The sequence below is a fragment of the Mycolicibacillus trivialis genome, assembly GCF_002102395.1.
Taxonomy (GTDB): Bacteria; Actinomycetota; Actinomycetes; order Mycobacteriales; family Mycobacteriaceae; genus Mycobacterium; species Mycobacterium triviale.
Genome location: NZ_LQPZ01000041.1, coordinates 57672 through 103638, shown reverse-complemented (window position 1 = coordinate 103638; position 45967 = coordinate 57672). Strand labels below are relative to the sequence as shown.

The following is a 45967-nucleotide window of genomic DNA, read 5'->3' as shown; positions in this document are numbered from 1 at the left end:
CCCCATGCCTCCAGCCCGGAACAGTCACGAAAGCCATACCTCAACACATCAGCGAGGACAGTCCACGGATCGAGGTTTAGGCAGGCGGCTGAAAAAGCTTCGTGGCGCGCCCCCGGATGCGGTGCGGCGACTTGCTGACGACATCGCCGACGCCGAGACGCGCATCGCCGCGCGGCGCGCAGCCGCACCCACGATCAGCTACCCCGATCTGCCGGTGAGCGACCGGCGCGACGACATCGCGGCGGCGATCCGGGAACACCAGGTCGTGGTGGTCGCCGGCGAGACCGGCTCGGGCAAGACGACCCAGCTGCCAAAAATCTGTCTGGACATCGGCCGCGGTGTGCGCGGCGCCATCGGCCACACCCAGCCGCGGCGGTTGGCCGCCCGGACCGTGGCCGAGCGCATCGCCGACGAGTTGGGCAGCCCGCTGGGCGACATCGTCGGCTACACGGTCCGGTTCACCGATAAGGTCAGCGACCGTACCCTCATCAAGCTGATGACCGACGGCATCCTGCTCGCCGATATCCAACGCGACCGTCAGTTGTTGCGCTATGACACGTTGATCCTCGATGAAGCCCATGAACGCAGCCTGAACATCGACTTCCTGCTCGGCTACTTGCACGGGCTGCTGCCGCGCCGGCCCGATCTGAAGGTGATCGTCACGTCGGCGACCATCGAGCCGGGACGCTTTGCGGCGCATTTCTCCGGGGCGCCGGTGATTGAGGTTTCCGGTCGGACCTACCCGGTCGAGATCCGATACCGCCCGCTGGAGACCCCGGTCACCGCCGTCGCGACCACCCAGCGTCCCGGCGGCACCAGTGACCCGGACCGACCGATTACCCGGACGCACGCTCGCGACGAGGTCGAGGCGATCGTTGACGCGGTCGAGGAATTGCTGACCGAGCCACCGGGCGACATCTTGGTCTTCCTCTCCGGCGAACGTGAAATCCGGGACACCGCCGAGGCGTTGCGCGGCTACCACCGCCTTGAGGTGCTGCCGCTGTATGCCCGACTGCCCACCGCTGAGCAGCACAAAGTTTTCGCGCCCCCGACCGGGTCGCGGTTTGCGCGCCGGGTGGTGTTGGCCACCAACGTGGCTGAGACCTCGCTGACGGTGCCCGGGATCCGCTATGTCATCGACCCGGGCAACGCTCGCATCTCGCGCTACAGCCGGCGGCTGAAGGTGCAGCGATTACCGATCGAACCGATCTCGCAGGCATCAGCGGCACAGCGGGCCGGCCGGTCCGGCCGCACGGCGCCGGGGGTGTGCATCCGGCTGTATTCCGAGGCGGATTTCGCCGGCCGCCCGCGTTACACCGACCCGGAGGTGCTGCGCACCAACCTTGCCGCAGTGCTGTTGCAGATGGCCGCGCTGAGACTCGGTGATATCGCGAGCTTCCCCTTCCTCGACCCCCCGGATGCGCGCAGCATCCGCGACGGGGTGCAACTGCTGCAGGAACTCGGTGCTTTCGACCCGGCCGGGCAGATCACTCGGGTGGGGCGCCGACTGGCCCGCCTGCCGGTCGACCCGCGGCTGGGGCGGATGATCCTGGCGGCTGACACCGAGGGCTGCCTGCGGGAGGTGTTGGTTGTGGTGGCCGCACTGACGATCCCCGATCCACGGGAACGCCCGGCCGACAAAGAGGAGGCGGCCCGGGCCAGCCACGCTCGGTTCGCCGACGAGGAATCCGATTTCCTCGCCTACCTCAATCTGTGGAGATATTGACTGAGCAACGTAAAGAATTGTCCGGCAGCGGCTTTCGTCGACTTTGCCGCGACGAGTTTCTGCACTACCTGCGGATTCGGGAATGGCAGGACTTGGTCGGTCAACTTCGCGGTATCACCGCCGATCTCGGTCTGCGCGAATCCGGTGTCGGTTGGGACAAGCCCGCTGACCGGGCGCGGTTGCATGCGGCATTGCTGGCCGGGCTGTTATCGCATGTCGGTATGCGTCATGTCGACGGACGCGACTACCTGGGCGCGCGCAACGCGCGGTTCGCACTGGTACCCGGATCGGTCCTGGCGAAGCGGCCGCCGCGATGGGTGATGGTGGCCGAACTGGTCGAAACCAGCCGGCTTTACGGACGGACCGCGGCCCGGATCAACCCCGACGTCGTCGAACGGGTGGCGGGGGAGTTGGTTCAGCGCCGCTACAGTGAGCCGCACTGGGACGCTGAACGAGGACGGGTATTGGCTTTCGAGCGGGCGACGCTCTACGGCCTCCCGCTGGTGGCCCGACGTCGGGTCGGCTATGCCGACGTCGACCCGGCCGTGGCGCGAGAGATTTTCATCCGTCATGCGTTGGTACAGGGGGAGTGGCGCACCCATCATCGGTTCGTTGCGGAGAACGCGCGCCTGCGCGCCGAACTGGAAGAACTCGAGGATCGAGCGCGCCGCCGCGACCTGCTGGTCGATGACGACGAACTGTACGCCCTGTATGACGCCCGCATCCCGAACGGGGTGGTATCCGCGCGGCATTTCGACTCATGGTGGAAGAAGCAATCCCGGGAGGCCCCGACGCTACTGAACCTGACTCGCGATGACCTGCTGCGCGCCACCGAGACCGTCACCGATGGCCGCCCGAGTAGCTGGCAATTCGGGGATACCGCGCTGCCGCTGACCTATCGCTTCGAACCCGCCGCCGCCGACGACGGGGTGACGGTGCATGTGCCGATCGATGTGCTCGCCCGGCTCGGCGGTGCGGAGTTCAGCTGGCAGGTTCCGGCTCTGCGCGAGGAACTGGTCACCGCTCTGATCCGCTCGCTGCCGAAAAATCTACGGCGCAATTTCGTTCCCGCGCCGGACACCGCTCGCGCCGTGCTGGCGGCGATCGAGCCGGACGACGGAGCGTTACTGGAGGCGGTGCAGCGCGAATTACACTGTCGCACCGGGATACTGGTGCCCGTCGACGCCTTCAACCTGGACGCGTTGCCGTCGCACCTGCGGTTGACGTTCGCGGTGGAGTCCGCTGACGGCCGTGAGTTGGGCCGGGGGACCGATCTCGGTGCGTTGCAGGAACGGTTGGCCGAGCCGGCGCGGGTCGCGATCGCCGGCGCGGTGGCCGGCGAGCTGGAACGCCGGGGGCTACGCGATTGGCCCGACGGTCTCGACGACGTGCCTCGCGTGGTGGAACGCGAGGTGGATGGACGCACGGTACGCGGCTACCCGGCGTTCGTCGACACCGGTGCCGCCGTCGATCTTCGAGTCTTTGCCACCGCGGCCGAACAGCAGGTGGTCGCGGCACCGGGAACCCGGAGGTTGCTGCGGTGCAGGCTGGCCTCGCCGGTCAAAGCGGTGGAGCGGCAACTGGGTTCGCCTATGCGGCTGGCGCTGGCGGCAAATCCCGACGGTTCGCTGGCAGCGTTGATCGAGGACTGCGCCGACGCCGCAGTCGCCGACCTGGTCGGCGAACCGGTGTGGAGCCGGGACGGATTCATCGCCCTGCAGACGAGCGTCGGGAAAGACTTGGTGCCGACCACCGTGGACATCGTGGGCCGCGTCGAAAAGGTGTTGGCCGCAGCCCGCGAGGTACAACTGCTGTTGCCGGTCGAACCGTCGCCCGCCCAGCGCGACGCGATCGATGACGTTCGCGCCCAGATGGACCGGTTGCTGGCACCTGGATTCGTCACGGCCACCGGCCGCGCACACCTGGCCGATCTGACCCGCTACCTGGCTGCGATTCGGCGTCGCCTCGAACAGCTCCCGCACAAGATCGCTGCCGACCGGGAGCGGATGGCTCACGTGCACGCCGTGGCGGATGCCTACCGCGAACTGCTCGACTCCTTGTCTCCCGACCGACGGCTCGGTGCCGACGTTCGCGACATCGCACGCCAGATCGAGGAGTTGCGAGTGAGCCTGTGGGCCCAGCAGCTCGGTACACCACGGCCGGTCAGCCCGCAGCGCATTTTCCGGGCTATCGATGGTTTCCGTTGACATCTGGCCGACGGTGGCACCGCGTGCGCGGGTCATCGGTGACGTAGGGTCACCGGGCTCGACTGGGGCGGTCGCCCAGTGCGCCGGCCCAAGTGCCAGAGGGCTGAGGTGTCTAGCGCAAACGGGGCACGTCTCAGGAACGGCCAGCGCGGGAAAATGCCCCACCCAGCGCTTCCAGGGCGGCGGGCACCAGTCGGTAGTAGGCCCATTTGCCGCGCTGGGTTCGTTCAAGCAGGCCGGCGTCGACCAGGGTCTTGAGGTGGTGTGACACCGTCGGTTGGGACAGGTCCACCGGGGCGGTCAGGTCGCACACGCACGCCTCGCCACCCGGTTGGCTTGCAATCAGCGAGACCAACCGCAGCCGGGTCGGCTCAGCCAACGCCTTGAGTACACCCGCCAACCGCTCGGCGGTCACGATGTCGAGCACGCCGTCGGTGATCGGGCTGCAGCACGCCGCAAAGTCTGCGGCCAGCGGCAAGCCGTCGGGTTCGGTCGGGGGTGCGGTCGCGGCGGGCATGACCCCAGTATGCCACACGTATTGACGAGTATCGATGGATCGTGCAGACTGCATCCATAGACTCTTGTCGATGAATGGAAGTGAGACGAATGACCACCGAACATGACGCACTGCGCGACCAGGTCAAGGCGAGCTACGGTGCCGCCGCCGACGCGGTGCGCAGTGGCGACACCAACAGCGACGTACTGAGCGCAGCGAGCTGTTGCGGATCCAGCGATTCGGCCGATGTCGGCGTCATCTTCGGCGCGGGTCTCTACGGCTCGGACGAACACTCCGAGTTGCCCATCACGGCCGTTGAAGCCAGTCTGGGCTGCGGCAACCCGACTGCGATCGCCGAACTGCGCGCGGGGGAACGAGTGCTCGACCTGGGGTCGGGTGGCGGTATCGACGTGCTGCTCTCCGCCCGCCGAGTCGGCCCGCAAGGGTTCGCGTACGGCATCGACATGACCGACGAAATGCTCGCGCTGGCCGAGGAGAACAAAGCCAAGGCCGGCGCCACCAACGTGGAGTTCCGCAAGGGCGCCATCGAGGACATCCCGTTGCCGGACTGCGCCGTCGACGTGGTGATCTCCAACTGCGTGATCAACCTGTCGGCCGACAAACCGGCCGTGCTCGCCGAGATGTTTCGCGTCCTGGTCCCCGGTGGACGGATCGGGATCTCCGACGTCGTCGCCGAAGACCACCTGAGCCCGGCCGAGCGCGCCGAACGCGGCTCCTACGTCGGTTGCATCGCCGGGGCACTGTCACGCCAGGAGTACCTCGACGGACTGGCCGCGGTCGGATTCACCGACGCCACTGTGGAGTTCACCCACGAAATCGCCGAAGGAATGCACGGCGCGATCATCCGCGCCAGCAAGGCCGACGCGGGATGCTGCGGATGAGCGACACCGCCGTGGCGTCTGCTGGATCCGCAGTGGCCGCCAAGATGTCGACATTGGACCGGTTTTTGCCGGTGTGGATCGGGCTGGCCATGGCCGCCGGCCTGACGCTGGGGCGGGTGGTGCCCGGCCTGGGTGAAGCACTGGGCGCCGTGGAGATCGACGGGATCTCGTTGCCGATCGCGCTCGGGCTGCTGGTGATGATGTATCCGCCGCTGGCCAAGGTCCGCTACGACCGGCTTGGCGAGGTCACCGCCGACCGCAAGCTGCTGGGGTCCTCGCTGGTATTGAACTGGCTGGTCGGGCCGGCGTTGATGTTCGCTCTGGCGTGGACGTTGCTGCCCGATCTGCCCGAATATCGCACCGGGCTGATCATTGTCGGGTTGGCCCGTTGCATCGCCATGGTGATCATCTGGAATGACCTGGCGTGCGGGGACCGTGAAGCCGCCGCGGTGCTGGTCGCCTTGAACTCGGTCTTCCAGGTGGTCATGTTCGCCGTACTGGGCTGGTTCTATCTGTCGGTGCTGCCCGGCTGGCTGGGCCTGCCACAGAGCGGGATCGACGTCTCGGTGTGGCAGATCGCCAAGTCCGTGCTGATCTTCCTCGGTATCCCACTGTTGGCCGGGTATTTGTCTCGCCGCCTCGGCGAACGCGCCAAAGGCCGCGATTGGTATGACTCGCGGTTTCTGACTCGCATCGGCCCCTGGGCGCTGTACGGGTTGCTGTTCACGATCGTCATCCTGTTCGCCTTGCAGGGCCACCAAATCACCTCTCGACCAGGCGATGTCGCCCGAATCGCGGTGCCATTGCTGGCCTACTTCGCCCTCATGTGGGCGAGCGGCTACCTGCTCGGCGCTGCCCTGAAAATCGGCTACGAGCGCACCACCACACTGGCGTTCACCGCCGCCGGCAACAACTTCGAACTCGCGATCGCGGTGGCGATCGCCACCTACGGCGTCACCTCTGGGCAAGCCCTGGCCGGAGTCGTCGGCCCGCTCATCGAAGTACCGGTGCTGGTCGGTCTGATCTACGTGTCCTTGGCCCTGCGCCGACGCTTCACCCAAATCGTGGCACCCTCGCCGCCCGCGCCGGCCAAGCTGGACCAACGATGACCGACCAGGCCCTTCCCACGGTGTTGTTCGTCTGCGTGGGCAACGCGGGTAAATCCGTGATGGCACAAGCGTTGATGCGGCGTAGTGCCGGGGCGCGTGTCAATGCCCTTTCGGCGGGCACTCGCGCCAAGACCGGTGTCAACCCACTGTCCGCAGCAGTCATCAACGAAATCGGTGTCGACATCACCGGCCACCAACCGACCCAGCTGACCGACAGTCTGATCCGGTCTGCCGACCTCGTGGTGGTCCTCGGAACCGAAGCTCGACTCGACCCCGGTGTCACCATCCCGGTCGAAACCTGGGAAACCGACGAGCCCTCTCACCGCGGCATCGACGGCATCGAACGCATGCGCCTCATCCGCGACGACATCGCCAACCGGGTCCAGGCCCTCATCGCCAAACTCGTGCCCAAGGACACGGGGCCATCTCCGGAACAGGTAGCGCCGCCGACCAGGTCACCGCTACAAGCCGGTCAGCCTCCGATCTAATAAGAAAACCGACCGGGCCCGGCGCACCGTGAGCGGAGGCGGGCCCGGGGCCCACCACTGCCCACCGCCCTCGCAAAACGTCACAGTGACGAAATGGCGGGGTGCAGCTTTACTACGACGCTCGTTGCGGGGGGGCCGGTCTGAGCCCGGCCTCGTGGCGCAGTCGTGCTCCACGCTGCGACTCGAGTAGCGGCGGGCGCGCCCCAATAGCCGTCGGCCGGCGACGGGATCGTTGTCCGAGCGGCCGGCGGTTCCGTTGCGCTGATGGGGTTTGCATCGTGCGCAGCCGCGCCAGCTTCGCGACGGGTGATGAGGTCGGGCATCGACGTCTCCCGGAATGACTCCGCGCCAAGCGAAGAGCGCTACTTTATCGGTCGGTGTGGACAAGGCCCAGCCCACCGATCTGCCGATAAGCTACATTATGTCAAGTTAACCACTGCATATCATGTCGTTTCCCAACACCTTTCAGCGTTGCCCTATCGGTGATGCGGGTGTGTGACTGACCGTAATTCCAGTCGCGGGATTCCTGCGAAGTCGGCGGGGTTGCACGTGTACAACGGCAGTGCGTGCGTGATTGCGGTGGCCGCGATGAGTGCGTCGTAGGCGCGCGCAGCCGGCTTGCGCCCCGACGCGCGCAGCGCTGCCGCTACGGCTCCAAACGCCCGAGCGCAATCTCCATCGAACGGCAGGACGTCGAAATCGGCCTCGGCCTGCTGTAGGTGCTGCTGCCGGGCGCTGCGCTCTGCGTCATCGTTGGCGACGTGTGGACCTACGGACAGCTCGGCCAGCGTGATCGCGCTGATCACCGACTCGCCGGGGAGCTCGGCCGGGTCAGGAATCTGACCCAACAGGATCGCCGTGGAGGTATCCAGCATCCCCCGGCTCTGGATTTGAGTCACAGCGACGGGTCGATGAGGTTGTCGATGTCGCGCCGGAGGGCATCCGGGTTCACCGGCGGAAGATTCTTGCGGCGACGAATCAGTTCGGCGGGCGGCGCACTGGAGCGCGGCAGCGGCCGTAGTTCGGCGACGGGTGTGCCGTCCCGCGTAATGACGATGCGCTCGCCATGCTCGACACGACGCAGAACGTCTCCTCCAGTGTTGCGCAGTTCGCGCACCGTGACCGTAGCCATGTTCCCAGTGTATCACCGGTGAGACATAGATGTACCGCACTTTAAGCGCGCTGTTTCGCGCGAGAGAATATGCAGGAATCGAGTTACCGGTAGGAACGAATGGGGATTGTGCCCCGCGCTCGGTTGACCTGCCCGTTCTCCCGAGCGATCGACCTCCCCTCTCCTGGGAGATCTCGCGCCAATCTTTTGTCAGACCCTCGGAGGAGGCTGGGGTCATGTCGTCGACCGCCGCCGCTACTCCCGCCGGGACTCCGGCCGGGCGGTTGGATGCGTTGTTTTCGGAGTTGGCGGAGTTGACCGGTCAGCGTAATGCGATCGATGGGCGGATCGTGGCGATCGTGGCCGAAATCGACCGGGACGGGTTGTGGGGGTCGACGGGGGCACGGTCGGTGCCGGCGTTGGTGGCGTGGAAGACCGGGTCTTCGCCGAGCAATGCCGAGCGGTTGACCGCCGTGGCGCGTCGGTCAGCGGAGTTGCCGCGCTGCACTCAAAGCCTGCAAGAGGGCCGCTGTTCGCTGGATCAGGTGGCGGTGATCGCCGAGCGGGCCGGGGCGGGCGCGGGTTGCGATGGCCATTATGCGCAACTGGTGGAGATCGCCACCGTCGCGCAGTTGCGGACCGCGGTGAAGTTGGAGCCGCGCCCGGAGCCTGATCGGCCCCGTCGCCACGCTGCGATCACCAAGACCGGTGACGGCGAGTTCGATTTCTGGCGCATCACCTTGGCGCACACCGACTCCGCGGTCTTCGAGTCGGCGCTGGCTTCCCATCGCGACACGTTGGTGAGCCGGTGGCGCCGCGATCACCACGACACCGACCCCACCGGGGAGCCCACCGCGGAGAAGGCGAGCGGGCGCCCGCCGATGCCGACCACCGTCGATGCGTTCATGGCCCTGGTGCACGCCGGCTGGGACGCCGAGGCGGCTGCGCGCCCGCAGGGGCAGCGCACCACCGTGGTCGTGCACCTCGACGTCAAAGAGAAGCTGGCCGGGTTGCATCTGGGTCCGCTGCTCACCGACGCCGAACGCCGCTATCTGACCTGTGATGCCACCGCGGAGGTGTGGTTCGAACGCGATGGGCGCCCGATCGGGTGCGGGCGGGCCACCCGCACCGTCAACCGCCGGCTACGCCGCGCCCTGGAGGCCCGCCAGCCCACCTGCGCGGTACCCGGGTGCGGGGCCAGCCGCGGTCTGCATGCCCACCACATCGTGCACTGGGAAGACGGCGGACCCACTGAGCTGGCCAACCTGGTGCTGCTCTGCCCGTTTCACCACCGCCTGCACCATAGCGGCGGCCTCACCATCACCGGCCCCGCCGACCAACTACAGGTCGCCGACGCCGACGGTCACCCCCTGCGCCGCGGATCGCTGGCCCGAACCCCCACCGGCCCACCCCCGGCGGTCCCCCCGTGTTCCGGCCCACTCGGCGAAAACGCCGACTGGTGGTGGTACGACCCCTACCAACCCCACCCCCCACCCGACAACTAAACGGCGCCGGCGGGTGCGCGACTGGTACTCGAGCCACTCTGCCTACTGCACGGTGCAGCGAATCTGCCGGTTGAGGAAGCAGTTCGACGGGGGCGAGTACGTTCCGGACAGCACTCCGCGCATACCGCCGGTGGCGGTGTCCCCCGGCTTGATGATGCGGTTCCAGTTTGCGGGAGTCAGGACGAAGTGGGTGCCCGACTGCGCGATGCTGCTGCTCCAGGTGTGCGAAACCGACTGCCCCACCGGCATGTCGAACTCAAGCCGCCAGTCGGTCAGCGGCGCGCCGCTCCAATTGGTGATGCTGAAACTGGCGATGAATCCGGTCTGCCAGGTCGATGTCACCGACAACGTCGCCGTCGCCGCAGCGGCGCGGGCTACCGGGGTGGCTATCAGGCTGAACGAGCCGATCAGCAGCGCCGCGAAAGCCACGTGAAGCACTGTGGCCCAACTTTTCACGACATCGCGCAGCCCGGTCATAGCTGCCGACCCTATGGCAGCCGGATCGAGTCACCGCGGACGCCGCGACGACGCAGCCGTAACTTTGCCCAACTGCAACCGTCGCGAAACCTCGGATCTGCGTCGCTCCCTGCCGCCCTGGTGTCGGAGCCGGACATCGAATCGACCCTCGCCATCCTGGACGGTGGCCTTCATGAGGTTCGGCCCGCTGCGTCGTAGATCGAGCCAGACGCCTTTCATGGAGGCGTCACCGAACAGTGGAGCCAGCGCGATCAGGAGCGCCTTGCTCTCATCGTGGCCGGCGATGATCAGGTCTCGAACGATCGCGAGCTGCGCCCGGACCAGCGCGCTGTCCGATCCGCGGACCCGGACAGGGCCCAGTCGAGTAGCGAGTTGGTGCACCACAAGGAACATCCGCCGTCGGCGGGCGAGAATGAGGTTGAGCGCTGTGCGCTGGTAGGCGATCACGGCCTCCGCTACCGATTGACCGTAGCCCTCGCCAAAACCCTTGCCAGAAATTAGCATAGGGTAACCTAACAACTAATTGGTCGAGTGGGCAAACACCGACTGTGAAGTGGGTGGGTCATCGCACTGGCGGAGGTGCGGCGGCGGAGACGCGCCAACCGAGGCGTGCCAGCGAAATGGCGCCGGCTACGCCACCCCGGCCGAAGTGGCCCGGTTCGTCAACAGAACGCGGCAGCGAAGAAGAACGCGCCGGCCACCAGGCCGATGGCGATCGCGTTCGAACTCTGTCCGGTGGAAGCGGTGGCGACGATCCCCGCGCTGGCGACGATGAGGACCGCGATGCTGAACAGCGCGATCATGAGCCGTCGGAGGCTTAAGGTCGCGCCGGATCGTGGTGTGCCGACGACGCGTTTTCCCGACCGGCCCATCCGACTCACCTCTCACTATGACGTACGCCACAATCATAGCAAGAATATGAGCTAGGACACAGGAAGGGTCAGGCGCCGCGTCCCGGCGCGGTCCAGTGCACCACTTTCACGGCAGTCATCTCGTCGAGAAGTTCGGGTCCGAACCCGAACCCGGTGCCGCCGGCCCGACGGGGTTCCGCCGCTCCCCCGGGCGCCCCGCCGAACACGGCATTGATCTTCACCGTGCTCACCGGCAAGGGTCCGCAAGGCATTCGGTCCGCCCAGATGTCCGTTTGGGCCACACGTGCGTTCAGGAACGCCTCGGCCGCCGACGCGACCACATAGATCCGCTAGCGTCATCGGCGTCTCGCTCTCCTTGTCCCACGGGTGTGTCGTACCCGGTGGCCGAGCAGCGAAACCACCGCCGCAGGCAGCCCTGGTGAACACGTTTCGACTTCGCTCCCCCGGCAGGCTTACTCGCTGTTCAGAGGGCCAAGGGCGCCGCTAGAGGCTGTTACAGTGACGGCGGCCGAATCCCGATCGTGCAAAGGACCGCCGTGACCGAAGGAACCACCGAGACCACCGACGTCGTCGTGATCGGATTCGGCGCGGCGGGCACCACCGCCGCGATCACCGCCCGCGAACGCGGCGCGGAGGTCATCGCCGTCGACCGCGCCAACGGCGGCGGCGCCACCGCCATCTCGGGCGGCATCTACTACGCCGGCGCGGGCACCTCGATCCAACAGCAGGCGGGCGTGACCGACACCGTCGAGCAGATGCTGACCTATCTGCGGCTGGAAGTCGGCGAGGCGGTCCGCCCGGAAACCCTCGAGCGGTTCGTGCGCACCAGCCCGGAGAACCTGGAGTGGCTGCAGCAGCACGGCGTCCCGTTCGACGCCAGCCTCTGCCCCTACAAGACCTCGTTTCCGAACAACCGCTACTACCTGTACTACTCCGGCAGCGAGAACTCCGGGGCATTCCGCGCCCACACCCCGCCGGTGCCGCGCGGGCACCGCTTCAAGGGCAAGGGCACCTCGGGCAAGAAGATGTACGCCCCGCTCGCCGCGTCCGCCCGGCGACTGGGCGTGCGGTTCCGCCCGCACACCAGGGTCACCGAGCTGCTGCGCGACGACTCCGGTCGGGTGACCGGGGTGCAGACGATGACGATGAACTTCGCGCCGCGCCGCGTCCGCCGGCGCTATGCCCGGTTGGCGGCGATCTCCACCAAACCCGGCGTCTACTACCCACCGCTGCGTCGGGCCATGGAGGCGCGACTCACAGCCCTCGAAGCCCGCTACGCGCGGCCGTTGCGCATCGTCGCCCGCCGCGGCGTGATCGTCTGCGCCGGCGGCTTCTACGCCAACAGTGAGTGGCGCGAACACTACGCCCCGCAGTTCGGCGGCGGGCTGCCGCTGGGCACCAGCGGCGACGACGGCAGCGGAATCGCGCTAGCCGAGAGCGCGGGCGCCGTCACCGCACACATGGACGACGTGTCGGTGTGGCGGTTCATCACGCCGCCGAGTGCCTTCATCTCCGCCATCGTCGTCGACGACCGGGGCCAGCGGATCATCGACGAAACCCGTTACGGCGCAGCACTGGGTCACGCCATGGTCACCAGGCACGGCGGCAAGGGCTGGATCCTGGCCGACGCGACACTGATGGCCGAGGCCAAGCGTCAACTGTTCACCCAGACCCTGTGGTTCCAGCGCGCGCAGGCCGCCGCGCTGATGTTCTACGGCGCGGCGCGCGGCAAGACCCTGGCCGACGTCGCACGGGCCGCCGGCATCGACGCGGAGCGATTGGCCGCCACCGTCAAGGCACACAACGACGCCATCGACAACGACACCGCCGACCCGGTGGGCAAGCCCGCGGAATTCCGCCGGCGCATCGAACGCGGCCCGTTCACCCTGATGGACATCTCGGTGCGGCCCAACGTCCTCTACCCCACCCCGATGCTCACCCTCGGCGGGGTCCGCGTCGACGAGGACACCGGCGCGGTGCTCGACGCCGACGACCGGCCGATCGCCGGCCTCTACAGCGCCGGTCGCACCGCGGTCGGAATCTGCTCGGGCTCATACGTCAGTGGGTTGTCGATCGCCGACTGCGTGTTCGCCGGGCGTCGGGCCGGCGCCGCGGTCACCGCCGTCGCCTGACGTCAGCGGGTGTCGACCCACACCGTTGCCGCGAGGATCGCCGCCCCCGCCACGACCAGCAGCGCGGTGTCAACGGGCCGGAGTCGCGCCGTACCGGCAGCGCCCAGCCGGCGTTCGCGGGCGATGAGGAACAGCGGAAACGTGACGCTGATCGCGGTGAGCAGGCTCGCCGCCACATACAGCCAGACGAACCGTACCCCGTGCTTGCGGGCCTCGATGACCATCACGACGACCACGGCGAGGGTAAGCAGCAGGATGTCGGCGGTGATCGACCGCGCCGCGGGTGTCACGGTCGTATCACGCAAAAACGCTGTGGCGGTGGAGGTTCCGACGCCGTAGGCCAGGTTCTGGCTCCAGGTCGCGACCAGCGCCACCGCCGCGATCAGCGCGTAGTCGACGCACAGAGCCCGGCGGGCGGTGGACAGGGGCGCGGGTGAGCCGGCGACGGCCATGCGGCAACGATAACCGGCGGTCAGCCCGTCGGTGTGTCGATGCGCGACCGGAACGACGCGGCCGGGTGGGTCGCCGCACCGGCGGCGCGCACCCGTGTCACCAGCGTCGCGTCGGAGGTCACCACGGTGAGCTGCTCGGGCTCCGGCGCGGCTTCGACCAGGCGGACGATCTCGTCGTCGGCGGAGTCTGGCCGGGCCCGCGGGGCGTGCGCGATGGTGATCACCGACGAGTGGATCGGCGGTGACACCGCCTGCTCGAAGACCACGGTCACCTGCTCGCCCTCGGCGGTGGCCCAGCGCTCCAGGTGCGCCACCAGCCGGGACATCGCGGCCCGGCGATCCCGCCACCAGCCGTCGGGACGCGAGCCGATCACGTTCATCGCGTCGACGATCCACCGCGTCCCGGCGGCCGGCGGGGAGGAACTCAGCTCAACGCTGCCAGCGCGGCGTCGTAGTCGGGCTCCTCGCCGATCTCGGGAACCAGCTGGGTGTAGGTCACCTTGCCGTCGGCGTCGACCACCACGATCGCGCGGGCCAGCAGACCGGCCAGCGGGCTGTCGGTCAGCGTCAGCCCGTAGTCCTCGCCGAAGCTGCCGCGGAACGCCGAGGCGGCCGAGACGTTCTCGATCCCCTCCGCCGCGCAGAACCGCTTCAGCGCGAACGGCAGGTCCTTCGACACGCACAGCACGTTCAGGCCACCGGCGGCGGCCTTCTCGTTGAAGGTGCGCACGCTGGTCGCGCAGACCGGCGTGTCCACGGACGGGAAGATGTTCAGCAGCACACGTTTACCGCTGAACTGGTCGTTGCTGACCTCGCTGAGGTCGGCGCCGGTGAGCGTGAAGCCCGGGGCCGCTGCACCCTGCGCGGGCAGCTCGCCGACGGTGTTGACTGCATTTCCGTGAAACGTAACCTGTGCCATACCCCCCAGTCTGCCAAGTGGATCGCGGTGCGGGGAAGGCAGGCCCCGCCAGTCCGGCCCAGCGCAGGCCACCACACGCATAGGCTGCACCCATGAGCCTGGTCACCTACGAACTGAACGACCACGTCGCGACGATCACCCTCAACCGCCCCGACGCCCGCAACGCCATCAACGGCGCGCTGCGCACCGACCTCAACGACGCCTGGGACCGATTCCGCGACGACGAAGACGCCTGGGTGGGGATCCTGACCGGCGCCGGTGAAGTCTTCTGCGCCGGCGCCGACCTCAAGGACAGCGCGGGCGCGGTCGGCACCTTCGGCGGCACGTTCTGGGAGAAGCCGACCGTGAACAGTTTCGAAAGCGGCATGGAGCTTTTCAAACCGACGATCGCCGCGGTCCACGGTCCGTGCGTCGGCTACGGGCTGACCGGAGTGCTGTTCTGCGACTTCGTCATCGCCAGCACCGAGGCGGTGTTCGCCTACCCCGAGGTGTCGCTGGGCGTCCCCACCATCGTCGGAGCGATCCGGCTGCCGCAGAAGGTCGGCTGGGCCAACGCCATGGAACTGCTGCTGAGTGGACGGCCGATGAGCGCGCAACGGGCCTTCGAGATCGGCCTGGTCTGGCGGTTGGTGGAACCCGAACAGCTCCAGCAGACCGCTCGCGAGTGGGCCCGGACGCTGACCCGCGCCGCCCCGCTGGCACAGCGAGCGACCAAGGAGGTGGCCTGGCGCAGCGCCGACATGGGCTGGACCGAAGCGGTCCGGTTCGGCGAGACGATGCGCAAGGTGGTCGGCGCCACCGAAGACGTCACGGAGGGACTGACGGCCTGGCAGCAGAAACGCCGCCCGGAATGGCGTGGCCGCTGACCGGCCTTTCAGAAACCGGCGACCGAACCGAGTGTGCTGAACAGTAGATAACCGAGGCAGGCCAGCGCATTCAGTGCCGCGACGGTCAACCCCGCGACCAGAAACCAGCGCACGGTGCGCCGATGCCACCGCTCCTGACGGGCGCGACGCAGCTCGTGGCGCAGCTGCGCCGCGGTGGCGGCGAACCGGATGTCGGTGATCTCGGCGGTGCTGGCGGGGCAGCCCGCGGCGATCTCGACCAGGCGCTCGGCGGGGATGTGCACACCGACCGCCGCCATCCGCCTGCTCATCCGGCGTGCTCGTCGGGGCGCCAGCGCACCGTCCGGCTCCAGGACACGGCGCTGCGGGCTGGTCACGACGCAATCGTACTGCGGGGCGGGCGCTTCCGGGCCGGGTTGACGGTGACGGCCCGGGTTCGGGTCAGCGGCTCGTCGGCTCGCTGACCTTCACCAGCATCTTGCCGATGTTGACCCCGGTAAACAACCCGTTGAGCGCCGTCACGCACGATTCGAGGCCGTCGATGACGTGTTCGCGGTGCACCAGCAGCCCGTCGCGCTCCCAACCGCGCAGTGCGGCGAACGCCTCATCGAAGCGCCCCCACTCGTGGAGCGCGTTGAACCCTTGCATCCGCGCGGTTTTGGCCAGCAGGTTGACGTAGTTGGCCGGCCCCGGGTGCTCGCCGGTGAGATAACTGGAGATCACCCCGCACAGCACCACCCGGGCGTTGTGGGCCAGCCGCCCCAGCACCGCATCGAGGATCTCGCCGCCCACGTTGTCGAAGTAGACGTCGACACCGCGCGGACAGTGTTCTTTGAGATCCGCGGCGACCTGTCCGCGCTTGTAGTCGATGCAGGCATCGAAACCGAACTCCTCGACCACGGCGCGGCATTTGCGCGGCCCGCCGGCGATCCCGACCACGCGGGCCCCGGCGATCTTGGCGATCTGCCCGGCCACCGAGCCGGTCGCCCCGGCCGCGGCCGAGACCACCACCGTCTCCCCCGCCGCCGGCCGGCCCACCCCGACCATGCCGAAATACGCGGTGGCGCCGGTGGGCCCGAACACCGACATCACCGCGCGCTGGTCGACGTCGGTTCCGGCCACCGGCGTGGTGAACACGTCGTCGCGCACGATCACGTACTCCTGGAACCCGGTCAACGTGGTGACGACGTCGCCGACCGCGTAGGCGTCACACCGGGAGGCGACCACCTCGCCGATCCCGGCCGCCCGGATCACCTCACCGATCTGCACCGGCGGCAGATACCCCGGCTGGTCGTCCAGCCACGTCCGCACCGCCGCGTCGATCCCGATGTAGGTGGTGCGGACCAGCGCCTCCCCGTCAGCGGGCTCGGGGGCGGGCGCGGTGACCAGCTCGGTGTCGTCGGGTCCGACCAGGCCGGTAGGGCGGCGACGCAGCAGCACCTGGCGGTTCGTCCGGGACGTCACAGCGCACCCTCCAGGTACTGGGCGCGGCAGGCCAACCGGGCCAGCTTGCCGCTGGTGGTCCGCGGGATCGACCCGGCGGACAGGAACCGCACATCGGCGACCTCGAGGCCGTGGGTCGCCCTGACCGCCGCGACGATCGCGTCGACCGCCGGTTGCGGATCGTCGCGGCCGGTGCCGCGTGCCCGCTCGGCGACCACGACCAGCCCCCCGGCTCCGCCGTCGCCCGGCACCGCGAAAGCCACCGCGTAGCCGCGGCGCACCATCGCGGCGGCGTCGGCCACGGTGACCTCGATGTCGTGCGGGTAGTGGCTGCGACCGTCGACGGTGATCAACTCGGCGATCCGGCCGGTCACGTACAGCTCCCCGTCGAGATAGGCGCCCAGGTCACCGGTGCGCAGCCAGCCCGCCGACGCCGGCACGTCGCCGGCGTGCCCGTCGTCGCCGAGCGTCGCGGCGAGGACGGCGCCGAAGGTGGCGGCCGTCTCCCGCGGGCGACGCCAGTAGCCGCGGCCGACGTTGTCGCCGTGGAGCCAGATCTCCCCGACGTGGCCGTCGGGCAGCTCGCGGCGGGTCGCCGGGTCGACGATCACCCCGCGCAGGCTGCGCGCCAGCTGCCCGCACGACACCAGCGGCACCGCGGTGGGCGAGTCGGCGGGTACCCGCACGACGGTGCCGGTGGCCAGCCGATCCCGGTCGAAATGGGTCAGTTCGGCGCGGACGGTGGGGGCGGTCGTGGCGACCATCAGGGTCGCCTCGGCGATCCCGTAGGACGGCTTGATCGCGGTGGGCGCCAGGCCGTACGGGGTGAACGCTTCGCTGAAGGCGTCGATCGCGGCCATGCTGACCGGCTCGGAGCCGATGATCATCACCACGTTGCTCAAATCGACGTCCTCGCCGGGGCCGGGCCTGCCGCGCTGCGCGGCCCACTCGTAGGCGAGGTTCGGGGCGGCGGTCACCACCTGGCCGTGCCGGGCCTCGGCGGACAGCGCCTGGATCCAGCGCTGCGGCCGGCGGACGAAGGCCGTCGGCGACATCAGCGTGGAGTGCCCGCCGTAGACGGTCGGGAAGCCGATCATCGACAACCCCATGTCGTGGTAGAGCGGCAGCCAGCTCACCCCGTGGGTGTTGCGGTTCAGCAGGTCGATCGACAGGATCATCTGCACCAGGTTGGTGCCGACCGCCCGGTGGGTGACCTCCACACCGACCGGCGGGCGCGTCGCACCGGAGGTGTACTGCAGGTGGGAGACGTCGTCGACGGCCAGGTCGACGTGGCGGAAGTCCTCGCCCGCCGAGTCCGGGATCTCGTCGATGAGCAGGATCGGTGGCCGGTCCGCCGCAGGCAGGGCAGCCAACGCCTCCTGCACCGCGGTGGCGGTGGCGCGGGTGGTCAGCACCAGGCTCGGGGCGGCGTCATGCAGGGCGATGTCGAGTCGCTCGGCGTGGCCGGGCAGTTCCGGGGCGAACAGCGGTACCCCGACCGCGCCGGCCTTGACCGCGCCGAAAAAACCGCCGATGTAGTCCAGGCTCTGCGGCGCCATGATCGCCACCCGATCCCCGGGTCCGGCGTGCCGCTGCACCTCGGCCCCGATGGCACGCAGCCGGCTGCCGAGCCGGGCCCAGGTCCACTCCAGCACCTGCGGTTCGCCGCTGCCGGTGTAGTCCAGATACCGGTAGGCGACGGTGTCGCCGATGTTCGCGACGTTGCGGTCGATCAGCGACAGCGGTGTGGTGCCCGCGGGCAGCACGATCTCGCCCCGGTCGTCAAGACAGTCCTCGATTCGCAGCAGGCCCTTCGGCGGTGTGAACTGTTGTCCGGGTGCGGCACTCATAACCGCAGTGTAGGGCCGGGTCGCGAGACCCCCGCCGCTCAGCGTCGCGCGGTGCCGGTCGTCGGGCCGCCGTCGCGGGAGTGCAACAGGCAGATCACCGTGCTGGGCTCGGGCACGGCGCCGGTGCGGTCCTGCATCGAATCGATCAAGTAGGTCATGGCGTACCGGCTGTCGCCGACCGCGACGCCGGTGTAGTCGGTGAAACCGGCCGCGCACTCCACGTCGGCGACGTCGGTGACGGCGTCGTTGACCGGCACCGGCACCCGCCGGAAGACCTCCGCGGCGTGCGGCGCGGCGCAGTCCACGACCGTCACCAGGACGACGGCCGGATCGGCCGGCGGTGGATCGGCCAGGCAGTCACCGGTCTGCAGCGCCACCCACGGCCTCGTCTCGGCCGGCGCGACGCTGGGCGGTGGCGGCGGTGCCGGCGCCCGGGTCACCGGCGTCGTCGCGGTCGCCGACACGGTGGTGGCGGCGGTGTCGGCGGGTGGAGTCGGGCTGCAGCCGGTCGGCACCGCCAGCGCGGTCACCGCGATCGCCACCCCGGACCACTGCGGTCGCCAGTCCCTCGACATCGCGGGCCTCCTCGCGATCGCCCCCCGGTGCGCGGTCGAGTGTAGTGGCGGGCCGGCGACCGCACCGCGATCTCGGCGACGTCGGCAATCGCCCACATAGACTGGGCCGCAGTGGCAGACTCACTAAGTCTCCCCGAGGGTTTGTCGACGGGGCAGAGAACACCAGCGCCGAGAAGGAGCGAGCAATCATGGCCGTCGCGGAAACGGATTCGCAGACCACCTTCGAGCAGGACGTGACTGCGACCCAGCAGTACTTCGACGGTCCGCGGTTCAGTGAGATCACCCGGCTGTACACCGCGCGCCAGGTCGTCCAGCAGCGCGGAACCATCCCGGTCGATTACACCGTCGCGCGGGATGCGGCCGCGGCGTTCTACACCCGGTTGCGTGAGCTCTTCGCGGAGAGGAAGAGCATCTCCACCTTCGGCCCCTACTCCCCGGGGCAGGCGGTGACCATCAAGCGGATGGGCATCGAGGGCATCTACCTCGGCGGCTGGGCCACCTCGGCGAAAGGCTCGATCAGCGAGGATCCCGGACCCGACCTGGCCAGCTACCCGCTGAGCCAGGTGCCCGACGAGGCCGCCGGGCTGGTGCGCGCACTGCTCACCGCCGACCGCAACCAGGAGTACCTGCGCTCCCGGATGAGCGAGGAGGAACGCGCGGCGACCCCGGTGCACGACTTCCGCCCGTTCATCATCGCCGACGCCGACACCGGCCACGGCGGCGATCCGCACGTGCGCAACCTGATCCGGCGTTTCGTCGAGGCCGGCGTACCCGGCTACCACATCGAGGACCAGCGGCCAGGGACCAAGAAATGCGGGCACCAGGGCGGCAAGGTGCTGGTCCCCTCCGACGAACAGATCAAGCGGCTCAACACCGCCCGGTTCCAACTCGACATCATGCGGGTGCCCGGCATCATCGTGGCCCGCACCGACGCCGAGGCTGCCAACCTCATCGACAGCCGGGCCGACGAACGCGACCAGCCGTTCCTGCTCGGCGCCACCAACCTGTCGGTTCCGTCGTACAAGTCGTGTTTCCTGGCGCTGATGCGCTACTTCCACGACCAGCTGGGCATCACCGACCTCAACGGGCACCTGCTGTACTCGCTGCCCGACGGCGAGTACGCCGCCGCCGACGCGTGGCTGGAGCGGCAGGGTTTGCTGTCTGCCGCGTCCGAAGCGGTCGAGGGCTGGCGCTCCGGCGGCAGCGGGGAACAGATCGACAACGTCTACGACGCGGTGGAGTCCCGGTTCGTGCAGGCCTGGCAGGACGACGCCGGGCTGACCACCTACGGGGAGGCGGTCGCCGACCTGCTGGAGTTCGCCGCCAGCGAGGGCGAGGCCCGTGCGATGAGCGCCGACGAGTGGCGCGAATTCGCCTCCACCGCTTCGCTGTACACCGCGCAGGCCAAGGCCCGTGAACTCGGTGCGCCGGCGACCTGGGACTGCGAGCTCGCCAAGACACCGGAGGGCTACTACCAGATCCGCGGCGGAATTCCGTATGCGATCGCCAAGTCGCTGGCGGCGGCCCCGTTCGCCGACCTGCTGTGGATGGAGACCAAAACCGCCAACCTCGACGACGCCCGCCAGTTCGCCGACGCCGTCCACGCGGTCTACCCGGACAAGATGTTGGCCTACAACCTCTCCCCGTCGTTCAACTGGGACACCACCGGGATGACCGACGAGGAGATGCGCCGCTTCCCCGAGGAACTGGGCAAGATGGGCTTCGTCTTCAACTTCATGACCTACGGCGGTCACCAGATCGACGGTGTCGCCGCCGAGGAGTTCGCCGGTGCGCTCCGCCAGGACGGGATGCTGGCGCTGGCCCGACTGCAGCGCAAGATGCGGCTCATCGAATCGCCCTACCGGACTCCGCAGACCCTGGTCGGCGGGCCGCGCAGCGACGCCGCGCTGGCCGCGTCCTCCGGGCGGACCGCCACCACCAAGGCGATGGGCGAAGGCTCCACCCAACACCAGCACCTGGTGCAGACCGAGGTGCCCAAGAAGCTGCTCGAGGAGTGGCTGGCGATGTGGAGCGAGCACTACGGGATCGGTGAGACGCTGCGGGTGCAGCTGCGTCCGCGCCGGCCGGGCGGGGAACTGCTCGAGCTGGGCATCTACGGCGAGCACGACGGCGGCGAGGAGAAACTCCTCGCCAACGTGATCGTCGACCCGATCAAGGACCGGCACGGCCGCAGCATCCTGACCGTGCGCGACCAGAACACCTTCGCCGAGGAACTGCGGCAGAAACGCCTGATGACCCTCATCCACCTGTGGCTGGTGCACCGGTTCAAGGTCGACGCGGTCTACTACGTGACGCCCACCGAGGACAACGTCTACCAGACCGAGAAGATGAAGTCGCACGGCATCTTCGCCGACGTGCACCAGGAGGTCGGCGAGGTGATCGTCGCCGAGGTCAACCAGGATCGGATCCGCGACCTGCTCTCCCCGGACAAGACCGCGCTGCAGCAGTTGATCCGCAAGGAGGACTGAGCGCCGCCCGGCACCTCGATCGCGGACCGGAATCATCGGCTCGCGGCCGCCCGTTCTACGCTGGGTTCCACCCGAACAGGACTGAGGCGAGACGAGGCGGTGGGCGAGCATGACCAGAGTCGAAGTGAATTCCCTGCGGTGGCTGAGGTTGCTCGGCGCCGGTGCGCTCGCCGCGGCTGCGGCGGTGACCGCACCGACCGCGACGGCCCCGGTCGCCGGTGCCGCCCCCTGCCCCGACGTGGAGGTGGTGTTCGCGCGCGGCACCTTCGAACCGGCCGGGGTCGGCGGCGTCGGCCAGGGTTTCGTGGATGCGCTGCGTGGCCGGGTCGGTGACAGATCGATGACGGTCTACCCGGTCAACTACCCGGCCAGCACCGACTTCCCGACTGCCGCGCAGGGCGTCATCGACGCGAGCAACCACGTGCAGGCGACCGCTGCGAACTGCCCCGACACCAAGATCGTGCTCGGCGGGTTCTCCCAGGGCGCGGCGGTGGCCGGCTACGTCACCTCCGACTCGGTTCCGGAGAACTTCACCCTGCCGGACGGGATCGACGGTCCGATGCCCGCCGGGGTCGCCGACCACGTGGCCGCGGTCGCGTTGTTCGGCGAGCCGTCCCCGGCGTTCCTGCGGCAGATCGACGCACCACCGATCACGATCGGCTCCCGGTACGCCCCCAAGACCATCAACCTGTGCATCGACACGGACCCGATCTGCTCGCCCTCCGGCAACGACGGCGGCACCCACGGGCTCTACGCGGCCAACGGGATGACCGGTCAGGCCGCTGACTTCGTGGTCGAACGGCTCAACCGCCGGTAGCGCCGGATCAGCCCGGCAGCCGGGCGTTGATCAGCGGCGCGATCCGGTCGGCCAGGTAGCCGTGGCCCAGATCGTTGGGGTGGATGCCGTCCGCGCCGATCAGGAACGGCAACCCGACGAACCAGCCCTCGGCCAGCGGATCGACGAAGTCGGCGGAGGCCGCGGCCGCTTCCGCGGCGAGGATGTCGCGTACCCGCAGCACCGGCTCGGGGACCTCCGGCGTCGGCCACGGCGGCCCGATCACCAGCAGTTTCGCGTTCGGGGCGCCGCGGCGCGCCACCGCGAGGGCGTCGCGCATCTGTCCGGGCAGCCGGCCGAAGTCGGCGACGTCATCGTTGCGGGAGCCGAAGAACACCACCAGCACGTCGTCTGTGCCGACGGCCCGGGCGGCCAGGTCGGTGAAGATGCTGCCGTGGTTTCCGCGGACGCCGTAGCCCGCGCCGCCCTCGGCGACCACGCTCATCGTGACCGGCTTGCCGTCGTGGTCGAGCAACTGACCGGCCCGCACCGGCCAACCCTGCGGCCCGACGCCGCCCTCGACCGAGCCCGTGGTGTAGGAATCACCGATCACCGCGATGTGGCTCACCGCGACGTGATGGTCGGTCAGCCGGTAGGGGGCGCGGGCCTGACAGCCGAGCAGCCCGGCCAGCAGGGTCAGCGAGGTGATGATCAGAGCCGGCCGACGCACCGCTGCCTCCCGATGTGGTTGAGGGTCGGCGCGGCGGACACCGCGACCGGAGGGAACCATCAAACCAAACGGCCCGCGCCGACCGTCTCCCCGACCGGCGAGGGCTGCGTCGTTGTCGGCGGGGACGGCGTTGTCGTCGTCGCCCATGCCCCGGCGGGCAGGTCGGCGTCGCGGACCTCGACCATCCGGCGCATCCAGCGTCGCGCGGGCTCCTCGACCAGGTGGTAGAGCAGCGCCGCCGCGGCCACCGAGACCCCGATGGTGCCGACCACCACCAGCTTGCCGCCGGCCGGGTTGAGGACCACCTGGTGTTCGGCGGCGAACCAGTCCCACGCCGTGTGCACGATCTCGTGCACCATGTACAGCGCGAAGGAGATCTGGCCGCCGTAGACCAGCAGCCGGGTCGACAGCAGCCGGGTCAGCACGCCGGTGCCGACCGTCAGCGTCACCACCAGCGGGACGAACAGGACGTCGACGAGGCCGCGGGCGTCGGGGATCGTGGCGATCGGGTGTGCGTCCAGCCAGTACAGGGCGCCGACGATGACCGCGACCAGCAGCACCGAGAGCGCGCCCGCCCCGGTCCGGGCCCGCGGTGTGAGCCGCAGCTTGCGGACCGCGGTGCAGGCCAGCGCCCCGGCGGTGAACTGCATCACGATCCGCGGCAGCCAACTCCACGGGGTGTAGAACTCGCCGGTGGCCACCAGCAGCAGCAGCGGCGGCAGCGTGGCCGCCAACGCCAGCCACAGCAGTCCCCGTGCCCGGGTGACCCGGGCCAGCCGGAACACCACCAGGATCAGCAACCCGAACAGCAGGTAGGCCAGCCATTCGGCGCTGATCGACCAGGCCGGGCCGTCCCAGCTGGTGCGGTCGAAGTACGGCTCGAACCACAGCTGCACCAACAGCAGCTGACGGAGATAGCTGACCGCAGTCAGGTTCTCCGCGTCCGGGGACGGGGTGTTGCCGACATTGAGGGTGAAGATGATCCACACCGCGGCCAGATGCAGGGTGACCAGGTACACCGGCCAGACCCGGGCCAGCCGCAGCCACAGGAACCGCAGGGTGGCTCGCGCCGACCAGCGCTCCCCCATCCGGTCCAGATAGTTCCAGGTCAGGACGAAGCCGCTGAGGATGAAGAACAGGTCGACGCCCTGCGCGCCGGTGTCGAGCACCGGTGCGAGCGCCTCGGCGCGGTAGGGGGCCGCCTCGGCGAGCAGTGGCCGGAAGTGGAACAGCACCACCCACAGGGCAGCCACGATTCGCAGGCCGGTCAACGCCCTGATCTCTCCGCCGCCCACAACTCTCTTTCCGGGCTCGTCCCTGCCGGTCTCGGTGCCGCCGCGGCCTGCCGCGGCTTCCGCAGGGTAACAGCAGGATCGGGCCCGATCCGGGACCTGCGGCGGCCGCGTCTCGGCCGCCGCGGTTCGGCCCCCGCGGTCGGGCGCGCGTACGCTGGGGGGCCATGAGATCGAAAGCAGCAGCGGTGGCCGCGGCGATGTTCGTGGTCACCGGCGCGGTAGCGATCGGTCCGGCCGCGGCCGACCCGGCCGACCCCGCTGAGCCGGCCGAGCCCGCCGAACCGGCGACGGTGATCGACGCCGACGGTCACTACGCGGTCGGCACCGACATCGCACCCGGCACCTACACCTCGGCCGGGCCGGTCGAGGACGGCACCTGCTACTGGAAACGCAGCCGCGACGGCAAACTCCTCGACAACGCGATGACCAAGAAACCGCAAGTCGTGCGGATCGAACCGACCGACACCGAGTTCCGCACCAGCGGGTGCCAGCCGTGGACGCTGGACAACTCCGCCGAGGCCCCGCCGCCGCTGGACGCCGCGGGGGCCGAGGCCCGGTTGCGGGGGGACATCGGGCGGCTCAACCTCGGATCGCTGCTGCACGGCGGCGGGCAGGTGCCCGGGCCGTGACCGCAACCGCCGCACCGCTGCCGCCGGGAGCGACCGCGCCACGCTGAGCCGATGCCCTACGCTGGCTGAACGGCTACCGTCCATCGTTGACCGCACAAGGAGGGGTGCACCCGCGTGGCAACCTCGGCTGCAGACGCCACGCAGGAGCCCGCGCTCCGGGCGGAAGACGTCACCGTCACCGACCCCAAGGTGGTCAAACGGGCGGTGACCGCGGCGGCGGTGGGCAACGTCACCGAGTGGTACGACTTCGGTGTCTACGGCTACTTCGTGCTCACCCTCCAGCAGGTCTTCTTCGCCGGACTCTCCGACACCGCGTCGCTGATGGCGACCTTCGCGGTCTTCGCCTCCTCGTTTCTGGTCCGCCCGCTCGGCGGGGTGATCTTCGGCTCGCTGGGCGACCGGATCGGCCGGACCAAGGTGCTGGCGATGACGGTGATCCTGATGGCCGTCAGCACGTTCAGCATCGGGCTGGTGCCCAGCTACGACTCGATCGGGATCGCCGCGCCCATCCTGGTGCTGGTGGCCAAGCTCGGGCAGGGGCTGTCCACCGGCGGTGAGTACAGCGGCGCGATGACCTTCATCGCCGAGTACACCTCGGACAAGCGGCGCGGCTTCACCGGCAGTTTCCTGGAGATGGGCACCTTCACCGGCTACTCGCTGGGGGCGGCGACGGTGGCGGTGCTGACCGCGGTCATGCCGCAGGAGGAACTGCTCAGCTGGGGGTACCGCATCCCGTTCCTGCTCGCGTTGCCGCTGGGCATGGTCGGGCTGTTCCTGCGGCTGCGGCTGGAGGAGACCCCGGCGTTCGAGCAGTTGTTGGAGCAGTCCGCCGAACACCAGCACGACGCCGATCGGGTCGGGGTGCGCAGTGTGTTCGTCCACCACTGGCGGGCCATCCTGCTGTGCGGCGGCATCGTGACGACCTGGAACATCACCAACTACATGCTGACCAGCTTCGTGCCCACATACCTGGCCGACCTGCCCGAATACGGGCTGACCGGGGTCAACCAGACCACCGCGCAGTTCATGCAGATCGCGGTGCTGGTGATGCTGCTGCTGCTGATCCCCAGCTTCGGCTGGCTCAGCGACCGGTTCGGGCGCCGGCCGATCCTGGCGGTGGGCGCCGTCGGGCTGGTGCTGTTCTCGCTGCCTGCGGTGCTGCTGATGCGGCACGGTTCGACGACGCTGACCTTCGTCGGGCTGTTGATGATCGGGTTGACGCTGGCCTGTTTCTCCGGCACCGCACCCTCGACGCTGCCGGCGCTGTTCCCCACCGAGATCCGCTACAGCGGGCTGGCGATCTCGTTCAACATCTTCGTCTCGCTGTTCGGCGGCACCACCGCGCTGGTGATGAGCACGCTGCTCTCGGCGACCAAGGACCTGAACTGGCCCGCCTACTACCTGATCGGGGCCGGGGTGGTCGGTGCGATCAGCATCGCGCTGATCCCGGAGACCAACGGCAAGCCGCTGCCCGGGGCGGCGCCCGCGGTCAGCACCGAGGATGAGGCGCACGCCCTGGTGGCCGCGCAACGCTGAACGGGCGCCGGTGAGGCGGGTTCAGTCCAGCAGCCTGCGCAGCAGGTGCAGCGCCACCGTCGTCGATCGTTCCCGGACGTCGGCGCGGTTGCCGGGCAGCCGCACGTTGCGGTCCATGCCGCGGCCGTCGGCCAACAGTGCGCAGAAGTAGACGGTCCCGACCGGTTTCTCGTCGGTGCCGCCGTCGGGTCCGGCGATCCCGGTGATCGCCACCGCCGCGTCGGCGCCGAACCGGGCCAGCGCGCCTGCCGCCATGGCCCGGGCCACCGGTTCGGAGACAGCGCCGTGGCGGGCGATCAACTCCGGATCCACGCCGAGCAGTTCGGCCTTCGCCTCGTTGGAGTAGGCGACCACTCCCCCGGCCACGTACGCCGACGCGCCGGGCCGCTCGGTCAGCCGCGCGGCCAGCAGCCCGGCGGTACAGGATTCGGCGGTGGCCACGGTGCGCCCGGCCAGCAGCCGAGCCACCTGCTCATCGATCAGTTCGCCGTCGTCGGAGAACAATTCGCGGGGATGGCGGGCGCGCAGGAACTCGACCAGCTCGGTGTAGGCGTCGGAGAGTTCCGGCTCGTAGCGGGTGACGATCTCCAGCTCACCGCGGCGCAGACAGGTGGTGATCTCCAGCCGGTCGAAGGCGGTGATGCTCTGCTGCGCCGTCCGCAGCGCGTCGGCCAGCTCCGATTCGGGCAGCCCGAACATCCGCATGGTCGCCTGCTCGTAGTGGGTGCGCCCGGCGATGGCCTGCTGCACCGCGGCGGTGTCGAGCGCCGAATGCCACATCGGCTGCAGCTCACGCGGCGGGCCGGGCAGCACCATCACCGTCGGGCGGCCCGGCACGACCAGCCCGGGAGCGGTGCCGACCGGGTCGATGACGGTGGCCCCGGCCGGAATCATCGCCTGTTTGCGGTTGGCGGCGCGCACCGCTTCGAAGTCGGCTTGCGGGTAGCGGCTCATCAGCTTCCGCAGGATCGCCGCGATCGTGTCGTCGAGAGCGGTGTCGAGAACCAGGTCGAGCCCGCAGAACCGGGCCACCACCTCCACGGTGAGGTCATCGGCGGTCGGGCCCAGGCCGCCGCTGGTGATGATCAGGTCGACGCCGTCGTCGGCGAGGAACCGCAGCGCCGCGGTCATGTCGTCCGGCCGGTCGCCGCAGATCGTGACGTGGGCCAGCTCGACCCCCAGCTCCAGCAGCCGGTCGGCGATCCAGGGACCGTTGCGGTCCTGGATGCGACCGGTCAGAACCTCGGTTCCCGTGACGACGATGCCCGCGCGTGTGCTCACCGCTAGTGAGGCTATCGCGGCCGCTTCAAGTGCGCCTCGATCGACTCCACCTTGTGGGTCAGCGCGTCGGTGCTGCCGTCGCGCCAGTCGACCTTGATCACCGTGCTCACCCGGGGGGCGTGGGCGGCCACCGCGGCGACGGCACGCTGGACCACGGCCATGACCTGGTCCCAGGAGTCGCCTTCGAGCACGGTGAACATCGCATCGGTGCGGTTGGGCAGCCCGGACTCGCGCACCACCCGCACCGCCTCGGCGACGAGCTCGCCGACACTCTCGCCGACCCCGAGCGGGGTCACCGAGAACGCCACCACCACCGACACGGGTTCAGTCTCCCCCGGATCGGACCGTCGGGAGCGGCGCCGCGCCGTCGCGGATCACGAACTGCGACCAGTCCGGTGTCCGCACCGCCGCGAAGTACTCGGGCAGCGGCCACGGGCTCAGCGTGTGGATCTCGCCGTCGGCGTTCTTGAAGTAGGAGTGCTTGATCGTCGGCTGTGACCACACCAGCCCGGCGATCGCCTCCCGGGTGCGGCGGTGCCATTCGGTGGCGGCCTGCTCACGCGGTTCGATGGCGTGCAGGTCGGCGGTGATGATCTCGGCCAAGCACTGGTCGATGTAGCGCATCTGCAGTTCGGAGTGGAAGATCAGGCTGCCGCCGTGGGCAAGGTGGGTGCCGGGCCCGTAGATCATGAAGAAGTTCGGGAACCCGGGCACGGTGATGCCCAGGTAGGCGTACGGCCGGGTCCCCCACAGGGTGTGCAGATCCACCCCGTCGCGACCGGTGACCCGCATCGGCCACAGCATGTCGGTGTGGCGGAAGCCGGTGGCGTAGACGATGACGTCGGCGTCGTGCGCCGTGCCGTCCTCGGTGACCACGCCGTTCTCGGTGATCCGGCTGATCGGGGTGCGCACCAACTCCACGTTGTCGCGGCGCAGCGTCGCCAGCCAGGTCCCGTTGTCCTGCAGGGTCCGCTTGCCGGTGGCCGGATAGTCCGGCAGCACCTTGGCGAGCAGGTTTTCGTCGTCGCCGATCTGCCCGGTGATCCAGTCGGTGAACATGATCCGGCCGAGGGCGTTGAACTCGCTGACCGCGTAGTTCTGGTCGGGGTAGTCCGGGTCGACCCGGGCGGCGTCGAGGCCCTTGTCCGCGCCGGGCCACATCAGCAGGAACCGATACCACCGGCCGTAGAACGGTACGTGTTCCATCGCCCAGCGCGCCCCGTCGCCGACCTCGTCGTGATACATCGGGTTGGGGAACATCCACTGGGCGCTGCGCTGGAACACGGTGAGGTGTTCGACCTCGGGGGCGACGGCGGGGCCGATCTGAAAACCGCTGGCGCCCGCGCCGATCAGCGCGACCCGCTTGCCGCGCAGGTCCACCGAGTGGTCCCAGTCCGCGGAGTGGAACGCCGGCCCGCGGAAATCGTCCGCGCCCGGGAACGGTGGGACGTACGGTCGGTTCAGCTGACCGACCGCGCTGATCACTGCCCGGGCACTGAGGCTTTCGGCGGTGCCGTCGGGTCGGCGTACCTCCACCGTCCAACGGCCGGCCACCTCGTCCCAGGCGGCGGCGGTCACCTCGGTGCGCCAGCGCACCCGGCCGGCGATCTCGTTGTCGTCGAGCAACCTGGCGAAATAACGTTGCAGTTCGGGTTGCTCGGCGAAGTAGTGCGACCAGTCGTTGTTGGGTTCGAAGCTGTAACAGTAGAAGTGGTTGGCGATGTCGACCCGGGCGCCCGGATAGGTGTTCTCCCACCATGTTCCACCCGGCCCGGCGTTCTTCTCGATGATGGTGAACGGAATCCGGGCCTGGTGCAGCCGGATTCCGGCCAGCAGGCCGGACTGGCCGCAGCCGATCACCACCACCGGGCACTGTGCGGCCGCCGCGGCGGGCAGTGGGGCCGGCCTACGCGGGTCGCGGCCGTCGAGGTCCATCTCCTCGGCCAGCATCGGCAGATACTGCTCGGGGACCGGCTCGCAGGCTGCCCACTCCAGCATCTCGGTGATCAGGGCGGGGTCGAGTGGGGCCGGCTCCGGGCAGCCGCGGTCCCGGTAGTCGGTCAGCACCGCAAGCGCGTCGGCGCGGGCGCGGCCCTTGTCCTCCTCGGACATGAAGCCCTGGATCTCGTTGAGGAACAGGCCCGCCTGCCGGTAGTCGCGGATGTAGCGCGGGTCGCCGGTGATGTGCACCAACGACAGCAGCAGGGTCGGGATGCTGACCTGTTCGAGCGCAGCGGCGATGTCCGCAGTGGCGGTGGTGAAGGGTCGGCCGCCGTAGCGGTTGCGCGACGACATACCCAATTACGCTATTACGAGTCTCGTAATCGATCAAGGTGTTCGGGAGCTCCGGCCGCATGCGACACTGCTGGTCATGGTTGTCGCAATCGCCCGGCCCAAGATCGAGGGGAACGTCGCCGTCGGGGAGAACCGCCAGCTGGGGTTCGCCGAGTTCGGCGCCCCGCAGGGCCGGCCGATGTTCTGGCTGCACGGCACTCCCGGGGCGCGGCGGCAGATCCCGCTGGAGGCACGGATCTTCGCCGAGCACCAGAACATCCGGCTGATCGGGGTGGACCGCCCCGGCATCGGCTCCTCGACGCCGCACCAATACGAGACCGTGCTGCAGTTCGCCGACGACCTGCGCACCATGGCCGACACCCTCGGCATCGAGAAGATGGCGGTGATCGGGCTGTCCGGCGGCGGGCCCTACACGCTGGCGGCCGCGGCGCTGATGCCCGACCGGGTGGCCGCGGCCGGGGTGCTCGGCGGGGTGGCGCCCTCAACCGGGCCCGACGGGATCAGCAGCGGGTTGATGACCCTGGCCGGTATCGCCGCGCCGGTGCTGGAGCGGGCCGGCCAGCCGATCAGCTTCGTCGCCAGCAGCCTGATCCGCATGGTGCGGCCGGTGGCCTCGCCGGCTCTGGGGCTGTACGCCCGGCTCTCCCCCGAAGGCGACCGTCGTCTGCTGGGCCGCCCGGAGTTCAAGGCGATGTTCCTCGACGACCTGCTCAACGGCAGCCGCAAACAACTCGCCGCGCCGTTCGCCGACGCGGTGGTCTTCGCCCACGACTGGGGGTTCCGGCTGGCCGAGGTGACCGTCCCGGTGCACTGGTGGCACGGCGACGCCGACCACATCATCCCCTACTCCCACGGCGAGCACGTCGTCGAGCGGCTCCCCGACGCGCGGCTCTACCCGATGCCCGGCGAGAGCCATCTGGGCGGGCTGGGCCGGGCCGAGGAGATCCTGGCCACCCTCTCCGGCGCCTGGGACCGCGGTTAGGCGACGGGTGCCCCGGCCATGACATTTCCCGACCCGGTCGCCGAGATCGCCGCCAGCCCGCCCGGGCCCGGGGTCGGGGCGTTCTTCGACCTGGACGGCACCCTGGTCGCCGGATTCACCGCGACCGCGCACGCCGGGCACCGGATCCGGCGCGGCCAGGCCCGCCTCGGCGAGATCCTCGGGGTGGTCGAGGCGGCCACCCGCTACCGGTTCGGCCGCATGCAGTTCGAGCGGCTCCTGGTGCGCGCCGCGGGTTATCTGCGCGGGGAGTCGATCGCCGGGCTCGACGCCCTCGGCGACTGGCTGTTCGTGCACCGCATCACCGGCCGGGTCTACCCGCACATGCGCCAGATCGTCCGCGCCCACCAGGAGCGCGGCCACACCGTGGTGCTCAGCTCCTCGGCGCTGACCATCCACGCCGAACCGGTCGCCAGGTTCCTGGAGATCGCGCACGTGCTGTGCAACCGCTTCGAACTCGACGAGCGCGGCCTGCTCACCGGTGGCGTGATCAAACCGGTGCTGTGGGGGCCGCAGAAGGCGGCCGCGGTGCAGGACTTCTGCCGGGTCCACGCCGTCGACCTGCAGCGCAGCTACTTCTACGCCGACGGCGACGAGGATGCGGCGCTGATGTCGCTGGTCGGCTGCCCACGACCGGTCAACCCGCGCTCGGGGCTGGCCGCCCTGGCGCTCGAACGGGATTGGCCGGTGCTGCGGATGGCCCGCGCGGACGAGCGCGGACGGCTGCGCCGGCTCGCCGGGCTCGGTCGCAACGCGCTGGGCGGTTGACCGGCGGTCGATCTCGGTAGCGTGGAAGCCCGGCGGAAGGAGCGCCAGCCCATGCACCTCGAAGTGGTCCAGGCCGACATCACCACGGTCGCGGTGGACGCGATCGCCAACGCCGCCAACACCGAACTGCGCCACGGCGGCGGGGTCGCCGCGGCGATCGCGCGGGCCGGCGGCGCGGAGTTGCAGCGGGAGTCGCGGGCGAAGGCCCCGATCGGGCTGGGTGAGGCGGCGGAGACCACCGCCGGGCCGATGCCGGCGCGGTATGTGATCCACGCCGCGACCATGGAGCTGGGCGGCCCGACCTCCGCCGACATCATCGCCGCCGCCACCGGCGCCACCCTGGCCAAGGCCGACGAACTCGGCTGCGCCTCGCTGGCACTGGTCGCGTTCGGCACCGGGGTCGGCGGCTTCCCGCTCGACGAGGCGGCGCGGCTGATGGTCACCGCGGTTCGCGACCACCGCCCGGCGGCACTGCAGCGGGTGGTGTTCGTGGTGCACGGCGATCGGGCCGAAGCCGCGTTCCGGACCGCGGTGGCGCCGTGACACCGACCGCGCGCAGCGATGACGACGACTGGGACATCCACACCAGCGTCGGATACACCGCGCTGGTGGTCGCGGCCTGGCGCGCGCTGCACACCGCGACGGCGCGGCCGGTGGCCCGCGACGACTACGCGCAGCGCTTCGTCGCCGCGGCCGCCGACCCCTACCTGAGCGCACTGCTGACCGAACCGGACGACACCGCCGCGGTGTTCGGGCACCTCTACGGGGTCCAGACCCGGTTCTTCGACGAGTTCTTCACCGCCGCCGCCGAAACCGGCATCCGCCAGGCGGTGATCGTCGCCGCCGGTCTCGACACCCGCGCCCAGCGGCTCAACTGGCCGGCCGGCACCGTCGTCTACGAACTCGACCGCCCCGAGGTGCTGGCGTTCAAGCGCGACGTTCTCGCCGACCTCGGCGCCCGACCGGCGGCCGGGCACGCCGTTGTCGGCTGCGATCTGCGGCAGGACTGGCCGGCCGCGCTGGCCGCCGCCGGATTCGACGCGGGCGTGCCGGCCGCCTGGTCGCTGGAGGGACTGCTGCCCTACCTGACCGGACCGGCCCAGGACGCGCTGCTGACCGGCATCGGCGCGCTGTCGGCGCCCGGGAGCCGGATCGCGACCGGGGCGCTGGGCTCCCACCTCGACCCCGAGGCGCTCGATGCGGTGATCGAGCAACACCCGCAGTTGCAGGGCTTCCGCGAGGTGGATTTCGGCGCCTTGACCTACGACCCGGCGCAACGGTCTGACCCGGCCGAATGGCTTGCCGCCCACGGCTGGACGGTGACCGCGGTGAGCACCACGGTGGATCTGCAGACAGCGCGGGGTGAGACGCCGCCGGAGGTGGAGCGGGCGGTCGACCGGGTGCTGCGTTCGCAGTACGTCACGGCGTTTCGGCGCGGCGCGGCTGATCTGCCGTGAACCCGCCGGACCCGTAGTAAACTAGAACACGTTTCAATTCTCGCCCGACCCGGTAAGGACGCACCGATGCACACTCCCGTCTGCGATGACCTCGGCATCGAATTCCCGATCTTCGCCTTCACCCACTGCCGTGACGTGGTGGTGGCGGTGAGCAAGGCCGGCGGGTTCGGCGTGCTCGGCGCGGTCGGCTTCACCCCCGAACAGCTCGAGATCGAACTCAACTGGATCGACGAGAACATCGGCGACCACCCCTACGGCGTCGACATCGTGATCCCCAACAAATACGAGGGGATGGACTCCGGTCAGTCCGCCGAGGAGTTGGCCGAGAGCCTGCGGAAACTGGTCCCCCAGCAACACCTGGACTTCGCCCGCACGATCCTCGCCGACCACGGCGTGCCGGTCGAGGACAGCGCCAAGGACAGTTTGCAGCTGATCGGCTGGACCGAGGCGACCGCCACCCCGCAGGTCGAGGTGGCGCTGCGGCACCCGAAGATGAAACTGATCGCCAACGCGCTGGGCACCCCGCCGGCGGACATGATCAAACACATCCACGACGCCGGGGTGAAGGTCGCCGCGCTGTGCGGTTCGCCGGCGCAGGCCGTCAAGCACGCCGAGGCCGACGTCGACATCATCATCGCCCAGGGCGGCGAGGGCGGCGGGCACTGCGGCGAGATCGGATCGATCGTGCTGTGGCCGCAGGCGGTCAAGGCGGTCGCGCCTCGGCCGGTGCTGGCCGCTGGTGGCATCGGCAGCGGGGAGCAGATCGCCGCGGCGCTGGCGCTGGGCGCGCAGGGCGCCTGGACCGGCTCGCAGTGGCTGATGGTCGAGGAGGCCAACAACACCCCCAAGCAGCAGGAGGCCTATGCCAAGGCCACCAGCCGCGACACCGTGCGCAGCCGGTCGTTCACCGGCAAGCCGTGCCGGATGCTGCGCAACGAGTGGACCGAGGCGTGGGAGCAGCCCGGCAACCCCGAGCCGCTGGGCATGCCGCTGCAGTACATGGTCTCCGGCATGGCGGTCAAGGCGACCCACAAGTACCCCAACGAGACCGTCGACGTGGCGTTCAACCCGGTCGGTCAGGTGGTCGGTCAGCTGCAGAAGGTGGAGAAGACCGCGACCGTCATCGAGCGCTGGGTGCAGGAATACCTGGCGGCCACCGGCCGGCTCAACGAGCTCAACGAAGCGGCCAGCGTCTGAGCGCGCGGCCGCGCCGGGTCACAAGTCGTCGGGGTCCTCGAGTTCGACGTCGCGGCCGGTGGCCATCTCCTTGACCTTCGACGCCGCGTGGGTGCCGATGTCGATGGAGTTCTCCACGATGCCGCTGACCCCGCCGGAGATGTCACCCCGGATGATGTCGCCGGCGTTCTCGACGATGTCGGACGCCTTCTCCACGGCGTGGGTGGCGATGTCCCGGGCCGATTCGAGCGCGTCCTTCGGGTTGAAGGCCATCGGTGTCTCCTGTTCGCTGGCGGTTGGCCTTGAGTCTAGTCCCGCCCCGCCACGCGGTTACGGCTGGAAGAATCCCGGGGGCGCGTAGGGGCCGGCGCCGCCGGTGAACCAGCCGGGCTGCCAACCCCGTTCGGTGCACAGCATCGGCAGGCCGTCGGGCGACTGCGCCGCCACCTGGCTGCGTTTGGGGTCCGGGCAGGGCGCGCCGACGTCCTGCACGCCGCGCAGCGGCGGCGAGTTCACCCAGAACCCGGTGGTCGGCGGGTCCCACGGCGGGCCCTGGTTGGGGATCCAGTGGCAGGCCAGCGTCTGCCCGTCCCGGCCGCGGCCGAAGATGAACTTCTCCCAGCTGTGGCACGGCGTCCCGGCGGAGGCGTCGTAGACGATGCCGGGCACGTCGGTGTCGTAGCGCTGCGGGTCGGCGTGGGCGGACGGATCGGCCGGACCCGGCACGGCCAGAATCGTCACGGCCGCCGCGGCGATGCCAAGCTGGCGAATCATCCCAATACCCCGGTTCGGTCTGCGGTTGAACACCTCGTCACCGACCTGGCGTCGGTTCCGACGGCATCCTATCGGCTGTGTCGCGGCCACGGCGGGGGTTTGCCCGGGCCGGGTCGGCGGTCAGCGGCGCGCCGCGAACGAGACGTCGGTGAAGTCGATCTGGGCGGCCGGGTTGGCCAGTGCGGTGACCATTCCGGTGCCGAACGGGCCGAGGTCGTCGAACAGGGTGGCCGATCCCACGGCGATACCGTCGTGGGACCAGTGCGACTCGGCGCGTACCCCGATCCACTCCCCCTGCGGCAGCCGGGACAACCCGACGCTGAGATCGCCGTTGATGTAGCCGATCCCGTGGGTGCCGAGGTTGGTCACCAGACTGGTGGCCTCGGCCACCATCGCGGCCCGGACGAACGGGCTGTTGTCCTCGCCGGCGACCAGCGGGAAGCCGCGGTGCAGGAACTGTTTGCGGGAGACGTTCTGGTGGTCGCCGGGTGCCGGAGCCCAGCCGGCCTCGTCGCTGCCCAGCCGGCTCCAGTCCCGGTCGTCGAGCCCGGCCGGCACGGTCAGTTCCGGCGCGGTCCGCCACAACCGGCCCGGCGGCGCCTCGGAGGTGCGGTACTGCACCAGCGTCGCCCGGGCGATCAGCCGGCCGTCCTGGAGCAGATCGCATTCGCCGGTGCGGATCCGCCTGCCGTCGCGCACCGGCCGGGCAGCGACGGACGTCGGGGCGGTGCGGGCCGCCCGGAGCAGGTCGACGGTGAGCCGGGCCGGCAGCAGGTCCGGGTCGCCGTACCGGTCTTCGAGCACCCGAGCGGCCAGCGCCACCACCGCGGGCCCGCCCAGGTGGTCGGCGCCCCAGTGGCTGTTCGCCCACGCGGTGGGCAGGAAACGGTCGGCGTCGTCGCGGACGAAATAAGCAGCGTCGGTGGACATCCGGGCATCCTTGCACACCCGGCGGCGCCGGCCGGTTCGGTGCGCGTTGCGCCGCGGTATCAATCGACTTATAGTCCAGACACATGTCCAGACAGTTCGCCGACCGGGTCCGTCGCCTCGCGCTCGCGCCGCCGGGCCGGGGGTAGCGGATGCGCATCGCGCTGCTGTCCTATCGCAGCAAACCGCACTGCGGCGGCCAGGGGGTCTACGTCCGCCATCTCAGCCGGGGTTTGAGCGAACTCGGCCACCACGTCGAGGTCTTCTCCGGCCAACCCTATCCGGAGGACCTCGACCCCGCCGTGGTGCTGCGCCGGGTGCCCAGCCTCGACCTGTACCGCGAACCCGACCCGTTCCGCACCCCGCGCCCCGGGGAGATCCGTGACCGGATCGACCTGCTCGAGCTCGCCACCATGTGGACGGCCGGGTTCCCCGAGCCGCGTACGTTCAGCCTGCGGGCCGCGCGGCTGCTCGCTGATCGGCGTGACGACTTCGACGTGGTTCACGACAACCAGTGCCTGGGCACCGGGCTGCTGTCGATCACCGCACTGGGCCTGCCGGTGGTGGCCACCGTGCACCATCCGATCACCCGGGACCGCCAGCTCGACCTGGCCGCGGCCCGTTGGTGGCGCAAGCCGCTGGTCCGGCGCTGGTACGGCTTCGCCGCGATGCAGCAGCGGGTCGCGCGAGCCATCCCTGATCTGCTCACGGTCTCCAGCGCGTCCGCCGGCGACATCGCCGCCGACTTCGGCGTCAGCCCCGAGCGGCTGCAGGTGGTGCCGCTGGGGGTGGACACCGATGTCTTCCGGCCCGGTGACGCCCCGCGGGTGCCGGGCCGCATCATCGCGATCGCCAGCGCCGACGTCCCGCTCAAGGGGGTGGCCCACCTGCTGACCGCGGTGGCCAAGCTGCGCACCGAACGCGACCTGGAGTTGCAACTGGTCGCCCGCCTCGAACCGAACGGCCCGACCGAGAAGCTCATCGCCGAGCTGGGCATCTCCGACATCGTGCACACCTCCAGCGGGCTGTCCGACGCGGAGTTGGCGGGGTTGCTCGCCTCCGCCGAGATCGCCTGCATCCCCTCGCTGTACGAGGGCTTCTCGCTGCCCGCGGTGGAGGCGATGGCCAGCGGCACCCCGATCGTGGCCAGCCGGGCCGGCGCGCTGCCCGAGGTGCTCGGCACCGACGGGTGCTGCGCCCACCTGGTGTCCCCCGGCGACGCCGGGGAACTCACCGACGTACTGGCCGGCCTGCTCGACGATCCGGCCCGGCGGCACCGGCTGGGTGCAGCCGGCCGTCGTCGCGCCCTGGATGTCTACAGCTGGGAAGCGGTGGCCGCGCAGACGGTCGCCGTCTATCGGCGCGCGTTCGCCCGGGCCGGCCGGGACGCACCGTGCTGACGGTCGACTTCGACCGGCTCGGCATCGGTCCCGGCACCACGGTCATCGACGTCGGCTGCGGCGCGGGCAGGCACGCCTTCGAGGCCTACCGCCGCGGCGCCGACGTCGTCGCCGTCGATCATGACGCCGCCGAGATCGACGGGGTGGCCACCATGTTCGAGGCGATGGCCGAAGCCGGCGAGGTCGTGCCGGGCGGGTCGGCCCGGGCGGTGGTCGGCGATGCGCTGGCACTGCCCTATCCCGACGGCAGCTTCGACTGCGTCATCGCCTCGGAGGTGCTCGAACACCTCCCCGGTGACGACGCGGCCATCGCCGAACTGATCCGGGTGCTCAAGGTCGGTGGGGTGCTGGCGGTCTCGGTGCCGCGGTGGCTGCCCGAACAGGTGTGCTGGGCGCTGTCGCGGGAGTACCACAGCAATGAGGGCGGCCACGTGCGCATCTATCGCGCCAGCACGCTGCGGGACAAGATCCGCTCCGGCGGACTCACCCACACCCACACCCACCACGCCCACGGCCTGCACGCACCGTTTTGGTGGCTCAAATGCCTTGTCGGAGTACATAACACCGACAACCCTCTGGTCGTCGCCTACCACAAGCTGCTGGTCTGGGACATGATGACGCGCCCGGCGGCCACCCGCGTCGCCGAAGCCGTGCTCGACCCGCTGGTCGGCAAGAGCGTGGCGCTCTACTTCGAGAAACCCGCCGCCGATGTCGCGCTGGTTTGATCACCCGACGCCGGCGGTGCCCGGCGTCCTGACCGCGACCCAGGTCCGCCGGACCGCTACCGCGATCGCCGCCGTGCAGGAGCCCTCCGGCGCCATCCCGTGGTCGGAGACCGGGCACACCGACCCGTGGGACCACGTGGAATGCGCGATGGCGCTCACCGCCGCCGGGTTGAGAGAACCGGCGCGCGCCGCGTTCGAGTGGTCGCGACGCTCCCAGCGCGCCGACGGGTCGTGGCCGATCCAGGTGCGCGCCGGGTCGGTCGAGGACGCCAACAGCGACAGCAACTTCTGCGCTTACATCGCCACCGGCGTCTGGCACCACGTGCTGGCCACCGGCGACCGCGGCTTCGCCCGCGACATGTGGCCGGTGGTGGCGGCGGCGATCGGCTTCGTGCTGGGGCTGCAGCGTCCCGGCGGCGAGATCGCCTGGGCGCGTGCGGACACCGGACCGGCCGACGAGGCGCTTCTGACCGGCTGCGCGAGCATCCATCACGCGCTGCGGTGCGCGCTGGCGCTGGCGGACTACCTCGACCGGCCGCAGCCGGAGTGGGAACTCGCGGTGGGCCGGTTGGGGCATGCCATCACCGCCCACCCCGAGACGTTCACCGAGAAGCCGCGGCATGCCATGGACTGGTACTACCCGATCCTGGGCGGTGCGTTGCGGGGCCCGGCCGCCGCCGAGCGCATCGCCGCTCGGTGGGACGACTTCGTGGTCGCCGGATTGGGTATTCGCTGCGTGGACGACCACCCGTGGGTCACCGGCGCCGAAACCTGCGAGCTGGTGATCGCGCTGGAGGCGCTGGGCAGCCGCGATGCTGCGTTGGGTCAGTTCGCGGCCATGCAGCACCTGCGCGAAACCGACGGCTCCTACTGGACCGGATTGGTCTACTCCGACGGCAAGCGCTGGCCGGTGGAGCGCACCACCTGGACCGGAGCGGCGGTCATCCTGGCCGCCGATGCGCTATCGGACAGCACCCCCGCCGCGGGTCTGTTCCGCGGTGCCGATCTGCCGCTGGGCCTGACCGGCGACGTCGCCTGCACCTGCGTGTCGGGCCGTCGTTGAGCGGCGCCGACCGCGACGGCTACACCGGCTCGCCGGCCAGTCCGCCGACCCGGTGCAGCACCCGCAGCGAGCCGACCACGCGGTGCTCCCGGAACCGGCCGGACTCGAGGGCGCGCAGATAGATCCGGTAGGGCGCCTGCCCGCCGTCGGCCGGGTCGGGGAACACGTCGTGAATGACCAGCGCGCCGCCGGGCTGCACCCAGCGCGCCCACCCGTCGAAGTCGCGCTGCGCGGCCTCGTCGGTGTGGCCGCCGTCGATGAACAGCAGTTGCAGTGGGGTGCGCCAGGCCCGCGCCACCACCGCCGACCGCCCGACCACCGCGACCACGGTGTCGTCGAGGCCGGCGTCGTCGAGGGTGCGGCGCGCCTGCGGCAACGTGTCGAACCGGCCGCTGTGCGGATCCACCAGCGATGCGTCGTGGTACTCCCAGCCCGGCTGGTGCTCCTCGGATCCGTGATGGTGGTCGACGGTGAACAGCACCGCGTCGCGGGCCGCGGCCGCGGCCCCCAGGATCACCGCCGACTTGCCGCAGTAGGTGCCGATCTCCACCGCCACGCCACCGTCGAGGACCTCCAGGGCCGCGTCGTGCAACGCCGCGCCCTCGTCGGTGGGCAGGAAGCCGCGTACCCGCTCGGCGAGGGCGAACAGCGCGGCGGTGTCGGGTCGCGGCGTCGAAGGGACCATGGGTCGACGCTACCGGCGTGGTGACCACCGCGTTCTTGCTGCCCCCCGGGTGGTGTAGTAGCGTCTGGACATGTGTCCAGTCCGGTTGCTCGGGAATCGACGCGCCGCAGGCTGACGGCGAAGCAAGCCGACACCGTCGACCGGCTGGGACGCGCCGCCGTCGAGGTGTTGCGCCGAGAAGGGTTCTCCGGCATGACGGTTCGTCTGGTCGCCGCCGAGGCCGGCGTCGGAGCGGCCACCGCCTACACCTACTTCTCCTCCAAGGAACATCTCGTCGCCGAGATCTTCTGGCGACGGCTGGCCTCCACGCCCCCGCCCCCGCCGCCGGACCGGATCGGCGGCGCCGAGCAGGCCGTGCGGGTGCTGCGCCACATCGCGTTACTGGTCGCCGATGAACCCGAATTGGCCGGCGCGGTGACCAGCGCACTGCTGGGCGCCGACCCCGACGTCGAACACCTGCGGCTGCGGGTCGGCGCCGAGATCCGCAGGCAGCTCAGCGAGGCGCTCGGCGCCGACGCCGACCCGGACCTCGTGGAATCGCTGGAGTTGCTGTACGCCGGCGCATTGCTGCGCGCGGGCATGGGTTATGGCTCCTACCAACAGATTGCCGACCGCTTGGAGAAGTCCGCTCGGTTGCTGCTGCGATAATGGCGGGATGGGGGACGCCGACTGGACGCTCGACGAAACCGACGGGCAACTCCTGGTGCACACCGACGTCGCCGGCCCGGCCGCCGCGTTCGGTCACCGGCTGGTCATCGCCGTGGAGTCCTGGCGGGCGCGGGTGCGCTGGCGCGCCGCGGAGCCGGTGGCGGTGACCCTGCACGCCGACGTCGACTCACTGCAGGTGCGACGTGGTGAAGGCGGGCTGAGCACAATGACCGGCCCGGAGAAGACCCTGGTGCGGTTCAACGCGCTGCGCACCCTCGGGGCGCGCAACCACCCGCGGATCGAGTACACCACGACCGCCGTCGACCGGCGCCGCGGCGGCTACCGGCTGACCGGCACGCTGGAGGTCGCCGGCACCGCCCGCGGCCAGGTCCTCGAGCTGCGCACCGAGGACTTCGGCGAATTCTGGGCGATGTCGGCCCGTGCGGAACTGCGTCACACCGACTTCGGGCTGCGACCCTATTCGATGCTGCTGGGCGCGTTGCGGGTGTCCGACGCGGTCACCGTCTCCTTCAGCGCCACCCGCGCCAAGACCGGCTGAACGCGGCCGCGGCTATTCCGGCGCGGACTCGTCGGCCGGCTCGGCGGCGGCCGACGGATCCGGGGTGTCGACGGCGTCGATCCCCAGCGGCGCGGCCGGCGGCGTCATCGGCCGGGGCAGCTGTTCGGCGCCGGTCTCGGTGGTGGTGGCCACCCGCTCGATCGGGCCGAAGTCGCGCTCGGGGGTGTTCTGCAGGCTGACCGCCAGCGACAGCGAGACCACGAAGCTGAGGGCGCCGACGACCACCGCCGCCACCGCGCCGGTGTAGCGCAGCGAGGTGGCCGGAGCCGCGGCGGGCCGCTCGGCGGCCGCCTCGTCGTCGCCGACGGCGAGAAACGCCACATTCCGCGCCGCCACCAGCGCGGCCCCGTGGCCCACGGTGACGGCGGTACCGGCCTCGACGGCCTCGGCGGCCTGCGCCGAGCGCACCGCGACCACGTTGTCCACGCCGGCGTCGGCCAGCTTCTCCAGCACCAGAGCCGCCTCGGCGACCGCGTCGTCGGTCCAGGTCACCCCGATGGTCCGGAGATCGCGGCCGTTCTCGGCGCTCAGGGACTGCGAACGCAGGACCGTCTCCACCACCCGGGCGGCGGCCTCGGCGGTGGTCGCACCGCCGCCGACCGGGGTCTCGACCGTGTCGCAGTTCAGCAGTGATCCGCCGGCGTCGCGCCCGGCTACGAGCACCCGCTCCGCCGCGGTCGGTGTCAGCGACAGCCCTAGTACCGTATCCAAAATCCGCACCTCATATCGCGCCCGGCCGGGACGGTTCGCGGCCACCGGCACGTCGGGGTTTTCCGACGGTGAAGGGGGCGCGGGCACCGGATCCGGCCGAAACGGCGTGGTCATTATCGGCTCAACGCCCGCCGAGCCTACGTGTCGCGGGCTGGCGTCGCCACCGCGGGGTCCATTATCATCATCTGGCGCCTGCGGTGGCAGATGATGCAGAATCGCAATGCAGTGGCGGACGACTCGGTGCGTCCGAATCGACATCACGGCTACCGCACGGTAAATTCTGCCGAGGCGTAAGCACTGCCCACGGATGTAAAGGTTAGGTATGGGAAACGTCAACGAGAAGAAACGCAGCTGGGTTCGCCGGCTGATGATCGGTGCCGTGACAGCCGCAGCGCTGCCCGGGCTGATCGGATTGGCTGGAGAAACGGCCACAGCTGGGGCGTTCTCCCGGCCCGGCCTTCCGGTGGAGTACCTGCAGGTGCCGTCCGCCTCGATGGGCCATGACATCAAGGTGCAGTTCCAGAGCGGTGGCGAGGGTTCGCCCGGCCTGTACCTGCTGGACGGGATGCGCGCCCAGGACGACTACAACGGCTGGGACATCAACACCGCCGCCTTCGAGTGGTACTACGAGTCCGGCCTGTCGGTGATCATGCCGGTCGGTGGCCAGTCCAGCTTCTACGCCGACTGGTACAAGCCGGCCTGCGGTAAGGCGGGCTGCACCACTTACAAGTGGGAGACCTTCCTGACCAGCGAGCTGCCGCAGTTCCTGGCCTCGCAGTACGGGGTCAGCCAGACCAGCAACGCCGCTGTCGGGCTGTCGATGGCCGGTTCCTCGGCGATGACGCTGGCGATCTACCACCCGAACCAGTTCACCTACGCCGGTTCGCTGTCGGGTTACGTCAACCCCTCCGAGGGCAAGGGCTGGATCGGCCTGGCCATGGGTGACGCCGGTGGTTACAAGAAGGAAGACATGTGGGGCCCGGACGACGACCCGGCCTGGCAGCGCAACGACCCGACGGTGAACGTGGCCAAGCTGGTCGCCAACAACACCCGGCTCTGGGTGTACTGCGGTAACGGCACCCCGAACGAGCTGGGCGGCGACAACATCCCGGCCACCTTCCTCGAGGGCAACTTCATGATCGGCCAGAACAAGAAGTTCCAGGAGGCCTACGAGGCCGCGGGTGGTCACAACGCGGTGTTCGACTTCCCGGACTACGGCACGCACAGCTGGGAGTACTGGGGTGCGCAGCTTCAGCAGATGAAGCCCGACCTCCAGAGCCACCTGGGCGCCGCCTGAGCGACGCTCCGCAGCACTGAGGCTGAGGCCCGACCGTGATCCGGTCGGGCCTCAGTTTTTGGTGGCCCCTTGCCCGCGCCGCAGAAACCGGCAAGATGAGACCATGACCGGCGCCGGGCCGACCGGGCCCTGGATCGAGGACTGCGTGGTGGAGCGGATCTCCTTCCGCGACGGGTTGGTGCTGAGCCTGGACGGCTACAACGAACTGGTGATCTCGGTGCCGATCCGGCTGCATCTGCCGCCGACCGGCCGGCACGCGGCCGAGACCGTGGTGATCGACCCGCGGGCGGCCGCGCCGGTGCAGCGGGCGCTGTTCGACTTCGCCGGCACCCGCTGCACCGGCTTTTTCTTCGACGACGACGGCGAGCTGCGGCTGGAGTTGGCCACCGGCCATCGCATCGACGTCTCCCCCGGGCCGGCACCGGCCTGGGAGCTGTACTGCAAATACCACGGCTACGCCGCCTGCCTGCGGCGCGGCCGGGTGCGGGTGGTGCGCCACGACTTCGACGAGGATCCCGCCGATCCCGCCGGCCCGGAGACCCCGGGGGCGGGACCGGGCGGCTGAGCGCGGCGCGGAGCAGGCTTCGATAACAGCCGGGTAACACTTCGTGAACGATCGGCGACATATCGGGCATGAACCTCGCCCGCAGCGCCGCCCGTGCCGGAACCGTCGTCGCCGTCGCCGCCGCCGGCCTGGCGCTCTCGTCCGGGGTGGCCGCCGCCGACGCCGTCAACTGGGACGCCGTCGCGCAGTGCGAGTCCGGCGGGAACTGGTCGGCCGACACCGGCAACGGCTACTACGGCGGGCTGCAGATCAGCCAGTCGACCTGGCGGTCCCACGGCGGCGCCGGCTCCCCCGCCACCGCCAGCCGCGCCCAGCAGATCGCCGTGGCCAACCGGATCATGGCCAGCCAGGGCCCGGACGCCTGGCCCACCTGCGCCGGGGCCCGCGCCGGGACACCGCGGGCGACCTGGGGCGCACCGCGCGGCTCCTACCTGGTGAACAGCGTCAACGAGATCATCGGGCTGTTCGTCCCGGGCCGCTGAACCGTCCCGCGCCGTCCCGCGGCGCACCGATCCGTGCTTGGATGGGTCTCATGCAGGGTTCGGCGACGGTCACCATGGCGGCCCCACCGCAGGCGGTGTGGGAACTCATCGCCGACGTGACCAACATCGGCCGGTACTCCCCGGAAACCTTCGAAGCCGAATGGCTCGACGGCGCGACCGGCCCGGCGCCCGGGGCCCGGTTCCGGGGCCACGTCCGGCGCAACGGCATCGGACCGGTCTACTGGACCACCTGCCGGGTCACCGCGTGCGTCCCGGGCGAGGAGTTCGGTTTCGCCGTGCTCGCCGGTGACCGCGTCGTCAACACCTGGCACTACCGGCTGACCCCGACGGCCGACGGGGTGTCGGTCACCGAGTCGTTCCGGCTGGCCGACTCCCCACTGACCACGCTGTATTACTGGGTGTTCGGCGGCTGGCTACGCCGCCGCAACAACATCCGCGACATGACCCGCACCCTCGAGCGGATCAAAGCCGTCGCCGAGGCCGGCTGAGCCCTCGCTCGCCGCGGTCAGCGCAGCGCATCCGGATCGACGAGCGGGACCAGCAGGTACGACGCTTCGACACCGCCCTGCTGGACCTCGTAGCGTCCACCGGCGAGGGCCTGTCGGGCGGGCCGGGTGGGCACCAACTGCGGAAAATCGAATGTGGTCACGGTCAGCCGCAGCCGATGCCCGGCATCGAGCCACGCCGCCGTCGGGAAGACCTCCAGGTCGTAACGGGTCAACTCGCCGGGTACCACCGGGGTGCAGGCCGCTCGGGTGCTCACATGGTGGGGTCTGAGCACCGTGCCGTCGGGCAGATACCACGACCGCTGCGGGTCCAGCGCGCGGTGCGACCCCAGCAGTGCGCCCTGGGTCAGCGGACGGCTGGCCCCATCGGGGGCCACGTCATCGAGGTGGGCCACCCACAGCGTCTCGGTGGTGGTGGCCCGCGCGTACAGCGTCACCGTGACCGGACCGGCGACCAGCACCGGGGCCCGCACCGGTGCAGCGGTGTAGGTCAGCGCCCCGCGCTGCAGTCGCCGGTTGTCCCGGTCGTAGCGGATCTGCAGACCGCCTTGGCCCACCGCGAACCCGCCGAGGCCGAGGCTCCACTGTTCCAGACTGCGGCCCGACACCGGTCCGCGGTGCCGGTACGTCAGGGTGGCCGTCGACACCTGCTCGCCGGCGGTTTCGGTCAGCCGGCCCGCGTCGCAGAGGTACAACCGGGTTGGCACCGCCTCGGGCAGCGGATACTCGCGGGCCCGCAGCCACTGCGCACTGCCGATCGGCTGGAACGTCAACGGTGCATCGGGCAGCGCCGCATCGGCGTCGTCCTTGAGCCAGTGATCGAACCAGCGCAGTTGCAGCGCATCCAGGTGCATCCCGCCGTAGTCGGAGACGTGATACCAGGGGCCCATGATCAGCTTGACCCGGTCGGAGATCGGCTGGCCCGGCTGCATCGGCGCGTGCACGTCACGGCCGGCCGCGGCGTTCTGCAGGCCCGCGTAGTTCAGCGGCGCGGCACGCTGGAAGGCGTCATGCCACCCGCCGGTGAGCAGCACCGCCACCCC

The 45967-nt window shown here is 70.1% G+C and carries 49 protein-coding genes and 1 pseudogene (1 of these 50 running past the window's edge); 25 read left to right on the top strand and 25 right to left on the bottom strand.

Annotated features, from left to right (window positions below; genetic code table 11):
- Nucleotides 1-4: 4 nt before the first annotated feature.
- Nucleotides 5-3933: pseudogene (gene hrpA, locus AWC30_RS15170) on the top strand (ATP-dependent RNA helicase HrpA).
- A gap of 133 nt (nucleotides 3934-4066) precedes the next feature.
- On the opposite strand, the gene AWC30_RS15165 reads toward hrpA, so the two are convergent.
- Nucleotides 4067-4450 (bottom strand): ArsR/SmtB family transcription factor, encoded by a 384-nt coding sequence (locus tag AWC30_RS15165; RefSeq protein ID WP_085111064.1) that lies wholly within the window; start codon nucleotides 4448-4450, stop codon nucleotides 4067-4069.
- A gap of 89 nt (nucleotides 4451-4539) precedes the next feature.
- On the opposite strand from AWC30_RS15165, the gene arsM reads away from it, so the two are divergent.
- Genes arsM through AWC30_RS15150 form a run of 3 tightly spaced genes read left to right on the top strand, consistent with a single transcriptional unit; the run spans nucleotide 4540 to nucleotide 6928 of the window.
- A complete protein-coding gene (gene arsM, locus AWC30_RS15160) occupies nucleotides 4540-5331 on the top strand; it encodes an arsenite methyltransferase (protein WP_085111063.1) in 792 nt (263 codons plus the stop codon).
- On the top strand, nucleotides 5328-6440 hold the full coding sequence (arsB, locus tag AWC30_RS15155; protein ID WP_372507209.1) for an ACR3 family arsenite efflux transporter: 1113 nt from the start codon (nucleotides 5328-5330) through the stop codon (nucleotides 6438-6440). Before arsM ends, arsB begins: the two co-directional genes overlap by 4 nt.
- Nucleotides 6437-6928 (top strand): arsenate-mycothiol transferase ArsC, encoded by a 492-nt coding sequence (locus tag AWC30_RS15150; protein ID WP_085111061.1) that lies wholly within the window; start codon nucleotides 6437-6439, stop codon nucleotides 6926-6928. Before arsB ends, AWC30_RS15150 begins: the two co-directional genes overlap by 4 nt.
- A gap of 476 nt (nucleotides 6929-7404) precedes the next feature.
- Here AWC30_RS15150 and AWC30_RS15140 read toward each other — a convergent pair whose 3' ends face one another.
- Nucleotides 7405-7803 carry a type II toxin-antitoxin system VapC family toxin gene (locus AWC30_RS15140; protein ID WP_085111076.1) on the bottom strand — a complete coding sequence of 133 codons (399 nt, stop codon included), beginning with the start codon at nucleotides 7801-7803 and terminating at the stop codon, nucleotides 7405-7407.
- A 20-nt stretch (nucleotides 7804-7823) separates the two neighbouring features.
- Nucleotides 7824-8060 (bottom strand): type II toxin-antitoxin system Phd/YefM family antitoxin, encoded by a 237-nt coding sequence (locus AWC30_RS15135; RefSeq protein ID WP_085111059.1) that lies wholly within the window; start codon nucleotides 8058-8060, stop codon nucleotides 7824-7826.
- A 215-nt stretch (nucleotides 8061-8275) separates the two neighbouring features.
- Between AWC30_RS15135 and AWC30_RS15130 the strand changes: the two genes are divergently transcribed.
- On the top strand, nucleotides 8276-9544 hold the full coding sequence (locus AWC30_RS15130) for an HNH endonuclease signature motif containing protein (RefSeq protein WP_085111058.1): 1269 nt from the start codon (nucleotides 8276-8278) through the stop codon (nucleotides 9542-9544).
- Between the two features lie 42 nt (nucleotides 9545-9586).
- On the opposite strand, the gene AWC30_RS15125 is transcribed toward AWC30_RS15130, so the two are convergent.
- The 4 genes from AWC30_RS15125 to AWC30_RS17445 form a co-directional block, all read right to left on the bottom strand.
- Nucleotides 9587-10021, bottom strand: a complete 435-nt coding sequence (locus tag AWC30_RS15125) for a cellulose-binding domain-containing protein (RefSeq protein ID WP_085111057.1) — start codon at nucleotides 10019-10021, stop codon at nucleotides 9587-9589.
- 30 nt (nucleotides 10022-10051) lie between these two features.
- Nucleotides 10052-10468, bottom strand: a complete 417-nt coding sequence (locus AWC30_RS15120) for a hypothetical protein (RefSeq protein ID WP_133053705.1) — start codon at nucleotides 10466-10468, stop codon at nucleotides 10052-10054.
- A 215-nt stretch (nucleotides 10469-10683) separates the two neighbouring features.
- On the bottom strand, nucleotides 10684-10824 hold the full coding sequence (locus tag AWC30_RS17625; protein WP_165756488.1) for a hypothetical protein: 141 nt from the start codon (nucleotides 10822-10824) through the stop codon (nucleotides 10684-10686).
- A gap of 137 nt (nucleotides 10825-10961) precedes the next feature.
- A complete protein-coding gene (locus AWC30_RS17445; protein WP_234808113.1) occupies nucleotides 10962-11114 on the bottom strand; it encodes a hypothetical protein in 153 nt (50 codons plus the stop codon).
- A 300-nt stretch (nucleotides 11115-11414) separates the two neighbouring features.
- Between AWC30_RS17445 and AWC30_RS15115 the strand changes: the two genes are divergently transcribed.
- Entirely contained in the window at nucleotides 11415-13025 is a 1611-nt protein-coding gene (locus AWC30_RS15115; RefSeq protein WP_085111055.1) for an FAD-binding protein, read from the top strand.
- Nucleotides 13026-13027: 2 nt separating this feature from the next.
- Here the strand turns inward: AWC30_RS15115 and AWC30_RS15110 are convergent, their stop codons facing one another.
- The 3 genes from AWC30_RS15110 to tpx are packed head-to-tail and all read right to left on the bottom strand — an operon-like array spanning nucleotide 13028 to nucleotide 14396.
- Complete coding sequence (locus AWC30_RS15110) at nucleotides 13028-13477, bottom strand: DUF2834 domain-containing protein (RefSeq protein WP_085111054.1); 450 nt, start codon at nucleotides 13475-13477, stop codon at nucleotides 13028-13030.
- A 20-nt stretch (nucleotides 13478-13497) separates the two neighbouring features.
- Nucleotides 13498-13857 carry an NYN domain-containing protein gene (locus AWC30_RS15105; RefSeq protein ID WP_085111053.1) on the bottom strand — a complete coding sequence of 120 codons (360 nt, stop codon included), beginning with the start codon at nucleotides 13855-13857 and terminating at the stop codon, nucleotides 13498-13500.
- A gap of 44 nt (nucleotides 13858-13901) precedes the next feature.
- Nucleotides 13902-14396 carry a thiol peroxidase gene (tpx, locus tag AWC30_RS15100; RefSeq protein ID WP_085111052.1) on the bottom strand — a complete coding sequence of 165 codons (495 nt, stop codon included), beginning with the start codon at nucleotides 14394-14396 and terminating at the stop codon, nucleotides 13902-13904.
- A gap of 92 nt (nucleotides 14397-14488) precedes the next feature.
- Between tpx and AWC30_RS15095 the strand changes: the two genes are divergently transcribed.
- The gene (locus tag AWC30_RS15095) at nucleotides 14489-15262 is read left to right on the top strand and encodes an enoyl-CoA hydratase/isomerase family protein (RefSeq protein ID WP_085111051.1); all 774 of its coding nucleotides are present in this window, start codon (nucleotides 14489-14491) and stop codon (nucleotides 15260-15262) included.
- Nucleotides 15263-15270: 8 nt separating this feature from the next.
- Here AWC30_RS15095 and AWC30_RS15090 read toward each other — a convergent pair whose 3' ends face one another.
- The 4 genes from AWC30_RS15090 to AWC30_RS15075 all read right to left on the bottom strand — a co-directional run bounded on the left by AWC30_RS15090 (nucleotide 15271) and on the right by AWC30_RS15075 (nucleotide 19109).
- Entirely contained in the window at nucleotides 15271-15618 is a 348-nt protein-coding gene (locus AWC30_RS15090; protein ID WP_234808111.1) for a hypothetical protein, read from the bottom strand.
- Nucleotides 15619-15682: 64 nt separating this feature from the next.
- Nucleotides 15683-16705 (bottom strand): NADP-dependent oxidoreductase, encoded by a 1023-nt coding sequence (locus AWC30_RS15085; protein WP_085111049.1) that lies wholly within the window; start codon nucleotides 16703-16705, stop codon nucleotides 15683-15685.
- Nucleotides 16702-18534, bottom strand: a complete 1833-nt coding sequence (locus AWC30_RS15080; RefSeq protein ID WP_085111048.1) for a fatty acyl-AMP ligase — start codon at nucleotides 18532-18534, stop codon at nucleotides 16702-16704. The genes AWC30_RS15085 and AWC30_RS15080 overlap by 4 nt, the downstream gene beginning before the upstream one ends.
- 38 nt (nucleotides 18535-18572) lie before the next feature.
- Nucleotides 18573-19109: a hypothetical protein gene (locus AWC30_RS15075; RefSeq protein WP_109562086.1), complete on the bottom strand. Its 537-nt coding sequence runs from the start codon at nucleotides 19107-19109 to the stop codon at nucleotides 18573-18575.
- Between the two features lie 188 nt (nucleotides 19110-19297).
- On the opposite strand from AWC30_RS15075, the gene aceA reads away from it, so the two are divergent.
- Both aceA and AWC30_RS15065 read left to right on the top strand, forming a co-directional pair.
- Entirely contained in the window at nucleotides 19298-21598 is a 2301-nt protein-coding gene (aceA, locus tag AWC30_RS15070; RefSeq protein ID WP_085111047.1) for an isocitrate lyase ICL2, read from the top strand.
- Between the two features lie 124 nt (nucleotides 21599-21722).
- Entirely contained in the window at nucleotides 21723-22415 is a 693-nt protein-coding gene (locus AWC30_RS15065) for a cutinase family protein (protein ID WP_372507220.1), read from the top strand.
- A 7-nt stretch (nucleotides 22416-22422) separates the two neighbouring features.
- Here AWC30_RS15065 and AWC30_RS15060 read toward each other — a convergent pair whose 3' ends face one another.
- Together AWC30_RS15060 and AWC30_RS15055 are read right to left on the bottom strand one after the other, a co-directional pair.
- Entirely contained in the window at nucleotides 22423-23163 is a 741-nt protein-coding gene (locus tag AWC30_RS15060) for an Rv0518 family GDSL lipase (protein WP_109562089.1), read from the bottom strand.
- On the bottom strand, nucleotides 23163-24398 hold the full coding sequence (locus AWC30_RS15055; protein ID WP_085111044.1) for an acyltransferase family protein: 1236 nt from the start codon (nucleotides 24396-24398) through the stop codon (nucleotides 23163-23165). Before AWC30_RS15055 ends, AWC30_RS15060 begins: the two co-directional genes overlap by 1 nt.
- Before the next feature lie 164 nt (nucleotides 24399-24562).
- Here AWC30_RS15055 and AWC30_RS15050 point away from each other — a divergent pair, with 164 nt between their 5' ends.
- Entirely contained in the window at nucleotides 24563-25027 is a 465-nt protein-coding gene (locus tag AWC30_RS15050) for an Rv1352/Rv1906c domain-containing protein (protein ID WP_085111043.1), read from the top strand.
- 114 nt (nucleotides 25028-25141) lie between these two features.
- A complete protein-coding gene (locus AWC30_RS15045; protein ID WP_207568457.1) occupies nucleotides 25142-26563 on the top strand; it encodes an MFS transporter in 1422 nt (473 codons plus the stop codon).
- Nucleotides 26564-26584: 21 nt separating this feature from the next.
- On the opposite strand, the gene AWC30_RS15040 is transcribed toward AWC30_RS15045, so the two are convergent.
- Genes AWC30_RS15040 through AWC30_RS15030 form a run of 3 tightly spaced genes read right to left on the bottom strand, consistent with a single transcriptional unit; the run spans nucleotide 26585 to nucleotide 30139 of the window.
- On the bottom strand, nucleotides 26585-27844 hold the full coding sequence (locus tag AWC30_RS15040) for a competence/damage-inducible protein A (protein WP_085111042.1): 1260 nt from the start codon (nucleotides 27842-27844) through the stop codon (nucleotides 26585-26587).
- Nucleotides 27845-27855: 11 nt separating this feature from the next.
- Nucleotides 27856-28164: an MTH1187 family thiamine-binding protein gene (locus tag AWC30_RS15035; protein WP_085111041.1), complete on the bottom strand. Its 309-nt coding sequence runs from the start codon at nucleotides 28162-28164 to the stop codon at nucleotides 27856-27858.
- Between the two features lie 4 nt (nucleotides 28165-28168).
- Nucleotides 28169-30139: a flavin-containing monooxygenase gene (locus AWC30_RS15030; RefSeq protein WP_085111040.1), complete on the bottom strand. Its 1971-nt coding sequence runs from the start codon at nucleotides 30137-30139 to the stop codon at nucleotides 28169-28171.
- A gap of 76 nt (nucleotides 30140-30215) precedes the next feature.
- Between AWC30_RS15030 and AWC30_RS15025 the strand changes: the two genes are divergently transcribed.
- From AWC30_RS15025 to AWC30_RS15005, 5 genes are all read left to right on the top strand, one after another.
- Nucleotides 30216-31121, top strand: a complete 906-nt coding sequence (locus tag AWC30_RS15025) for an alpha/beta fold hydrolase (RefSeq protein WP_085111039.1) — start codon at nucleotides 30216-30218, stop codon at nucleotides 31119-31121.
- 18 nt (nucleotides 31122-31139) lie between these two features.
- A complete protein-coding gene (locus AWC30_RS15020) occupies nucleotides 31140-31907 on the top strand; it encodes an HAD-IB family hydrolase (RefSeq protein WP_085111038.1) in 768 nt (255 codons plus the stop codon).
- A 51-nt stretch (nucleotides 31908-31958) separates the two neighbouring features.
- On the top strand, nucleotides 31959-32450 hold the full coding sequence (locus tag AWC30_RS15015) for a macro domain-containing protein (RefSeq protein ID WP_085111037.1): 492 nt from the start codon (nucleotides 31959-31961) through the stop codon (nucleotides 32448-32450).
- Nucleotides 32447-33364: an SAM-dependent methyltransferase gene (locus AWC30_RS15010; protein ID WP_085111036.1), complete on the top strand. Its 918-nt coding sequence runs from the start codon at nucleotides 32447-32449 to the stop codon at nucleotides 33362-33364. The genes AWC30_RS15015 and AWC30_RS15010 overlap by 4 nt, the downstream gene beginning before the upstream one ends.
- Nucleotides 33365-33430: 66 nt before the next feature.
- The gene (locus AWC30_RS15005; RefSeq protein WP_085111035.1) at nucleotides 33431-34561 is read left to right on the top strand and encodes a nitronate monooxygenase; all 1131 of its coding nucleotides are present in this window, start codon (nucleotides 33431-33433) and stop codon (nucleotides 34559-34561) included.
- 18 nt (nucleotides 34562-34579) lie between these two features.
- Here AWC30_RS15005 and AWC30_RS15000 read toward each other — a convergent pair whose 3' ends face one another.
- From AWC30_RS15000 to AWC30_RS14990, 3 genes are all read right to left on the bottom strand, one after another.
- Nucleotides 34580-34813 (bottom strand): Rv1893 family protein, encoded by a 234-nt coding sequence (locus AWC30_RS15000; protein ID WP_085111034.1) that lies wholly within the window; start codon nucleotides 34811-34813, stop codon nucleotides 34580-34582.
- A gap of 57 nt (nucleotides 34814-34870) precedes the next feature.
- Nucleotides 34871-35314: a hypothetical protein gene (locus tag AWC30_RS14995; protein WP_085111033.1), complete on the bottom strand. Its 444-nt coding sequence runs from the start codon at nucleotides 35312-35314 to the stop codon at nucleotides 34871-34873.
- A 120-nt stretch (nucleotides 35315-35434) separates the two neighbouring features.
- Complete coding sequence (locus AWC30_RS14990) at nucleotides 35435-36244, bottom strand: thioesterase family protein (protein WP_085111032.1); 810 nt, start codon at nucleotides 36242-36244, stop codon at nucleotides 35435-35437.
- Between the two features lie 149 nt (nucleotides 36245-36393).
- On the opposite strand from AWC30_RS14990, the gene AWC30_RS14985 reads away from it, so the two are divergent.
- From AWC30_RS14985 to AWC30_RS14975, 3 genes are read left to right on the top strand one after another with little or no spacing between them, the layout of a single operon-like run.
- Nucleotides 36394-37641, top strand: a complete 1248-nt coding sequence (locus tag AWC30_RS14985) for an MMP alpha-(1->4)-mannosyltransferase (protein ID WP_085111031.1) — start codon at nucleotides 36394-36396, stop codon at nucleotides 37639-37641.
- The gene (locus tag AWC30_RS14980; RefSeq protein WP_085111030.1) at nucleotides 37635-38366 is read left to right on the top strand and encodes a class I SAM-dependent methyltransferase; all 732 of its coding nucleotides are present in this window, start codon (nucleotides 37635-37637) and stop codon (nucleotides 38364-38366) included. Before AWC30_RS14985 ends, AWC30_RS14980 begins: the two co-directional genes overlap by 7 nt.
- Nucleotides 38350-39429: an MMP endo-(1,4)-3-O-methyl-alpha-D-mannosidase gene (locus tag AWC30_RS14975; RefSeq protein WP_085111029.1), complete on the top strand. Its 1080-nt coding sequence runs from the start codon at nucleotides 38350-38352 to the stop codon at nucleotides 39427-39429. Before AWC30_RS14980 ends, AWC30_RS14975 begins: the two co-directional genes overlap by 17 nt.
- A 19-nt stretch (nucleotides 39430-39448) precedes the next feature.
- Here the strand turns inward: AWC30_RS14975 and AWC30_RS14970 are convergent, their stop codons facing one another.
- Complete coding sequence (locus AWC30_RS14970; protein WP_085111028.1) at nucleotides 39449-40114, bottom strand: class I SAM-dependent methyltransferase; 666 nt, start codon at nucleotides 40112-40114, stop codon at nucleotides 39449-39451.
- Between the two features lie 72 nt (nucleotides 40115-40186).
- Here AWC30_RS14970 and AWC30_RS14965 point away from each other — a divergent pair, with 72 nt between their 5' ends.
- Nucleotides 40187-40762 carry a TetR family transcriptional regulator gene (locus AWC30_RS14965; protein WP_085111027.1) on the top strand — a complete coding sequence of 192 codons (576 nt, stop codon included), beginning with the start codon at nucleotides 40187-40189 and terminating at the stop codon, nucleotides 40760-40762.
- A gap of 7 nt (nucleotides 40763-40769) precedes the next feature.
- Nucleotides 40770-41321: a YceI family protein gene (locus AWC30_RS14960; protein ID WP_085111026.1), complete on the top strand. Its 552-nt coding sequence runs from the start codon at nucleotides 40770-40772 to the stop codon at nucleotides 41319-41321.
- Between the two features lie 12 nt (nucleotides 41322-41333).
- Here the strand turns inward: AWC30_RS14960 and AWC30_RS14955 are convergent, their stop codons facing one another.
- Nucleotides 41334-42053, bottom strand: a complete 720-nt coding sequence (locus AWC30_RS14955; protein ID WP_133053703.1) for a DUF7159 family protein — start codon at nucleotides 42051-42053, stop codon at nucleotides 41334-41336.
- A 322-nt stretch (nucleotides 42054-42375) separates the two neighbouring features.
- Here AWC30_RS14955 and AWC30_RS14950 point away from each other — a divergent pair, with 322 nt between their 5' ends.
- The 4 genes from AWC30_RS14950 (at nucleotide 42376) to AWC30_RS14935 (ending at nucleotide 44906) form a co-directional block, all read left to right on the top strand.
- On the top strand, nucleotides 42376-43350 hold the full coding sequence (locus AWC30_RS14950; protein ID WP_085111024.1) for an esterase family protein: 975 nt from the start codon (nucleotides 42376-42378) through the stop codon (nucleotides 43348-43350).
- Between the two features lie 103 nt (nucleotides 43351-43453).
- On the top strand, nucleotides 43454-43915 hold the full coding sequence (locus AWC30_RS14945) for a DUF6188 family protein (protein WP_085111023.1): 462 nt from the start codon (nucleotides 43454-43456) through the stop codon (nucleotides 43913-43915).
- 68 nt (nucleotides 43916-43983) lie between these two features.
- Nucleotides 43984-44397, top strand: coding sequence for a transglycosylase family protein (locus AWC30_RS14940; protein WP_085111022.1), 414 nt, complete (start codon nucleotides 43984-43986; stop codon nucleotides 44395-44397).
- Nucleotides 44398-44438: 41 nt separating this feature from the next.
- Nucleotides 44439-44906 carry an SRPBCC family protein gene (locus AWC30_RS14935; protein WP_234808110.1) on the top strand — a complete coding sequence of 156 codons (468 nt, stop codon included), beginning with the start codon at nucleotides 44439-44441 and terminating at the stop codon, nucleotides 44904-44906.
- A 17-nt stretch (nucleotides 44907-44923) separates the two neighbouring features.
- Here the strand turns inward: AWC30_RS14935 and AWC30_RS14930 are convergent, their stop codons facing one another.
- Nucleotides 44924-45967, bottom strand: the 3' portion of a protein-coding gene (locus AWC30_RS14930; protein WP_085111021.1) for a CocE/NonD family hydrolase. Its footprint extends 750 nt past the window's final position; the window shows 1044 of its 1794 coding nt (coding positions 751-1794); its start codon lies off the right edge, out of view; it ends in the stop codon at nucleotides 44924-44926.

What these genes read in the sequence shown, in the direction of transcription:
- AWC30_RS15165 (WP_085111064.1), bottom strand. Translation starts at nt 4,450, where the DNA reads ATGCCCGCCGCGACCGCACCCCCGACCGAACCCGACGGCTTGCCGCTG.
- arsM (WP_085111063.1), top strand. Translation starts at nt 4,540, where the DNA reads ATGACCACCGAACATGACGCACTGCGCGACCAGGTCAAGGCGAGCTAC.
- arsB (WP_372507209.1), top strand. Translation starts at nt 5,328, where the DNA reads ATGAGCGACACCGCCGTGGCGTCTGCTGGATCCGCAGTGGCCGCCAAG.
- AWC30_RS15150 (WP_085111061.1), top strand. Translation starts at nt 6,437, where the DNA reads ATGACCGACCAGGCCCTTCCCACGGTGTTGTTCGTCTGCGTGGGCAAC.
- AWC30_RS15140 (WP_085111076.1), bottom strand. Translation starts at nt 7,803, where the DNA reads ATGCTGGATACCTCCACGGCGATCCTGTTGGGTCAGATTCCTGACCCG.
- AWC30_RS15135 (WP_085111059.1), bottom strand. Translation starts at nt 8,060, where the DNA reads ATGGCTACGGTCACGGTGCGCGAACTGCGCAACACTGGAGGAGACGTT.
- AWC30_RS15130 (WP_085111058.1), top strand. Translation starts at nt 8,276, where the DNA reads ATGTCGTCGACCGCCGCCGCTACTCCCGCCGGGACTCCGGCCGGGCGG.
- AWC30_RS15125 (WP_085111057.1), bottom strand. Translation starts at nt 10,021, where the DNA reads ATGACCGGGCTGCGCGATGTCGTGAAAAGTTGGGCCACAGTGCTTCAC.
- AWC30_RS17625 (WP_165756488.1), bottom strand. Translation starts at nt 10,824, where the DNA reads ATGATCGCGCTGTTCAGCATCGCGGTCCTCATCGTCGCCAGCGCGGGG.
- AWC30_RS15110 (WP_085111054.1), bottom strand. Translation starts at nt 13,477, where the DNA reads ATGGCCGTCGCCGGCTCACCCGCGCCCCTGTCCACCGCCCGCCGGGCT.
- AWC30_RS15105 (WP_085111053.1), bottom strand. Translation starts at nt 13,857, where the DNA reads ATGAACGTGATCGGCTCGCGTCCCGACGGCTGGTGGCGGGATCGCCGG.
- tpx (WP_085111052.1), bottom strand. Translation starts at nt 14,396, where the DNA reads ATGGCACAGGTTACGTTTCACGGAAATGCAGTCAACACCGTCGGCGAG.
- AWC30_RS15095 (WP_085111051.1), top strand. Translation starts at nt 14,489, where the DNA reads ATGAGCCTGGTCACCTACGAACTGAACGACCACGTCGCGACGATCACC.
- AWC30_RS15080 (WP_085111048.1), bottom strand. Translation starts at nt 18,534, where the DNA reads ATGAGTGCCGCACCCGGACAACAGTTCACACCGCCGAAGGGCCTGCTG.
- AWC30_RS15075 (WP_109562086.1), bottom strand. Translation starts at nt 19,109, where the DNA reads ATGTCGAGGGACTGGCGACCGCAGTGGTCCGGGGTGGCGATCGCGGTG.
- aceA (WP_085111047.1), top strand. Translation starts at nt 19,298, where the DNA reads ATGGCCGTCGCGGAAACGGATTCGCAGACCACCTTCGAGCAGGACGTG.
- AWC30_RS15060 (WP_109562089.1), bottom strand. Translation starts at nt 23,163, where the DNA reads ATGGTTCCCTCCGGTCGCGGTGTCCGCCGCGCCGACCCTCAACCACAT.
- AWC30_RS15050 (WP_085111043.1), top strand. Translation starts at nt 24,563, where the DNA reads ATGAGATCGAAAGCAGCAGCGGTGGCCGCGGCGATGTTCGTGGTCACC.
- AWC30_RS15030 (WP_085111040.1), bottom strand. Translation starts at nt 30,139, where the DNA reads ATGTCGTCGCGCAACCGCTACGGCGGCCGACCCTTCACCACCGCCACT.
- AWC30_RS15025 (WP_085111039.1), top strand. Translation starts at nt 30,216, where the DNA reads ATGGTTGTCGCAATCGCCCGGCCCAAGATCGAGGGGAACGTCGCCGTC.
- AWC30_RS15020 (WP_085111038.1), top strand. Translation starts at nt 31,140, where the DNA reads ATGACATTTCCCGACCCGGTCGCCGAGATCGCCGCCAGCCCGCCCGGG.
- AWC30_RS15015 (WP_085111037.1), top strand. Translation starts at nt 31,959, where the DNA reads ATGCACCTCGAAGTGGTCCAGGCCGACATCACCACGGTCGCGGTGGAC.
- AWC30_RS15005 (WP_085111035.1), top strand. Translation starts at nt 33,431, where the DNA reads ATGCACACTCCCGTCTGCGATGACCTCGGCATCGAATTCCCGATCTTC.
- AWC30_RS15000 (WP_085111034.1), bottom strand. Translation starts at nt 34,813, where the DNA reads ATGGCCTTCAACCCGAAGGACGCGCTCGAATCGGCCCGGGACATCGCC.
- AWC30_RS14995 (WP_085111033.1), bottom strand. Translation starts at nt 35,314, where the DNA reads ATGATTCGCCAGCTTGGCATCGCCGCGGCGGCCGTGACGATTCTGGCC.
- AWC30_RS14990 (WP_085111032.1), bottom strand. Translation starts at nt 36,244, where the DNA reads ATGTCCACCGACGCTGCTTATTTCGTCCGCGACGACGCCGACCGTTTC.
- AWC30_RS14985 (WP_085111031.1), top strand. Translation starts at nt 36,394, where the DNA reads ATGCGCATCGCGCTGCTGTCCTATCGCAGCAAACCGCACTGCGGCGGC.
- AWC30_RS14975 (WP_085111029.1), top strand. Translation starts at nt 38,350, where the DNA reads ATGTCGCGCTGGTTTGATCACCCGACGCCGGCGGTGCCCGGCGTCCTG.
- AWC30_RS14970 (WP_085111028.1), bottom strand. Translation starts at nt 40,114, where the DNA reads ATGGTCCCTTCGACGCCGCGACCCGACACCGCCGCGCTGTTCGCCCTC.
- AWC30_RS14960 (WP_085111026.1), top strand. Translation starts at nt 40,770, where the DNA reads ATGGGGGACGCCGACTGGACGCTCGACGAAACCGACGGGCAACTCCTG.
- AWC30_RS14950 (WP_085111024.1), top strand. Translation starts at nt 42,376, where the DNA reads ATGGGAAACGTCAACGAGAAGAAACGCAGCTGGGTTCGCCGGCTGATG.
- AWC30_RS14945 (WP_085111023.1), top strand. Translation starts at nt 43,454, where the DNA reads ATGACCGGCGCCGGGCCGACCGGGCCCTGGATCGAGGACTGCGTGGTG.
- AWC30_RS14940 (WP_085111022.1), top strand. Translation starts at nt 43,984, where the DNA reads ATGAACCTCGCCCGCAGCGCCGCCCGTGCCGGAACCGTCGTCGCCGTC.
- AWC30_RS14935 (WP_234808110.1), top strand. Translation starts at nt 44,439, where the DNA reads ATGGGTCTCATGCAGGGTTCGGCGACGGTCACCATGGCGGCCCCACCG.